General features: G+C 45.2%; 52 protein-coding genes (1 of these 52 running past the window's edge). 15 read left to right on the forward strand and 37 right to left on the reverse strand.

What is annotated here, in order from left to right:
* Positions 1–141 precede the first annotated feature (141 nt).
* From BUB19_RS16415 to xerA, 9 genes are all read right to left on the reverse strand, one after another.
* Positions 142–1,167 (reverse strand): restriction endonuclease, encoded by a 1,026-nt coding sequence (locus BUB19_RS16415; protein ID WP_073095780.1) that lies wholly within the window; start codon positions 1,165–1,167, stop codon positions 142–144.
* 441 nt (positions 1,168–1,608) lie between these two features.
* Positions 1,609–2,961, reverse strand: a complete 1,353-nt coding sequence (locus tag BUB19_RS16420) for a TolC family protein (protein ID WP_073095782.1) — start codon at positions 2,959–2,961, stop codon at positions 1,609–1,611.
* An 8-nt stretch (positions 2,962–2,969) separates the two neighbouring features.
* Positions 2,970–6,044, reverse strand: coding sequence for an efflux RND transporter permease subunit (locus BUB19_RS16425; RefSeq protein WP_073095784.1), 3,075 nt, complete (start codon positions 6,042–6,044; stop codon positions 2,970–2,972).
* A 2-nt stretch (positions 6,045–6,046) separates the two neighbouring features.
* Complete coding sequence (locus BUB19_RS16430; protein ID WP_073095786.1) at positions 6,047–7,075, reverse strand: efflux RND transporter periplasmic adaptor subunit; 1,029 nt, start codon at positions 7,073–7,075, stop codon at positions 6,047–6,049.
* 86 nt (positions 7,076–7,161) lie between these two features.
* Positions 7,162–7,758, reverse strand: a complete 597-nt coding sequence (locus tag BUB19_RS16435; RefSeq protein ID WP_073095788.1) for a TetR/AcrR family transcriptional regulator — start codon at positions 7,756–7,758, stop codon at positions 7,162–7,164.
* 433 nt (positions 7,759–8,191) lie between these two features.
* Entirely contained in the window at positions 8,192–9,181 is a 990-nt protein-coding gene (locus BUB19_RS16440) for a DNA-processing protein DprA (RefSeq protein WP_073095790.1), read from the reverse strand.
* 14 nt (positions 9,182–9,195) lie between these two features.
* Positions 9,196–9,846 (reverse strand): hypothetical protein, encoded by a 651-nt coding sequence (locus BUB19_RS16445; RefSeq protein WP_073095792.1) that lies wholly within the window; start codon positions 9,844–9,846, stop codon positions 9,196–9,198.
* A gap of 3 nt (positions 9,847–9,849) precedes the next feature.
* Positions 9,850–10,443 (reverse strand): HAD hydrolase-like protein, encoded by a 594-nt coding sequence (locus tag BUB19_RS16450; RefSeq protein WP_073095794.1) that lies wholly within the window; start codon positions 10,441–10,443, stop codon positions 9,850–9,852.
* 147 nt (positions 10,444–10,590) lie between these two features.
* Positions 10,591–12,030 (reverse strand): site-specific tyrosine recombinase/integron integrase, encoded by a 1,440-nt coding sequence (gene xerA / locus BUB19_RS16455; RefSeq protein ID WP_084097388.1) that lies wholly within the window; start codon positions 12,028–12,030, stop codon positions 10,591–10,593.
* A 96-nt stretch (positions 12,031–12,126) separates the two neighbouring features.
* Here xerA and BUB19_RS16460 point away from each other — a divergent pair, with 96 nt between their 5' ends.
* Complete coding sequence (locus BUB19_RS16460; protein ID WP_073096012.1) at positions 12,127–12,540, forward strand: hypothetical protein; 414 nt, start codon at positions 12,127–12,129, stop codon at positions 12,538–12,540.
* Between the two features lie 13 nt (positions 12,541–12,553).
* On the opposite strand, the gene blaOXA is transcribed toward BUB19_RS16460, so the two are convergent.
* The 3 genes from blaOXA to rimO all read right to left on the reverse strand — a co-directional run bounded on the left by blaOXA (position 12,554) and on the right by rimO (position 16,440).
* Complete coding sequence (gene blaOXA / locus BUB19_RS16465; protein ID WP_073095796.1) at positions 12,554–13,372, reverse strand: class D beta-lactamase; 819 nt, start codon at positions 13,370–13,372, stop codon at positions 12,554–12,556.
* 547 nt (positions 13,373–13,919) lie between these two features.
* On the reverse strand, positions 13,920–15,083 hold the full coding sequence (locus tag BUB19_RS16470) for a hypothetical protein (protein ID WP_073095798.1): 1,164 nt from the start codon (positions 15,081–15,083) through the stop codon (positions 13,920–13,922).
* A 46-nt stretch (positions 15,084–15,129) separates the two neighbouring features.
* Positions 15,130–16,440, reverse strand: a complete 1,311-nt coding sequence (gene rimO / locus BUB19_RS16475) for a 30S ribosomal protein S12 methylthiotransferase RimO (protein WP_073096014.1) — start codon at positions 16,438–16,440, stop codon at positions 15,130–15,132.
* A 346-nt stretch (positions 16,441–16,786) separates the two neighbouring features.
* On the opposite strand from rimO, the gene trhA reads away from it, so the two are divergent.
* Together trhA and BUB19_RS16485 are read left to right on the forward strand one after the other, a co-directional pair.
* Positions 16,787–17,434 (forward strand): PAQR family membrane homeostasis protein TrhA, encoded by a 648-nt coding sequence (trhA, locus tag BUB19_RS16480; RefSeq protein WP_317041597.1) that lies wholly within the window; start codon positions 16,787–16,789, stop codon positions 17,432–17,434.
* Between the two features lie 665 nt (positions 17,435–18,099).
* A complete protein-coding gene (locus BUB19_RS16485; protein WP_073095800.1) occupies positions 18,100–18,492 on the forward strand; it encodes a DUF302 domain-containing protein in 393 nt (130 codons plus the stop codon).
* Between the two features lie 45 nt (positions 18,493–18,537).
* Here the strand turns inward: BUB19_RS16485 and BUB19_RS16490 are convergent, their stop codons facing one another.
* Positions 18,538–19,209, reverse strand: coding sequence for an FAD-binding oxidoreductase (locus BUB19_RS16490; RefSeq protein ID WP_073095802.1), 672 nt, complete (start codon positions 19,207–19,209; stop codon positions 18,538–18,540).
* Positions 19,210–19,323: 114 nt separating this feature from the next.
* Here BUB19_RS16490 and BUB19_RS16495 point away from each other — a divergent pair, with 114 nt between their 5' ends.
* The 4 genes from BUB19_RS16495 to BUB19_RS16510 all read left to right on the forward strand — a co-directional run bounded on the left by BUB19_RS16495 (position 19,324) and on the right by BUB19_RS16510 (position 23,107).
* A complete protein-coding gene (locus tag BUB19_RS16495; RefSeq protein WP_073095805.1) occupies positions 19,324–20,631 on the forward strand; it encodes an MFS transporter in 1,308 nt (435 codons plus the stop codon).
* 210 nt (positions 20,632–20,841) lie between these two features.
* Positions 20,842–21,447 carry an NADPH-dependent F420 reductase gene (locus tag BUB19_RS16500; protein ID WP_073095807.1) on the forward strand — a complete coding sequence of 202 codons (606 nt, stop codon included), beginning with the start codon at positions 20,842–20,844 and terminating at the stop codon, positions 21,445–21,447.
* Between the two features lie 77 nt (positions 21,448–21,524).
* Positions 21,525–22,448: a LysR family transcriptional regulator gene (locus tag BUB19_RS16505; protein WP_073095809.1), complete on the forward strand. Its 924-nt coding sequence runs from the start codon at positions 21,525–21,527 to the stop codon at positions 22,446–22,448.
* Between the two features lie 152 nt (positions 22,449–22,600).
* Positions 22,601–23,107: a hypothetical protein gene (locus BUB19_RS16510; protein ID WP_073095811.1), complete on the forward strand. Its 507-nt coding sequence runs from the start codon at positions 22,601–22,603 to the stop codon at positions 23,105–23,107.
* Between the two features lie 74 nt (positions 23,108–23,181).
* Here BUB19_RS16510 and BUB19_RS16515 read toward each other — a convergent pair whose 3' ends face one another.
* From BUB19_RS16515 to BUB19_RS16525, 3 genes are read right to left on the reverse strand one after another with little or no spacing between them, the layout of a single operon-like run.
* On the reverse strand, positions 23,182–24,072 hold the full coding sequence (locus BUB19_RS16515) for a DUF5777 family beta-barrel protein (protein WP_245802879.1): 891 nt from the start codon (positions 24,070–24,072) through the stop codon (positions 23,182–23,184).
* Entirely contained in the window at positions 24,073–24,621 is a 549-nt protein-coding gene (locus tag BUB19_RS16520) for a YceI family protein (RefSeq protein WP_073095813.1), read from the reverse strand.
* On the reverse strand, positions 24,618–25,118 hold the full coding sequence (locus tag BUB19_RS16525) for a QcrA and Rieske domain-containing protein (RefSeq protein ID WP_073096018.1): 501 nt from the start codon (positions 25,116–25,118) through the stop codon (positions 24,618–24,620). The genes BUB19_RS16520 and BUB19_RS16525 overlap by 4 nt, the downstream gene beginning before the upstream one ends.
* 169 nt (positions 25,119–25,287) lie before the next feature.
* Between BUB19_RS16525 and BUB19_RS16530 the strand changes: the two genes are divergently transcribed.
* From BUB19_RS16530 to BUB19_RS16540, 3 genes are all read left to right on the forward strand, one after another.
* Positions 25,288–26,253 (forward strand): hypothetical protein, encoded by a 966-nt coding sequence (locus BUB19_RS16530; RefSeq protein ID WP_073095815.1) that lies wholly within the window; start codon positions 25,288–25,290, stop codon positions 26,251–26,253.
* A 153-nt stretch (positions 26,254–26,406) separates the two neighbouring features.
* Positions 26,407–27,531, forward strand: a complete 1,125-nt coding sequence (locus tag BUB19_RS16535; protein WP_073095817.1) for a DegT/DnrJ/EryC1/StrS family aminotransferase — start codon at positions 26,407–26,409, stop codon at positions 27,529–27,531.
* A 108-nt stretch (positions 27,532–27,639) separates the two neighbouring features.
* Positions 27,640–27,921 (forward strand): TIGR03643 family protein, encoded by a 282-nt coding sequence (locus BUB19_RS16540; protein WP_178371517.1) that lies wholly within the window; start codon positions 27,640–27,642, stop codon positions 27,919–27,921.
* Positions 27,922–27,952: 31 nt separating this feature from the next.
* Here BUB19_RS16540 and pgi read toward each other — a convergent pair whose 3' ends face one another.
* On the reverse strand, positions 27,953–29,599 hold the full coding sequence (gene pgi / locus BUB19_RS16545) for a glucose-6-phosphate isomerase (protein ID WP_073095819.1): 1,647 nt from the start codon (positions 29,597–29,599) through the stop codon (positions 27,953–27,955).
* A 526-nt stretch (positions 29,600–30,125) separates the two neighbouring features.
* Between pgi and BUB19_RS16555 the strand changes: the two genes are divergently transcribed.
* Both BUB19_RS16555 and BUB19_RS16560 read left to right on the forward strand, forming a co-directional pair.
* Positions 30,126–32,231, forward strand: a complete 2,106-nt coding sequence (locus tag BUB19_RS16555; RefSeq protein ID WP_245802886.1) for a tetratricopeptide repeat-containing sensor histidine kinase — start codon at positions 30,126–30,128, stop codon at positions 32,229–32,231.
* Between the two features lie 188 nt (positions 32,232–32,419).
* The gene (locus BUB19_RS16560; protein ID WP_073095825.1) at positions 32,420–33,085 is read left to right on the forward strand and encodes an MCP four helix bundle domain-containing protein; all 666 of its coding nucleotides are present in this window, start codon (positions 32,420–32,422) and stop codon (positions 33,083–33,085) included.
* Positions 33,086–33,090: 5 nt separating this feature from the next.
* On the opposite strand, the gene BUB19_RS16565 is transcribed toward BUB19_RS16560, so the two are convergent.
* The 5 genes from BUB19_RS16565 to BUB19_RS16585 all read right to left on the reverse strand — a co-directional run bounded on the left by BUB19_RS16565 (position 33,091) and on the right by BUB19_RS16585 (position 39,774).
* Positions 33,091–34,569: a sodium:solute symporter family protein gene (locus BUB19_RS16565; protein WP_073095827.1), complete on the reverse strand. Its 1,479-nt coding sequence runs from the start codon at positions 34,567–34,569 to the stop codon at positions 33,091–33,093.
* A gap of 27 nt (positions 34,570–34,596) precedes the next feature.
* Positions 34,597–35,511 carry a dihydrodipicolinate synthase family protein gene (locus BUB19_RS16570; RefSeq protein ID WP_245802880.1) on the reverse strand — a complete coding sequence of 305 codons (915 nt, stop codon included), beginning with the start codon at positions 35,509–35,511 and terminating at the stop codon, positions 34,597–34,599.
* Between the two features lie 87 nt (positions 35,512–35,598).
* Entirely contained in the window at positions 35,599–36,768 is a 1,170-nt protein-coding gene (locus BUB19_RS16575) for a sialidase family protein (protein WP_245802881.1), read from the reverse strand.
* Between the two features lie 123 nt (positions 36,769–36,891).
* Positions 36,892–38,487 (reverse strand): fucose isomerase, encoded by a 1,596-nt coding sequence (locus tag BUB19_RS16580; RefSeq protein ID WP_073095831.1) that lies wholly within the window; start codon positions 38,485–38,487, stop codon positions 36,892–36,894.
* 99 nt (positions 38,488–38,586) lie between these two features.
* Entirely contained in the window at positions 38,587–39,774 is a 1,188-nt protein-coding gene (locus tag BUB19_RS16585) for an FG-GAP repeat domain-containing protein (protein ID WP_073095833.1), read from the reverse strand.
* A gap of 392 nt (positions 39,775–40,166) precedes the next feature.
* Between BUB19_RS16585 and BUB19_RS16590 the strand changes: the two genes are divergently transcribed.
* On the forward strand, positions 40,167–41,534 hold the full coding sequence (locus BUB19_RS16590; RefSeq protein ID WP_073095835.1) for a Gfo/Idh/MocA family protein: 1,368 nt from the start codon (positions 40,167–40,169) through the stop codon (positions 41,532–41,534).
* Between the two features lie 187 nt (positions 41,535–41,721).
* Here BUB19_RS16590 and BUB19_RS16595 read toward each other — a convergent pair whose 3' ends face one another.
* The 12 genes from BUB19_RS16595 to BUB19_RS16655 form a co-directional block, all read right to left on the reverse strand.
* A complete protein-coding gene (locus BUB19_RS16595) occupies positions 41,722–43,188 on the reverse strand; it encodes a Gfo/Idh/MocA family protein (RefSeq protein ID WP_073095837.1) in 1,467 nt (488 codons plus the stop codon).
* A 431-nt stretch (positions 43,189–43,619) separates the two neighbouring features.
* On the reverse strand, positions 43,620–44,336 hold the full coding sequence (locus BUB19_RS16605; protein WP_073095841.1) for an energy transducer TonB: 717 nt from the start codon (positions 44,334–44,336) through the stop codon (positions 43,620–43,622).
* 164 nt (positions 44,337–44,500) lie between these two features.
* On the reverse strand, positions 44,501–44,995 hold the full coding sequence (locus BUB19_RS16610) for a hypothetical protein (protein ID WP_084097394.1): 495 nt from the start codon (positions 44,993–44,995) through the stop codon (positions 44,501–44,503).
* A gap of 3 nt (positions 44,996–44,998) precedes the next feature.
* Positions 44,999–46,291: an aminopeptidase P family protein gene (locus BUB19_RS16615; RefSeq protein WP_073095843.1), complete on the reverse strand. Its 1,293-nt coding sequence runs from the start codon at positions 46,289–46,291 to the stop codon at positions 44,999–45,001.
* A gap of 78 nt (positions 46,292–46,369) precedes the next feature.
* A complete protein-coding gene (locus BUB19_RS16620) occupies positions 46,370–46,918 on the reverse strand; it encodes a hypothetical protein (protein ID WP_143156071.1) in 549 nt (182 codons plus the stop codon).
* 139 nt (positions 46,919–47,057) lie between these two features.
* Entirely contained in the window at positions 47,058–47,321 is a 264-nt protein-coding gene (locus tag BUB19_RS16625; RefSeq protein WP_073095847.1) for a DUF4235 domain-containing protein, read from the reverse strand.
* Positions 47,322–47,687: 366 nt separating this feature from the next.
* Entirely contained in the window at positions 47,688–48,803 is a 1,116-nt protein-coding gene (locus BUB19_RS16630) for an acyltransferase family protein (protein WP_073095849.1), read from the reverse strand.
* Between the two features lie 53 nt (positions 48,804–48,856).
* Positions 48,857–49,978 (reverse strand): family 20 glycosylhydrolase, encoded by a 1,122-nt coding sequence (locus tag BUB19_RS16635; protein WP_084097396.1) that lies wholly within the window; start codon positions 49,976–49,978, stop codon positions 48,857–48,859.
* Between the two features lie 24 nt (positions 49,979–50,002).
* Entirely contained in the window at positions 50,003–51,202 is a 1,200-nt protein-coding gene (locus tag BUB19_RS16640; protein WP_073095851.1) for a DUF5009 domain-containing protein, read from the reverse strand.
* 15 nt (positions 51,203–51,217) lie between these two features.
* Positions 51,218–51,730: a cupin domain-containing protein gene (locus tag BUB19_RS16645; protein WP_073095853.1), complete on the reverse strand. Its 513-nt coding sequence runs from the start codon at positions 51,728–51,730 to the stop codon at positions 51,218–51,220.
* A 193-nt stretch (positions 51,731–51,923) separates the two neighbouring features.
* Positions 51,924–52,784: an ROK family protein gene (locus BUB19_RS16650; protein ID WP_073095855.1), complete on the reverse strand. Its 861-nt coding sequence runs from the start codon at positions 52,782–52,784 to the stop codon at positions 51,924–51,926.
* Positions 52,777–54,339: a tetratricopeptide repeat protein gene (locus BUB19_RS16655; RefSeq protein ID WP_073095857.1), complete on the reverse strand. Its 1,563-nt coding sequence runs from the start codon at positions 54,337–54,339 to the stop codon at positions 52,777–52,779. Before BUB19_RS16655 ends, BUB19_RS16650 begins: the two co-directional genes overlap by 8 nt.
* Positions 54,340–54,408: 69 nt before the next feature.
* On the opposite strand from BUB19_RS16655, the gene BUB19_RS16660 reads away from it, so the two are divergent.
* Positions 54,409–54,627 (forward strand): PspC family transcriptional regulator, encoded by a 219-nt coding sequence (locus BUB19_RS16660; protein ID WP_073095859.1) that lies wholly within the window; start codon positions 54,409–54,411, stop codon positions 54,625–54,627.
* On the opposite strand, the gene BUB19_RS16665 is transcribed toward BUB19_RS16660, so the two are convergent.
* Together BUB19_RS16665 and BUB19_RS16670 are read right to left on the reverse strand one after the other, a co-directional pair.
* Positions 54,624–55,634, reverse strand: a complete 1,011-nt coding sequence (locus BUB19_RS16665; RefSeq protein ID WP_073095861.1) for a glycosyltransferase family 2 protein — start codon at positions 55,632–55,634, stop codon at positions 54,624–54,626. The two genes, BUB19_RS16660 and BUB19_RS16665, sit on opposite strands and share 4 nt — an antisense overlap.
* Positions 55,634–55,966 carry a YbaB/EbfC family nucleoid-associated protein gene (locus BUB19_RS16670; RefSeq protein WP_073095863.1) on the reverse strand — a complete coding sequence of 111 codons (333 nt, stop codon included), beginning with the start codon at positions 55,964–55,966 and terminating at the stop codon, positions 55,634–55,636. The genes BUB19_RS16665 and BUB19_RS16670 overlap by 1 nt, the downstream gene beginning before the upstream one ends.
* Before the next feature lie 206 nt (positions 55,967–56,172).
* On the opposite strand from BUB19_RS16670, the gene BUB19_RS16675 reads away from it, so the two are divergent.
* The gene (locus tag BUB19_RS16675; RefSeq protein ID WP_073095865.1) at positions 56,173–56,466 is read left to right on the forward strand and encodes a hypothetical protein; all 294 of its coding nucleotides are present in this window, start codon (positions 56,173–56,175) and stop codon (positions 56,464–56,466) included.
* A 2-nt stretch (positions 56,467–56,468) separates the two neighbouring features.
* Here the strand turns inward: BUB19_RS16675 and hisS are convergent, their stop codons facing one another.
* Positions 56,469–57,671 carry the 3' portion of a histidine--tRNA ligase gene (gene hisS / locus BUB19_RS16680; RefSeq protein ID WP_073095867.1) on the reverse strand. 183 nt of this gene lie beyond the right edge of the window, so the window shows 1,203 of its 1,386 coding nt (coding positions 184–1,386); the start codon falls outside the window, past its right edge; the stop codon is at positions 56,469–56,471.

Raw genomic sequence — 57,671 nt, forward strand, 5'->3', positions numbered from 1 at the left:
TAACGGTTTGCATATGGCTTGTGGCGGTTTCGAAGCACTTTCCTGTCCACCGAAACCAAAGCTGGCTACGGAGCGAAAACCTTGCTGGCAGCCGTTCACCCGCCATAAGCTATATGCTGTGTTACCTGCTGTGTTTTCTTTTTATAAATTGGTATTTAATAAGTTAATTCCTGCATTCAAGAGCATTTTTGAAAATTCTAATCCGTCAATTAGTTGGATTTCATTTTCAGTTGCTATTTTCTCAGCTTCGTCATTGAAAGTGTCAGCTGATGTTATGACCCATGCGATTTTATTATACCCATCATCAATACTTTCTTTGTTTGTCTTGTAATCCAAAATTTGATTTGTTCCCCATTCGTTTATTTTGCCTTTTTGAAATTTAGCTTGGGTGTAAATTATCAATTTGATGTTTTCGAAAACAGCTACTATATCAGCGTCACCTTCTTTGTCTCTCTCATTCTTGGCTGGAATTGTAACTTCATTTGCACCAATAGTCTTAAAATAAGTCCTTACTAACTTTTCAAATTTATCGGGGTTCAATTCAGTCTTAATGGCATCCAAAACAAGGTTCGCTGTTTTTTCTACAATTATCGAATGGAGGTGTATTGGTCTATTCTCTATGTAATTTGCGATACTTTTTTCAATGCTTTTTTTCAAGTCATCAATCGAGCCGTTAGTTTGGCGGATTTTCATTCTTGATGTCAGCTTGGCATCCGCAAACTTTGCTCTGGATATATTCTTGTAAAGAATTTTCACCTTTCTGGCAAATCCCAAGTCGTAGGCTTTGCCATTTTCTGAGATAAGGTAGGTTCCATCAGTGGTTACCTTTTTATCTCCCCATGTTTTGAGGTCATCAGAATATGTCTCGCTTATTAATAAGGGTTTTTCGTCTATTATTTCACAAACAAAAAATGTTCCCCAACTTGGTACGATAACAACATCACCCTTATTGAATTTCAAAAATCTCCAAAGGTTATGTCTTGTCCGAGGAACTTTACCCCACATTTCTCGAAACTGCCCGTTGAAGTAGTTCCAATCATCTTCGAGTACTTTATCAATGAATTTATTATGGGTAAAGTCTGAAAAACCTATTGTCAAAAATCCTTTATCGAGTAATGGATATGATAATTCTGCGATGTGTGAAATTCTGTGTAACCAATAATTCATTTATGTCTGAGTTTAAAATACCTTTTCTGTCCTGTATTTTGCAAATGTCTAAAGTCAGTCCGTCAAAACGTGTCGTTGTTGTTTAGCACGGTCGTCTTTTTTACATAGCAGGTAACGGTTCGCAGCTACACGCAGGCAGGGATTTTCACCACTGAATTTCCTATGAAGAACTGAACTACAAATATAGCACTTTCCTGTCCTACGAAGCACAAATTCCCTGCTTGCGTGTAGGTGCTGTTAGCGGCTGTGGTTCTGTCGTTCGTGGTCTGTCGTTGTCAGCGTTGTTGTGTTTGTTGGGTTGTGTGTCGGGAAAAAATTAAAAAAAGAAGGAAAGGAAAAATTTTTATTGTGTCGGAAAGGGGCAAGCTCTTTTGCAAACTTTGGTCTGAGTATCGGCTTTGTGCGGTTTGCAAATGTCCTTGCCCCTGTGTTTCGGCATTTCTATTTTTGTCCTGTTACCTGCAAATAAAAAGTAAGCGCCAACTTGTATTGTGTTTGTGCATCTGTAAGCTTATCGGCTGTTTCGGTAACTAAGGCTTGTGCTTCCAATAAATCAGATAAAGAAACAACGCCACTATCATAACCTGTTTGACTTACTTTCAGGTTTTCTTCTGCTTGCATGGCAGTTTCTTTCATTATTTCTATTTGTTTCCACGTTTCGTTTACATCAATCCAAGCTTTTTCCATTTGCAGATTCAATAAGCCCTTTGTATCTTCAAAATTGTTTTCTGCGATGCGTTTATTGATGTTCTGTTCTTTGATGGTGTAGCTGCCGCCCCACCAGTTGGATATGGGGATGGATACAGATACATAAGCTAATCCGTTAGTGATATTGTCAACACCATTTTCCAGCATATTGATTTGATAGCCCGCCAATCCAACTGCGATTGTTGGCAGATTTTCTCCAGTTTTCATCTTTTTTTGTAGGTCTGCAACTTCTAGCGATTTTTCCAATAGTTGATATTCCACTCTTTGAGCTAATACATTCTGATTATCAACATAGTAGTGATTTGGATGATGGCTTACATCAATTTTTTCCTGCAAAACCAATGTGCTGTCATAGGGTATTCCTATGGTTTGACAAAACTGCATGGTCGCTAACTTCTTACCGTTAATTAATTTGTTCTTATTGGCTTCCAATTCGCTTTGTTTGATTTGCACTTTGAGCACATCATTTTTAATAATCAATCCGGCTTTAAAAGCATCATCTACTTGTTTTCTAATTCCTTTAAGTAACAATTCATATTTTTCAAGTGTCTTTTCCTTTTCCTGGAGTGAAATAAGTTGCCAATACTGCTCTTCGGTTTTAATCAAAACTTCATTCTCGCTAAGGTGCTGTTGCATTTCTTTCACGTCCACACCTATGGAGGCTAGTCGATTTCCATTACGGATTTGGCCACCTGCATATAAAGGTTGTGAAATATTTAAGACCCCAATTGCCGAACGCTGAAACATGCTAAGTTCAATGCCCGGGAAGTAGGCAAACTGGGTGGCTGTTGGTAAGTTAGCGGGATTTCCATCATATATGGGCAGATTGCCTTGTGGCAAATTAAACTCAATCAATGGGTCTATAGCCCTAAAACCCAAAATATTGGCGCTAACTTTTGGAAAATAGTTAGTGTATGCATTTTTTTTGACCTGCTTGGCAGCTTCTGTTTCCAAAGTACTGTTTTGTAATGCTTTGTTATTTTTCAAAGCAAGTGCTTTACTTTCTTCAAGTGTTAAGTAAGTTTGTGCATTTGCCGAAAAAAACGATAAAAAAAACAAACTGGCTATTAATATATTTTTTTTCATAATATGTTTTAATTAGCGTAATTGTGTTTAAATAATTGCTGATAGGTTACCGGCAATACTATCAAGGTAAGTAACATAGAAACTAGTAATCCGAAACAAACTACTGCACCCAAAGGACCCCACAAAGTAGAGCCACTTAAAATCATGGGGACTATCCCTACTGCTGTGGAAAATGTGGTTAGGAAAATAGGAAGCATTCTTCGTTTACCTGCTGTCAGGGCTGCTTCTGTTAAATCCATGTGTTCTTTTATGCGTAGCTCCTCAGCATAATCAATTAAAATGATTCCATTACGAACCACAATACCCATCAAACTCATAATACCTAGGAATGAAGTTAAGCCAAAAGGATATCCGGTAATAAGTAAGCCTATGGCAGCACCTAAGAAGCTTAGTGGCATGGTAATCATCACTAATAAAGACAATCGTATTCTTTTAAGTTGAAACAGCAGAATGAAAAAGATGAGCAAAACACCAGCCGGTAGTGCTTTAGCCAAGGGTGTATAGTTTTCAACCTCACTTTCTTCTTCTCCTCCATAAGTCAAATCAATGGTATTGCCTATATTAATTTCATTGATCTTTTTCTTCAAATCACTTAAAACCCGGTAGGGTAGTGCATCTCGTTTTACATCTGCTCGCACGGTTATTGTTCTAGTGCCATTTCTTCTCACAATCTGCCCTTCGCTCCAATCTGTTGAAATGTGGTTGGCTAGTTGTCGAACGGGAACTGTAGCTCCTGTAAGATTTGATGTTACATTTTGATTGGCAATATCATCAAAACTATTTTTTTGCTCCGGCTCGTTTGAAACAAATACTTTCACGGGATAGTCACCCTCCCAAATTGTACCTATTGGTAGTCCGGAAATTCCAACTGCCAATGAAGAGGCGATGACTCCTCTTGTGATGCCCAGTCGATTTGCAGCTTCATCATTTATATCTATACTAATTCCTTGCCGTGGGTTTAAATAATCTGTTCTGGCCCAAATCACATTTGGATTTTGTTCCATTACACTTTTCACTTCAAAGGCAACACGTTTTATCGAATCTAAGTCATCTCCTGCAATTCGTACTTCAATAGGTGCAACTGTACTCATCATGTCTAGTTGCTTCATGCGAACATAGGCGTTTGGGAACGAATTGCGGTAGTTGGTTTCGTACTCTCCCAAAATGGCTACCGCATCTTCCTGTGTTTTTGTATTAACCACCATCTGAGCGTAGTTTTTAGATGGGAAGTTAGGCGCATAAGTAGTATGAAAACGAGGAGAACTTGTACCGATAAATGCCGCTACATTTACCACTCGTTCATCATTCAGCAGCATTTGCTCTAAACTATCCGAAACAAATGCGGTTTGTTCTAAGGTGCTTCCTTCTGGCAAGTAGATTTCTATTGCAAACTGATTTCTTTCAACTTTTGGAAAAAGTTGGCGAGGCAACAATGCAAATATTACTACACCCAAAATTACCGAACTCAAACCTATGAAAATGATTGATTTAGGAAAACGAAATGCCAGCTCTAACGTATTGTCATAAAGTTTTTGTAATACATCTAAAAGTGATTTTTTCTGTTCTTTTTGATTTTCCTTTTTAAGGCCTTTTTTGATGAAAACAGAATTAAAATAAGGCACTAATAAAAATGCAATCAATAAAGATGTGATCAATGAAACAGCGATAGTTACGGGTAAAGCCCACACAAAATCACCCACCATTCCTTCTAAAAAAAACACTAAGGGAACATAGGTAGCAATAATTGCTAAAGTGGCTGATAGAACGGGAACAAATAACATTTTAGCACTTTTCCAAGCAGCCTTCCAGGGATTTGCTCCGTTGTCTAATAAATTTAAATGCCCATCTATTACCACTATGGCATTGTCCACTACCATTCCCAAAACCACGATAAGAGCGGCTAACGAAACGGTATGCAGTTCTACTCCAAAAATATTTAGAAAGAACAGTGTAATAAAAATAGTGATAGGTATAGTCACCCCAGCTACAGCGGCTACACGAAAAGGTAAAAGCAAAAAGGTAACTAAAATTACTGCCGCAATGGCAATGTAAAAATCCATCATAAAATTGGAAATAGCATTGGAAACAGCTTTGGGCATATCCGCGATTTTATCAATTTTGATGTCAGGCGAAATTTTCCCTTTCAATTTTTCCAGAGATTTATCTACTGCTTCTCCAAAAGCGACAATATTATTTCCAGGTTGCATTTCCAAGGAAATGAGCACACTGTTTAAGCCATTGTTTTTTATATATGAATCGGGGTTGGGAAATTCGCGAACTACCCTTGCAACATCTTTTACACGTATTACATTGCCTTGTGGGTCAGTATAAACAATTTGGTTTTTGATATCTTCTTCGCTGCTGTATGATGATGATATATGAATCGGGCTGATTAGCTCTTCAGTATTCAAGTCTCCGGAATTATAAACTGCCCCCTCTAACTGTGCTGCAATTAATAAACTTAACGGCTTTACCCCATAATATGCCAGCTTGTCATTATCAGGATAAATGGAAATTTGCTCTTGTACCAAGCCTAAATTTTTGACTTTTGAAACGGCTTTTATTTTTCTAAATTCTCCTTCAATAATTTTTAATTCATGGGCTAATTCTTTATAGTTTTTACTATCGGAACGAACTGTAAGTAGCAAGGCAGAAGTGTAGCCAAAATCATTATTAGCCATTAGGGCCAATACCTGTGGCGGTAATTCTAATTTGAGATCATCCAATCCAAATTTTATTTTATCCCAAAATGCATCAGTGTCTTTTACGCGATTGTTAACCTCTACAAAAACTATCAACATCCCCTCTTTTGAGATAGAGTACGTTTTTTCTCGATTTACCTCTTCAAAACCGTAAAGAAAACTCTCTACTTTGGTGGTCAGCTGCTCTTCAACTTGCTCGGAAGTTGCACCGGGATAAATACCTACAATCAGACCTTGCCTAATAGTAAATTCAGGAAATTCATTTCTGGGCATGGTCGTCAAAGAAAATATACCAAGTAAAACTAAAATACTTGTAATAAGTATGGCTATTTGATTATGCTTCATAGCCATTTCTATAAGATTAAAACCTTTTCTTGACATAATTAATTAATTACTTTGACAGGTGTTCCCGTATTTAATTTTTGTTGGCCGCTAATAATAACTTGAGCATTTGATGGAACTTCACCCGAAATCAAAACCTTGTTTTCAATTAGTGAGATGGTATTTACACTGATTTTCTCTGCTCTTCCGTTTTTTACAATAAAAATGAACTGTTCACCGTCTAAATCCTTCTGTAAAGCTTTGTTCGAAATGAGTACGCCAGATCGATTATCGTTTGGTTTAGTGGTTACAGAGCAAATCATACCGGGCTTGATTAAACCATCTGTATTGTCCACTTCAATTCTTACCGGGTAGGTATAGGATAATACATCTGCCTTTACACCTATTTCCTTTACAGTACCTGTTACATTTTTATTGATGGCATTAATGGTAATTTGCGCATTCTTCCCTTTTTCGAAGTAGCTTATTTCATTTTCGGAGACAGGAATTTTGATGAAAACTGATTCTATATCCAAAAGCTCCATCACCGGTTGCGTAGGAACCACATTCATCCCTACTTGTGCATAAATGTTCCCTATTACACCATTTTCAGGAGCATATAAATCGCTATCTTTTATTCCCTTTTTAGCAATTGCAACTGCAGAATTTGCCTGAGCAAGACCGGTTTCCGCTTCTACCCATTGAATTTCCGGGAGCGTCCCGTTTTCCTTCATGGGCTTAAGTCTGTCATAGGCATCTTTTGCTCGCCTTTGCTGAGATAAGGCGGCCTCATAAAGATTCTGGGCAGTTGACGGATCCGACTTAGCCAACAATTGCCCTTTTCTGACTTCATTACCGTTCACCACCCTTATCTCCATTAAGGTGCCACCATTGATAAAACTCAATGCCGTTGTTTTTTTTGCTTCAACTACACCAGAGTAGTTTATATTTTTTTGACCTCCATACTCCACTGGTAGCTCGGTCTTCACATATATAAAATTTTCTATTTCAGACATTTGTTCGCTCTCCTTTTGTGAACAACTAGCAAAGGCAAGTAGTCCCACAAGGACAATTACTTTAGTTATATTCATTTTTTTTTATATTTAACGTTTAGACTATTTTAGTTTTTCGGTCTAAAAAAATGGGTAAAAAAATGCTTCTTAAAGCATCGAATTTTTTATCTCCCGATTCCTTTTAATAAAAACTCTGTGAACAAATCTGCTTTTTCAACTAAGTGCTTATTTTTTTGGTGTGCAATAAAATCCATTTCTATACCTCTTATGCAACTTACGAGTAGTTCGCTTATACTTTCAATTTCATGACTGATCTCAGATTTAAATAAGTTGCTTTCAACACCTTTTGCAAGAATGAAACTTATCAGTTTTTTTTCCTCATTGTCATATCGGTTTCTCAGTTTGCCAAATTCTTTATTCACTTTTCCTTCAAAATCATTTTCTATTGCAAAACGATAAAGGTTTGTTTTGTCTTTAAGTGTTTTGATTCTAATTACCATATAGGCTTTCAACATACTCACTGCATCCGATTGCTTCGTTACAGCTGTTTTCACTGTATTAAAGAATTCATCTATTTCAAAATTGATTACTCTGTCAAATATTTCATCTTTGTCCTTGAAATAGTAGTATAGCGTACTTTTACCTTTCCCAGCCGCCTTGGCAATATCCTCCATGGTAGTCTTTTTTAGACCATATTGCTGCATCAGGCTTTTAGCACTATTAATGATATCATGTATGACAATTTCTTCTTTATCCAACATAAAACGATTCGACTATTTTGGTTTTTTAGTCGGCAAATGTAAAAACATTTTTTTGATTGTGCAATTTTTTTTTGCTTTTTTTGTTTTTACCTGTATTTGTGGGGTGGATTGGCTCTTTTGCAAACTTTGGGTGGTGGGTGGGCATGGTACGGTTTGCAAATGTGCCAATGGCGTTGGCTAAAAATTTTTTCCTGCGCGGTGGGCTTTTTTTAAATTGTTCGTGTCGGTCTGAGTCGTTTGGTCGGGTGTCTTGCTGTCGGCTGGGGTCGTCCTACCATTGACGCTAACGGTCTCGTGTATGAGCAGTAGCGGATTTTAAGCCCCTAAACTGTCGAATAGCACTGAACTTTGATTTATAGTTTTATGTTTAAAAATAGTACTGAACCCGCTATTGCTTATACACAATGTTAGGTGCAGGTGTTTTTCTATTTTTTTATCCGAACAGGTCTCTTTGAATTTCAACTTTCCTTTTATTGCTTGATTTAATTTTATCAATCATTTCTTGTAATGTCTTTTGGGTCAAAATAGTAATGTCTTTCTGTTCAGAAATTAATTGTCTGTTTAGGTCAAACATTGGGTTCTCCAAATCAGCACTTTGGTCATACATTACAGCTCGGGGAATATTGTAATCTTTCGCAAAACCCATAGCTAATCTTGCACCACTATCTAATTTTTGGTCAAATATTTTCCAACGCTGTGCTGAATCTTGAGCATAACTTGCTGCCAAAATAATGGCATCACAAAAAAGTGCTTGTAATCTGTCTCTGTCTTTGTATCGACTGCTTAAATCCATTGCAGATTTATGTTCGTCATAGTATTCTGTAATCAGAAGTCCACCTTGTTCAAGAATCTCAAACGCTAAACCTTTATTTTTTGCAGGCATTATTTTTGAGAGTGGACTTGGTAAAATTGCAACAGTTTTTCCGCCAATCAACGCTTGTTTGTGAGCAATACTGTCACAGCCAAAAGCCAACCCACTAACTATTGTAACATCTCTTTTTACAATTTCTTCAACTATTTTTCTTTCTCGAATTTCAATCGTTTCGTCTGGGTTTAATAGACCAATTACGGTTATATTGTCATTTTCAAGGTCTAACAAACTCAAATCGCCTTTATAAAAAAGGAAAATTGGTCTTTCGCTTTCCTTGACTGTTCCTCTATATTGAGGGAAATCTTTATCACCAATAGCAACAACACCATCACAGCTATCTTCAAATCTTTCAATTTGATTAATTATTTGACTTTTTTCAAATTCAAAATCATTAACTGTTATTACTTCCTTTTGTTTTGATTTACTATTTATCAACGAAACAATGCTTTCAACACTTTCATTGCCTTTTAAATTTTTGACAATCCAAGCTCTACCAATTCCTTTAAAAGTTTTAGCTGTTATTATATTTATTGCATTGTCTGTGTACTTCATTTTATGTAATTTTATTAAAGTATAAAGTCAGGTTCTTTATGGATTGTCTTACCAATGGCATAAAAAGTTACTGAATTTGCTCCACAATTTAGTAACGCTTGAATCATATCCTCATCTATATTTACTGTCTTCGTATAAATATCGTCAATTAATAAAATATCTATACCATTGATACTACTTGAAAAATTGCAAGTGTCCGAACTTATTCCTGGATATGGCGTTTCTCCATCATTTTCAAATCCCTCAATTGGTCTTCGCAAATGTGTTGTTTTAGTGTTAGAATGACGTTCAATAAAATTTGTTCCATCTATAAAATCATTTCCTAACTGATTAACTGCATTTCTTACAGTTGCTTTAAAAAGCAATTGATTTGGAGTATATGTGTTATCAGCTTTAGCTCTTGGAACAACACAAACGGTTGGTTTATTAGAATTTACTTGTTCTAAAATGTTTGGTAGGTCGTCAAGAAGAACTCTCAATAAGTTTCTTTGAGCACCTTGAAGTTTAGAATCCCACCATTGAGAACGGTCATTTTTTAATGTCAGTAAATAAGTTGGATAATTTTCAACCTCATTACGTCTTTCCCAACCTATATAATCGGTATAATAGAATGCTTGAATGTCCTGATTTAAGTAGTTATTTCTTTCAATGGTAAATGGTGTCATATTCTAAAGGCTAATAATGTTTTTGAATGGTATTCCTGCATCTATAGCATCATCAATTTCCTGCTTCTCATTTTCAAAAGCAATAACAGTTTGAGCCGATAGGCTCAAACTGGATATTGCATTTTTATATTTGTTCGTTCTGCTCTCGCTGTCAGAAGATTTTCGGAAAAGTAAGTCATTAAATTTGTCAAACAGATTATGATAGTTTAGTGTCGTTATTGCTCTGTCTTTTCTACAGTTTGTTACTAAAACGGTTCTGTTGGTATTTTGAAATTTGGTTAGAATATTAGCAACCTTGTTATTTAGTTTTGTTTTTGGCAAAAAGTCTTTATAATTTTCTTCTTTAAGTTCGATTATCTTTTGATATTGATTTTCGGTTAAATTCGATACGACAGTTTTTAAAGTTGTTCTATTAAATCTTTCGTTGGGATTGAATTCTAATTTTTGGTCAAGTTTAATAACCGATTCAATTGCGTTTTTATAAGACGAAAAATTTGCCAAATCTGTATCTATCAAAGTTCCATCCATATCAAAAAGCAAAACGACTTCCTCATTTTTAATTCGTTCAATAATATTTTCGATTTCATTGTCATTCATTTTGTTTCTGCGGTTCGTTCCACTTGCACCTAACTATTGGCTAACCCCTGCCCTTGAGGTTACTTCCCTTTTGGCCATGGGAGTTAAATCCCCTAAATATATAAAAAATCCAATAAAACTCAACTAGCTTTTTCATTCCCATTCATCTTAGCTGTCCAGCATATCTCCGGGAGATACAATCTGCCCCAGCTGCTTGCTGCTCACATGCGTATATATCTCCGTAGTCTTACTGGAATTGTGCCCCAAAAGCTGCTGAATATACCGCAAATCCGTACCCGCCTCCAGTAGATGCGTGGCAAAACTGTGACGGAGCATGTGAGGGGTCACCCTCTTCCCAATCCCCGCGGCACCGGCGTACTTCCGGATGAATTGCTGAATACTGCCGCTGCTGTACATGCCGCCAAATTGCCCCTCAAATACATAGCCTCCTTCATCCGGCCTCCTGATATAGCGTTGCAGCCGTTCCAGGATGTTTGACGGGAGTAAAGTGTAGCGGTCTTTCTTTCCTTTCCCCTGTTTTACTCGTATCATTTTCCGGTCCGGCTCGAGGTCCTCCTTTTTAAGGCGTATCAACTCCCCTATTCGCAATCCCCCTCCATAAAGCAGCATCAGTATCAGGTAATGCTTTTCGTTTTCCATACCAGCTTTTTTGAGCAAGGCTTTTACCTCTTCCTTGCTCAATACTTTCGGAAGCTTCTTCTCTTTCTTTGGCCTGCTGATATCATTAAGAACCAGCTTCCCTTTGCCCAAATGAGTAAAATACAATCGCAGCGCATTTACAGACTGATGGATAGAGGCGGAAGACCCTCCCCGGGAAGCCCAATCTTCATGGTACTGGTTGATGTCGGATATCTCTATTTTTTGGATGTCTTTATCCAGCCAAGCAGGTTCGTTGATAAAGCGCTCGATCATTTTTTTATAGGTTACCACCGTTCGGGTACTGTAATTTTTGGCCTGCATCATCTCCAGAAAATCCACCTGACAACTTTTTCTATGACTTCCCTTGTCCCACTGGGCCTGGTAGTGCTGTAGCAATTCCATGTCTTTGATCTTTATTCCGTTGCGGAAATTTAACAGGGCTATTCCTTTAAGATTCCGGATAAGTATCTTGAAATCAGCGGAATCGTTTTTGCCCACAAAGCAGCGGTATTGTTGACTCCATTTTAAAAACGATTGGCTTTTAAGGAGTTGGTAGATGGGCTTGCTGTAGGAAAAGGAGTACCTGATCATTGTATGCCCCTCGTGTACTATAGGCATCGCCCATAAGGTAGGCAAATCCCTCCCATCCCCACTTGCCCGACTTGTTGAAACTGGCTTGAGAACTTCACACTCCGAAGAATAGATCACCGGTTCACGGTTCAGGTAATACGTATTTACCAGAATGTCGGGAAGACATAACTGCCTGAGCAGTTGAAGGCTGTGATCCGAATAGTCCATTTCCCAGCGGCCCCGATCCGCCTTGAATTCCAACCACGCGTGACCGGTAACCTTGCTTCTTAGCGGATGGCCTGCTTTTAGCCAAAAATACACCCTTTCCTTGTTGCTCTCCTCACAGAAATTCAAATAAATGGTGGCTTTCTTTTCCATTTTGATCCTTTTTTTGTGGTAAAAAAAAGAATTCTAAAAATAATTTCCGTATTATTACACGTGTATAAACGTTTATACTTGTTTAATAATACGGATATGGATCGAAAATGCCCCGAATGTGGAGACGTTATCCATGGTAGAGAGGATAAAATTTTCTGCTCGGACCAATGCCGCTTTCAACGACATAACCGAAACAAGCGGAGAAGTGAAAAAACCATTCTGGACATCAATAAAATACTTCGGAAAAATCGGCGGATCTTGCAAAACCTCAACCCAATAGGACTTACGGCTGTTCGCAGGGAAATCCTCACCCGGCAGGGCTTTGACTTCAATTTCTTTACCCACCAATACGTCACCCAAAAGGGCAATTATTATTATTTTTGCTACGAATACGGGTACGCCTATGCCGAAAAAGAGAAAATCAACGTGGTGACCTGGCAGGAATACATGAACCAACAGTTGGTCAGGTACCAGATTACCATCGACGATCCGGAGACCAATCGGCCATAGCTGCGCCTTTCCCCTACAAAAACCCCAGTACCCGCAGTACCTCCACCGTCACCCCTTTCCTGGCCTGTAAAAAATCAGTATCAGTGGTGCCCGGCAAAGGTGCCAGATTGCTGGCAAAAAAATATACCTTCCCCGCTTTTTCCAGATAACCCACAAACCAGCCATTATCCACGCCCTGATCTACCGACCAGCCGGTCTTCCCGCTCAGCCGGTAGCCTTCACTTTCCTCGATGACTATCATTTCACGAAATGTCTCCATGGTCTCCGGAGCCAGATCCAGCTCGCCAGCATGCAGGCGCCGCAGAAAATCAATTTGTTCCAGGGGACTGATCCGGGAATCGCCCCGCAGCCAGAATTGATCCAGGTTTTGCTCTGACACATCCATGCGCCCATAATCCAGATGTGCCAGGTAATTCATCATCCGCTTCAGCCCGACCTGCCGGGCGATTGCCTGGTAACAGGGCACACAGGACAGGTGAAAGGCCTGCCTGAACGTCAAATCCTGCTCCCATTGGGACATGGCTCTCTCCTCACCGTTCCAGGGAAACACCGTGGTCTCATCTTCCACTATGCCCAATTCCAGGGCTATCAGGGAATGGGGGATCTTGAACGTAGAGGCGGGCAACTGCCCCTGCTCCGCCAGGCCAAAGTCGTTGGAATACAGCCTGCTGCCCTGAAAATCAGCCAGCAGCAAAACACCATTCACCCCAGCCGAATCCAGTATCTGCTGAAAATCCGGGCGCAAATGCTTTTCCAACAGCTCCTGGGCCTCCACCTGCAAAACAAGGCCCAAAGTCAGGAGCATTAGGTTCAAATATTTTTTTCCAAACATGAGCTAGCCGTTTTACAGACGCAATAAATAAAAGCATTTTGAAATTACCCGCAGGTTTTCACAAAAATGAAAATTTTATTTTTCCTCTATCGCTGGTTTTAAACCCTGATACACCGAACTTTCCTGAATTCCTGGATTTTTAAAAAATTTATTCATCATCCCGATTTCTGCATTATTAAAAAATTTCGTTTTCGCGGTTACAGCAGCGTCCGAAATTTGTAAAGATTTTAAAAAAGTAACAAAAAACAATTTGATATACAGAAAGCCACAGAGAAAATCGCCCTTTCCCCCTTAAAAGGGGGAATTCGTTACAAATATCCGAAAGAGCTGCCCGTACACTATGGGTATAAAACGATTGGACGATTACCCAATAAAAGTTGAATAGGTGTCATTAAAAAAATGAGAATGATTATCTTCAATACCGCTTTCGGTAAACCCTGCGAAAGCAAATTCCCTTTTCACTTAGGAAGCAGGGCTTGCCCCGGCAAAAGTCGGGAGGGATTTGCTGAAATGGCAGTAGAAACCAGAATTGGTACGCTCCTGCAAGCTACTTGAATACAGGATGCCTTTCAAAGGGCTTCTCCCGGTCAAACAGGTAGCGGTAGGTATGGTGGGTCTTGTAGATAGAAGCGTTCAGCTGTTCGCATACACGCATCATCTTTGGATTAAAATCCCCGATCCAGTTCATTTCAATGGTTTTATAGGAGAGCTTTTTCTCGGCAATATTATCCCGGTATTCGGTGATCATGGCACTTTCCACTCCCTTGCCCTGAAATTCGGGCACCACGCCAAATACCAGCCCCAGCATCTTGTTGGGAGGATTGAAGGTCCTGTTCCAGAGAAACTTCAGCTTGCCCATCAGGTCAAGTCTACCGTTCACGTATTTAAACAATTGGTTGATCTCCGGTATGTTGATGAAAAATGAGACAGGCTCCCCCTTGTAAAAGCCGAAATAAACCAGATAGGGGTCAATTACCGGCTTCATCTTGGTCAGCATCAGCCTCGCCTCCCTTTCGGAAATGGTTTTGCCCATATGCCGGGCCCAGGCCTTGTTGTACACCTTCATAAAATATTCGGGAAATTTCTCCCAGAGCTCCTTACCTTTCAGATAGCGAAACTGAAAGTCTTCGTCCTGCAGGATAGTTCTGGCCCTTTCCTCCATTTTGGGGTCCAGGGTCACCCCCCTTACCGGACGCATATAGGTATACTGGCGGAAGTAGACCTGAAACCCATAAGCCTCGAAAAGCTCCCGGTAGTAGGGAAAATTCCAGTACATGTTATAATTGGGTGGCGCATAGCCGTCCACCAGCAGGCCCCACCATTTGTCCCGCTCTCCGAAATTGACCGGGCCATCCATGGCTTCCATTCCCTGGGCCTTCAGCCAATCCCTGGCGGCATCAAACAGCATAAAAGCCGCTTTCTGATCATTGATGCACTCGAAAAAACCCATGCCCCCGGTCGGCTGCTTTTCCTTCCACTTGGGATTGATAAAGGCGGCATTTCGCCCGATGGTATTGCCCTCATCGTCCAGCAGCAGCCAGCGAATGGCCTTTCCGCCCGTCTTGAATAATTTATTGGTTTCGGGATGAAATAGATCTTCTATATCCTTGTCCAGGGGCCTGATCCAGTTTTCTTCATTGCGGTACAGCCTTGCGGCCATTTCTACAAACTCGGCCTGCTGGGCTTTGGTGCTCACTTCCTGTAGCTGCATGGGGTGATTTCAGTTTGGGTTTGGTTCACAAAAATTACAAACGGGCTCAGACCAGCTCTCCGTACAGGTCAAATTCAGAAGCAGAGTTGATCTTTACCGACACAAAGTCTCCGATTCTGCAGTAAAACCTGGAGGCGTCGATCAGCACCTCATTGTCCACCTCCACGGAATCGTAGGCGGTCCGTCCTACAAAATGCCCGCTTTCCTTTTTATCAATAAGTACCTTGAAGGTTTTGCCTACCTTTTCCTGATTCAGCTCGTAGGATATCTGTTCCTGTACCTCCATGATTTTATTGGCCCTTTCCTGCTTCAGCGCCGCCGGTACATGGTCCTCCAGGCTGAAAGCATGCGTATCTTCCTCGTGGGAATAGGTAAAAACCCCCAGCCGCTCAAACCGCATGCGCTCCACAAAGTCGAGCATTTCTTCAAACTCCCGCTCTCCTTCGCCCGGATGCCCGGCGATAAGGGTAGTCCGGATGGCTATATCGGGTATTTTCTCCCGAATGGCTTCGATCAGGGCTTCCTGCTTTTCCCTGCTGGTGCCCCTGCGCATGGTTTTCAGTACGGCAGTGGATCCGTGCTGCAGGGGAATATCCAGGTAGTTACAGATATTCTCCCGCTCAGCCATCACATCGAGTATATCCATGGGGAAGCCCGTAGGATAGGCATAGTGCAGGCGGATCCATTCGATCCCCTCCACATCTGAAAGCGCCCGCAACAGGTCTGCCAGCCGCCTTTTCCTGTAGAGATCCAGACCATAATAGGTCGAATCCTGGGCTATCAGCAAAAGCTCTTTGGTGCCCATGGCCGCCTTGTGCCTGGCCTCCTGCACCAGCTCCTCAATGGGCCGGGAAATATGGCCTCCCCGCATCAGCGGGATGGCACAAAAAGAGCAGGGGCGGTCGCAACCTTCCGATATCTTCATATAGGCATAGTGCGCAGAATGGCTCAATAGCCGCTCCCCTACCAATTCGTGTTTGTAGTCGGCCCTGAACTTCTTCAGCAGGGCGGGCAGGTCCCGTGTACCGAAAAAAGCATCGACCTGGGGAATCTCCAGCTCCAGATCGTCCTTATACCGCTGGGACAGGCAGCCGGTCACATAGACCTTGTCTACCAATCCCTTTTCCTTGGCGGCAGCGTACTCCAATATGGTATTAATGGATTCCTGTTTCGCATTGTCTATAAATCCGCAGGTATTGATGATAACGATATTGTTATCAGCTGCATTGGATTCATGCCTGGCATCAATGCCGTTTCCCTTCAGTTGGCTGAGCAATACCTCTGAATCCACCAGGTTTTTGGAGCAACCCATGGTGATGATATTGACCTTATCTTTTTTGATGGTTCTTGCTTTCATAATATCCCGTAAAAGTACAAAAATAACCATAGAACGGGCCATTAAAAAATGCTTTCCTGGGATGTTACTGAATTATTAATCCGGCAGGGATTAAATAATGAATCCTTAATGCTGCTTTCTCCGGGCGCAAAAAATTATGACATACTTTTGAAGTAGTAATACAGCGACAATTTTTTATTACTCCTTACAACATTTTTCCGAAAGGCCCCGGTGTCCACCGGGGCCTTTTACTTATCAGATTTACCGAAAGGATTGGAGATAAAACTTTATCTTTGGTCATTATTTTGACGAAAAAATAGCTGATCTGGTCGGAATGAAATCTGGTCCCATTTGGTTAGATGAGATAATGATGACACAAAAAGGGGAAAGGAAACAAAGCCTGGAGGAAGAGTTTGCCAACAGCATTACCCACCTGATTGGTATACTTTTCAGTATTGTTGCCATATCGCTGCTGGTGGTGTTTTCGGTTATGAATGGCACAGCGATCCATGTACTGAGCTGCAGCATATTTGGGGGCACCATATTGCTCATGTACACCTTTTCTACCCTGTATCATGCCATCTCTTCGTCGCGTATCAAGCCCCTGCTCCGGACCTTTGACCATATCAGCATTTATTTCCTGATCGCAGGTACCTATACGCCCTTTTTGCTGATAGGTCTTGGAGGTACAAGCGGATGGGTTTATTTTGGTATCATCTGGGGTTTGACCCTGGTGGGCCTGGTATTCAAAATTTATTATACCCACCGCTTTTCCAGATTTTCCCTGATCCTTTACCTGAGCATGGGCTGGCTCCTGATATTTTTTATCCGCCCTCTGATGGACCGGCTCAGCCCGGACACCGTCCTGCTGCTGGCTGCCGGAGGCCTGGCCTATACCGCCGGCGTCATCTTCTATACGAACAAAAGGATGCGCTACGCGCATGCCATCTGGCATTTGTTTGTTTTGGCAGGAACGGTGTTTCACTTTATCGCGATCATGTGGATGATCAGCTGAGCGGGAAAAATCAGGATAAAAGGGGGATTGCAATCCCGCGGTCAGATAAAGAGGGGTTTGCAATCCCAATACCGGATTCGAATTTGTTTTACCTGATAGCAAATATTGACAGGCACCTCAGCAGGATTGTAAATCCCGTGGTCAGATAAAATGGGATTTGCAATCCCCGGAATGGTCTCGAATTTGCTTTAGATAGGTGTAATTATTGATGTGCACGATAGCAGGATTGCAAATCCTGCATCATCTGAGTTCGGGATTGCAAATCCCGAACAGCTCCTCGGGATTTGTAATCCCGTGGTCAGATAAAAGGGGATTTGCAATCCCCGGAATGGTCTCGAATTTGCTTTAGATAGGTGTGATTATTGATGTGCACGATAGCAGGATTGCAAATCCTGCATCATCTGGGTTCGGGATTGCAAATCCCGAACAGCTCCTCGGGATTTGTAATCCCGTGGTCAGATAACAGGGGATTTGCAATCCCCGGAACGGTCTCGAATTTGCTCTACACAGGTGCGATTATTGATGTGCGCGATAGCAGGATTGCAAATCCTGCATCATCTGGGTTCGGGATTGCAAATCCCGAACAGCAATGTGACCAGGGTCACTGAGATTTCTTGTGAAAAGGCCTACATTTACCAGCAAGCAATCAAAAAAAACAACACATTATGAACTACCACATGGATAAAATACTGGAGGCAGCTTCAATGGAGCTTGTCAGGGAAAAAGTCACCACCGCCTTAAAAGAAGAGGGTTTTGGTGTATTGACGGAAATCGATATCCAGGCCGTCATGAAGAAAAAGCTGGACAAAGAGTACAAACCCATGCTGATCCTCGGGGCCTGCAACCCGGTCTTTGCCGACAAGGTGCTTAGTATTGACCCAAACATGACTGCCATGCTGCCCTGCAATGTGAGCATACGGGAACTCTCTGAGGGGAAATTTGAAGTATCGGCCATTGATCCGGAAGTGGCCATGGTGCCGCTTGGCAATGAAGCCATCAAGCCGCTGGCAAAAGAAGTAAAAGAAAAACTGCATCGGGCTGTAAATGCCCTGTCCTGATACGAAAAGGGGATCTTCAGCGCTGAAGATCCCCTTTATTTTTGGCTATTGCTCAAACACCAGCGCATCCGGACTGGCACCCAACTCTCTTAGTGCCTTATCCACCGCTTTCATAAATCCTTCCGGACCACAGATGTAGAAATGCTGATTTTTAAAATCGTTGATCTTATCCTTTAGGTAAGCCTTGTCTATTCTCCCCCGGTCATAAGCCGTATCCGGCTGCTTTTCGATGATATTGTGAAATTTATGACCCAGGATGGTCTTCAGCTCCTCAAAAAGAATAATGTCTTCGTTGGTCTTATTGGCAAAAATCAGCTCGTTATTACCAATTTGGTTTTTCTGTCTCAGATCTCTGAAAATAGAAATAAACGGCGTCACTCCGGCTCCCCCGGCAATAAATACACCTTCACCCTTGTATTCAATGGCTCCCCAGGCATCGCCGATTTCCACATGGTCGCCCACACTGGCATCTCCCAGCCTTTTAGTAACTCCCTCATGATCATCGTAGGTTTTGATGGTAAACTCCAAAAAGTCGTCCTTTGGCAGACTGGTAAAGGTGAAGGGACGTTTTTCTTCCTCCCATCCCTCCTGCAGCAGGCTCAATTCTGTGGCTTGCCCGGGCTTGAAACTGTAGCCCTTCGGCTTTTCTACTTTGAAGGAGTAGGTATCGTGTGTAACTTGTTTCTTTTCTAATATCTGTAATCGGTAGGTATCCATTTTTTAAAAGATTTTGAAAGTTTATGTTGAACTTAGTGACCGCAAACATTAAACCAACAAGATAAAATTCGGTTATAAATTTTACTTTTAAATTATATCTGATTTTCGATTATAATGAGCAGAAAGCAGGAAATAGCAGAAAAAACATATGAGTTGATTACAGATGAGGGTGAATTGCGGGTTTGTGACAATATATCCGAATCGGCCTGTAAAGAGACCCCTTTTAATTTTTTTAAAAATATCTTTAGCGGCACCCTGTCCAAGCTGTCAGAACAATTGGTCAGCCCGGGTACCACCCTTCCCTGGATACTTTCTGCACTGGGCGTTCCCAATGCTTTTGCAGGAGCGCTTGTCCCCATCAAAGATGCCGGATCGCTGCTCCCGCAATTGTTTGTCTCCGCCAAAATCCGCTCCTTTCCCCGGCGAAAGTGGTTTTGGGTAATTCCCGCATGGACACAGGCGCTGGCACTTGTCGGGATGGCCTTTGCCGTATTGAATTTTGAGGGTGAGACCGCCGGTTGGCTGATATTGCTTTCCCTGGCGATATTTAGCTGCTGCAGTGGAGTGGCCAGCATTGCATTTAAGGATGTGACCGCCAAAACGATCCCAAAAGGCAAGAGAGGGCAAATGCTCGGCCTGCGGGCTACGCTCGGAGGTGTATTGACGCTACTGGCAGGAGGAATTATTCTGGCAGATCTGCAGGAGATTAATGAGCGAAATCCACTTTTCCTGCTCGTACTGGCCGGTTCAGTGCTTTGGTTCATTTCAGGCCTGGTCTTTAGCCTGATCGCAGAGGAAAAGGGAGCCACCTCCGGCGGAAGGACGCCTGCAGCCGAAATCCGCGCTGCCCGGAAGTTCTGGAAAGAGGATGCCAACCTGCGCAGGTTTATTTTTACCCGGGGACTCCTGATGGCTATACCTCTGGCACAACCCTTTTTTGTGATCCTGGGAAAGGAGCAGATCGGCGATCAGGTCAGCACGCTGGGCCTTATGGTCATTGCCGCCGGTATTGCCAATGTGATCAGCAGCCCCTTTTGGGGTAGGTTTGCCGACAGATCCAGCAGGAAAATGTTGGTCTTTGTAGCCTTGCTTGGCGCTGCCAATATCCTGCTCATGTCCCTTTTCCCCCACTGGCCGGAAGGATTGCAGAACATGTACGTTTTTGCATTTCTTTTTCTGGTGCAGGTGATGGCACATGGAGGTGCCCGCCTGAGCCGAAAAACCTACCTGGTAGACTTTGCACCCGACAAGGAAAGGGCCTCCTATGTGTCTCTGGCCAACACGGTCATAGGTATTTTTACGCTGGCAGGCGCCGGCCTGGGTGCCCTGGCCGGTAGCATAGGTGTACAAATCACCCTATGGGTATTTGCCGGATTGCTGCTGCTGGCAGTCGCCCTTGGAAGCCGCCTTAGCGAAGTCTGAATTACATACATTCACTATTCCGATAAACCCGAAAATCTTATTTTTCAACCATTATTTGATAGATCCTTATTTGGCTTACAACCTACAATATTTGTATTTTAATATATTTTTTCTATTTTTTCATTATTTTATTTTATTTAATACATAATTTTAATTACTTTTCACTGTGTTTTGCCACAATTGGCAGATTTTTGGACAAAAGATAGGAAGATGAGGGACCTTGTGATTTTGGGTGAAAGCAAGCTGGCCAGAACCCTGGGAAACCGGTACATGGGAAGGGGTATCAATGTGATTTTTGGTGTCAAACCTGATTTTGAGATTACCGACATTGAGTGGAAGATTTACAACAAGCTCATGGACAAAGTGCTGCCTTACGAGGAAGCGATCGAAAAATCGGATGTCATTTTTATCTGTTGTGAAAACGAATGCCTGGAGACCATCTGCGGGCTACTGCAAAATCAGAACAAGGTGATCGTAGATTGTACCAACGGAGCCTTCACTGCCGGAATAGCCTCCAATACCCTGGCGATCAAAAAACACCTCGAAGGCAGCCACCTGTTCAAAGCCTTCAACAATCTGGGGCTGGATTATCCCAGCTCAGATCCTCTCGGGATCATTCAGGAGACCTACTATTGCGGAGATGACAACGAACACAAGCAAAAAGTAAAAAAATGGATTGAACTGGCGGGATTCAAGGCCATTGATGCAGGTGAATTCGAAAATGCCGGCCTCCTGGAGGCATTTTACCACCTCAAAATGAAAATTTCCAACCAGCAGCAGAGCAGCAATTGCCATTTTAAATTGATATCGGTTTAGCGCACATCCTGCCAAAGACTTGAAAAAAGATTTTTATATTAACGAAATTTAATATTCAAGTCTAGCCATCATTAGCAATGCATTATACACTTAACCAGCTTCAGGTGTTCCTGAAAGTCGCCCAGACGCAAAGTGTCACCAAAACGGCCGAGGCACTCCACCTGACTCAGCCGGCCATTTCTATTCAACTCAAAAATTTTCAGGATCAATTCGACATTCCGCTTACCGAAGTGGTGGGAAGAAAAATCTATATTACCGAATTTGGTAAGGAAATCGCACAGGCAGCAGAAGAGATCATCAACCAGGTCAACGCCATCAACCAGAAGACGCTCCAGTACAAGGGGCAACTGGCGGGCAGGCTGAAGATCACTATTGTATCTACTGCCAAGTATGTCATGCCCTATTTTCTCTCAGACTTCCTGCGACGCCATCAGGGCATCGAGCTGCTGATGGATGTCACCAACAAGTTGCGCGTGATCGACAGTCTGGCAGACAATGAAGTGGACTTTTCTATGGTTTCCATTTTGCCGGAGAAACTGCAACTGGAGCACATTGATCTGATGCCCAACAAACTGTACCTGGTGGGAAGTGCAAACGCCCGCTATGATGAGACCAGACCGCTTTCAGATCAGCTGAACGAACTCAACTGGATCTATCGGGAAAAAGGCTCCGGTACCCGGCAGATGATGGAAGCCTTTGTAGAACAAAACCACTGGACCATATCCAAGAAACTGGAACTCACCTCCAATGAAGCGGTAAAACAAGCCGTGATCGCGGGCCTGGGGTTTTCCATCATGCCTTTGATTGGTATCAAAAATGAATTGAATAACGGGGATCTGAAAATTTACCCCATTGAGGGCTTGCCGCTGTCTACCATGTGGCAACTGGTATGGATGAAGGGCAAAAACCACAATCCGGTCACAAAGGCCTTTTTGAACTATATCAGAATGGAAGCACCCGCTATCATCAAAAAGAAATTTGAGTGGTATATCAAATACTAGTTCATTCCCGCACATTTGACACATACAGCTATCCAACACTTCCCCATGCAATTGGCTTAATTATTAATTTAATTTATGCTTCAAATAAGAATTATAAATTTTCATTTATGAAATAAGGGGTCTAATTTCGCTGCGAACAAAAATTAATTTCCATGCAGAAGAATCTATATTTGGTTTGTCCGGCGAATCACCTGGAAGCATTTCTACAACAAAAGTTTGGCACCGACCATTTTTTCCTGACAGCGCTGGGAAGCGTATTCAGGTTTGATGAAGTCCGGTTTGTGGAGCAGGTGGCGGATTTCCTGATGCAGGGTCGCATCGATCAGATCCTGATGGTGCAGGACCTGAACTGCCCCTTTAAAAACCGGATCATCAACCACGAAAAGGGACTCAGTTGCTATGCCGAAGAATACCTTTTTGACCTGTATATCGATCATTATTATCAGATCAATCAATGCGCATCCCGGAGGGAAAAAGCCCGGAAGCTGGCTTTGGTCCACTCGCGAAATCTGGCCCAAACCATCTATCAACACCCGCTGCTGGAAGGGCCCGTGAAACAGCAAGGAATAAAAATAGTCAGCTTGCTTATAGACTGGAAAAGTAACCTGATCGAGAAGGTGGCCCATGCTACGCAGCTCGAAAACGTAGTGGTGCATTAGCTGGCTTTGAGCATCTCCACAGCTTGTGCTCCCGACGTCTGACTGCACCGGTTGAACAGCCAATTTGCATGAGATTACCTGGATCTGGTACCAAAGATGCGGTTGACATTGAACCCCAACCGAAAAGCTTCACCCGGTACTCCATTTCCACCGGCCAGCAGGTACTGTTCATTCAGCGCCGGAGAGGTCACAAAATACATCTGGAAAACATGTCCCCCAGCTTCAATATCAATACCAACACCTACATTGCTCCTCAGATCATTGTTCAGATTGGGGATCCACTGTAATGTCAGCGAGCTTTTGCCTGTAAGCTTGTATTTTCCGGAAAAACCCAAAGCCAGGTAAAGCTGCTGGTCACCCTCGATCAGGTATGCAGGGTGGGGCGCTTGAAAATAAACCAGTGATGGACTTAATTGCACACTGACTCTGTTGGAAAATTTTCTGGCCAGCAGCAATTGAACCGCATAACTGCTCCGTTCCCGAAAATCCGGGGCCTCCTCCTGTAGAAAGGTGTAATCAGACGTGTTCACCCCCGCAGCAGCCACCATCGACAGGGAAAAGGGCATGGATCCGGTTTTTGTCTGCTTCAACAAATGATACCGGCCATACAAATTGTAAAATTTATCCCTGCCTGACCTGGAAGCTCCCAATGAGAAATTCGCGTCAAAGGCATACTCGAAGCTAAATTGAATATTGGCACCATTGTCCAGCCCATACAGGTTGCGAATGCCGCCACTCACCGGCCCAAAGGTATGCATGATGGCAAAATGCAGCGTTTTTTCTTCCAGAGGTTCTACAGTGAGCAGGTTGATCTGCCGCGGAGCATGAAAGATCAACTCCACTTCCGCATCCGGGTCCAGCAGTTTCCGCTCCAACTGCGCCATGGCCATCCCATCAAACATGAGGATTCCCATGAAAAGCAGCACACATTTATCCAGGTAATAATTTCTTATTTTTTCCATCATCTATCTGGTCAATCTGGCGTTTATTTTCACTTTCTGGATTTCCGACAATTCGTAAAACATCACCTGAGGTATGGCAATATCAAAATCTCCCAGTTTCACCTCAAAAGTGGCCTCCAGCAAAACTTCGTTTCTGCCCACCTGCGTAAGGGTACCCCGTACTTCCATTTCCTTTTCCTGTCCGTGTATTTTAAATATCCCGTCTGCCATTACCTCCATGGACTGGTTTTGCTCCAGATTTACTTTTTCGCTCAACTTACCTGTAAACTCAGCAAAAGGATATTGATCGGTCTCCAGATAATTGTCGCGCATATGCCTGTCTCTCAGTCCGATACCCGTCCTTAGACTATTCAGGTCGATGTAAAAGTCCAGCAGGTTCTGCTCAAAATCGATCAATCCATGTAGTTTGTCCGACTTTCCGGTAAATTCATTAAGTGCTGCCTGAGACAGAAATTCTACTTCCCCCGCAGTCGTTTTGAACTCCTGAGCACCGGCCCTGCTTACCACCAGCAGGTAGATCAGGGGTATCAACCATTTTCTTTTCCAACTCATGACAAGTCGATGATTAAATTTCCTTCTGCCTGAGACAGGGAATAGGTCTTCAGTGGCCTGGTAGCCGGACCATTGATTACCTTACCCTGCGTGTCAAATCTGGACCCATGGCAGGTACAGGTAAACACCTGATTGCCGAAAGTCCAGTTGCGGTCGCACTGAGAATGTGTACAGACCGAAGAAAGGGCATTGTACTGACCTTCCAGATTCACTACAAGCAACTGTGCTTCCCTGATCAACATCCAGCCACCCGAATCCCGCAAGGCTTCATTCCTGGCCAGATCGATGGTAACTTGTTGGTTGCTGACCAGAATACCGTTTCCGCTATCGTTCTGACCATCATCCGGTAGCATGTCTTCCTCGTCTGTACATCCGGTAAAAAATGCTGTCCCAAAAATGGACATGACCGATATTGAACCTGCCCGGCTAAGAAAGTCTCGTCGTCCTTTCTGCAGTCTGCCCCGCTGTACCTTCTGTATTTTTCTGTTTGTTTCCATGGACACATTTACGCACATAAGGAGTTGGGCAGATTGCTATCCTGCAAAAATAAATTGGTTCTGACCGAAAAGGCAGTGCGGAATTCAATCCTGTCCTGGAAAATCTCTTAATTGCCAGTTGCATATTCCGGAAGCTAGCCTTACTTTTCGACAGTCAATCTCTGCTACCATGAAAATCCCTGCCTTATTTTTGTTCTGGATCATGCTGCTGCGCCCCATTATCAGTCCCGCACAAGATGCCGGTACAGCAAGGCCTGCTGATTTTAAACAGGCGTTCGAGGCTTTACCTTCCTCTCCTGAGACAATCACCCTCAAAAACAGTATAACCTTTGACCAGGAAGGAGGGCACCTGCAGGGCATTCAGCTATATGAAAAAAACACCCTGTACCTGAGCGGCAGTTCGGCCGGATACAGTTATATGGCAACTGCCAAACTGGACGAGCGGACCATTATCGCCATAGATACTTTATTGCCCTCTCCCCTGCGGCATGCCGGGGGATTTCAGGTTTACGATCATTATTTGGCCGTGGGCATAGAAGACAATCACAAAAGAGACCTGTCAAGGATAATGGTCTATGATCTGAAAAACGAAGCCCCCTGGCAGTCTCCCCTGGCCAGGGTGGAGAGAAAAGGAGCGCCTGAGCAGGTCACCGCCGGTGCGGTAGGGCTGACGGCGCATCAGGACAAAATGTGGCTGCTGGTAGCCAATTGGGACAGCAAGGTGCTGGATATGTACACCTGCCCCCGGCAGCAATTTTACGGCGGGCAGGCAGAGTTTCGGCTGCACATAAGCTTTGAAATGGGTCAGCAAGACCGTGAAAACTGGATTGATCCTCACTGGCTATCCTATCAGAACCTGAATTTGTTTACCGACGCCCGGGGACAACTGTATGTGGCAGGAACCGCTCAGGCACCGGACGGAAAGCAGGTAGCTGAGCTTTTTCATCTGAATCCTGATGCTGCCCATCCAGCTATTGTTAAAATTTCCAGAAAGGTTTTTGAAACCAGTGAAACGGTCAATTTTAAAGCAGCTGCCGGACTCCAGGTCACGCATGACGGCAGGCTCTTGCTTTTAGGAGCTCCCTATCAGATCCGGGATGAGACGACCATAGAAATGTTCATTCAGAAGAAATGAAGTCTGGATCCTACTTCTGGCAGGGATCAGGGAATATTTTTAAGAAATCCCGAACCCATCGGAAAGTCTTTTGAATTTTATTTGTTTAGAAATGTGCTTGCCGGAATGCAGGATGCTTGCCTAATTTACGGCCTCAACGCTTACAATCATCTAATGCCTGCCAAAAATTATATTCATTTTCTGGATCTGAAAGCGATAAACCGGCGGTTTGAACCCCTGCTCAGCCAGACCATACAGGAGGTGGTGCAAAGTGGCCGATACCTGAACGGTGAACAAACCGATGGTTTTGAAAAAGAATTCGCAGCATACATAGGAACCAAATATTGCATCGGACTGGGTAATGGTACCAATGCCCTGGAAGTCATCTTGCAGGGATACATAGAAATGGGGCTTCTTAAGAATGGCGATGAAGTACTGGTCCCTGCCAACACCTTTTTTGCTACCTTCCTTGCCGTTATCAACAGGGGATTGGTACCTGTACCTCTGGAGCCCTGCCTCTCTACTTTCCTGCCGAAGACAAGAACCCTGGCCCCTGCCATCAGCCCGAAAACCAAAGCCATGATAATGGTTCACCTATACGGACGTAACGCCTACCAGGAACAGATCCACAACCTTTTGAAGGCCAATGACATCCTGTTGATCGAAGACAATGCACAGGCGGTGGGCAGCCGGTACCTGGAGAAGAGAAGTGGAAGCCTGGGCGATGCAGCCGCCCATAGCTTTTACCCCTCCAAAAACCTCGGCGCCATGGGGGGCGCCGGAGCAATTACCACAGATAATGAGGAGCTGGCATCGATCTGCAGATCCCTGGCCAACTATGGAAGTCCCACCAGGTACTGGTACCACCATATAGGTACAAACTCCAAAATGGATGAAATTCAGGCCGCCGTATTGCGTGTAAAACTTCCTTTCCTGGATGAAGACAATGCAAAAAGAAACGATATGGCCATGCGCTACCTAAGCGAAATCCGGCATCCTGAAATAAGAATGCCTATGCCCCCTGAAGCGTCTCAGGCCTTCCATCATACCTGGCATTTATTTACGATCCTTTCCAGCAAAAGGCAAGCGCTGATTCAATATCTGGACAAATTCGGGATAGAAGCGGCCATACATTATCCTGTTCCTCCCCACCAGCAGCCGGTATACCAAAAGTCTTTCCCGAAAAAATCACTACCCCTCTCAGAAAGGATTCACCATGAAACACTCAGCCTGCCGCTGCATCCGGCATTGAAGGAGGAGGAACTGTCCTATATCATTGAACAGCTAAACCGCTGGTAAATCAGGCCCACCGATTGGGCATGGTATGTTTTGCAAGGATTCTTTCCGACTCGGATTGATCCTTTTCATCCCATTCAAACCATTCGGGAAGTTAAAAGTTTAAGGCATATGGCTTTACTAAAGAAGTTGACCGAACGAGAAATAGACAGGATAATTGAGATGGCCTGGGAAGACCGGACTACATTCGATGCCATCTTCCGCCAATTTGGAATGCCGGAAAAGGAAGTAATTAAATTGATGCGCAGGGAAATGAAAGAAAGTGCTTTTAAAAGGTGGCGAAAACGGGTGCAAAACCGGCAGACGAAACACCAAAAGAACCGACCCGGAGGAGAGCTATACCGGTTTAAATGCTCCAGACAGAAACCTATCAGTCTGAACAAAATCACCTGAGCTCATCACCGCCCCTGTGCGGATATTCAGATCAATCCTGCCGGAACTCTTTAAACGCATTGATCAGTCCATTGGTGGAGCTGTCATGTCCGGACACCTTTTCCGGAGCTTCCAGTTCCGGCAGAATGGTCTTGGCCAGCACCTTACCCAGTTCCACTCCCCACTGGTCAAAACTGTAAATATTCCAGATGGCACCCTGAACGAATATCTTGTGTTCATACATGGCAATCAGCGCTCCCAATGTGGAGGGATTGATCTTTTTCACCAGGATAGAATTGGTAGGTTTATTGCCTTCAAATACCCGGTGCGGAGCAATTTTATCAATGATTTCAGGAGACTTACCCTCTTTTCTCATTTCTTCTTTTACCATTTCCAGTGACTTGCCATTCATGAGGGCCTCAGTCTGTGCAAAGAAATTGGACATCAGTTTGACATGGTGATCACCTACCGGATTATGCGTCTGGGCCGGAGCGATAAAATCGCAGGGAACCAATTGGGTACCCTGATGAATCAATTGATAGAATGCATGTTGGCCATTGGTGCCGGGTTCGCCCCAAATCACCGGTCCGGTAGCATAGCTCACCCGATTGCCTTCCCGGTCAATGCACTTCCCATTGCTTTCCATATTCCCTTGCTGAAAATACGCCGGAAAACGGTGCATGTATTGGTCATAAGGCAGAATGGTTTCTGACGCAGCTCCCAGAAAATTGGTGTTCCAGATGCCTATGAGCGCAAGCAGGACGGGCAGATTCTTGTCAAATGGGGCCTCTCTGAAGTGGGTATCCATCGCATGGGCACCTTCCAGCAGCTTGCGAAAGTTATCGTAGCCTACCGCGCAGGCAATGGTAAGACCTATGGCAGACCATAGGGAGTACCTGCCCCCTACCCAGTCCCAGAATTCAAACATATTGTTCAGATCAATACCAAATTCCCGCACCGCATTGCCATTGGTAGACAGCGCCACAAAATGCTTGGCGACTTCGTTCTTGTCGTGTGCATTTTCCAGAAACCAATCTCTGGCCGTGTGGGCGTTGGTCATGGTTTCCTGGGTGGTAAATGTTTTTGAGGCAATAAAAAACAGGGTAGTTTCTGGATTCACCTGCTTCAGCACCTCAGTAATATGCGAACCATCCACGTTGGACACAAAGTAGGTTTTAAGATGAGGATGCTGGTAAGGTTTTAGCGCTTCAGTGACCATCACCGGTCCCAGATCACTCCCACCGATTCCTATGTTCACCAGCGACCTGATGGGTTTTCCGGTGTAACCTTTCCACACCCCCTTCGCTACCTTTTCTGAAAAAATCCGCATTTTTTCCAAGACCCTGTTTACCTCCGGCATCACATCCTTGCCATCTACGTATACCGGAGTGTTGGACCTGTTTCTCAGGGCGGTGTGTAAAACAGCCCGGTTTTCCGTACCGTTGATCAGCTTTCCTTCAAACATGGCACTGATTGCTGCTTTAAGTTCCGTCTGGTCTGCCAGATCTATAAGGGACCGGAAGATCTTCTCGTCAATCCTGTTTTTAGAGTAGTCCAGTAAAATATCCTTAAACCTTATATGGTATTTGTCAAACCGACCCGGGTCGGATTCAAATAAATTACTGATAGAGGTGGAAGTTTTGGAAGCTTCATCCAGCGCTTTCCATGCTGCAGTGCTGCTGGGGTTTATATTTTTCATTGCTTTACTTGTTCAAATTCGGGCCATAAAGCTAAAAATAAAAATACAAGCATCTAAACAACCATTTCATTTTGTCAGTAGGCGGAGGGAGATTTCCTATGGATCCTCCATACCCGCCGCACTAAACCGCTATTCTTTTTCCAATCTACTTCAGATCCGGAGATAAACGGATTCCACAGCAGTATACCTGGTGCCGGACCATCTGCAACGGAAATCGGCTAACGGAAAAGTATTTCCATTTTTATTTTTTTGTCCAATCAGGCTGCAGGTCAAATCAAAATGAATAAATTAGCCGATCCGAACACCTGTTGTTTAAAATTTATTCTTTTTTATATTTTATTAAGTGCTAAAAAAATTTCTGATCAAGGTTTAATTTTGCTATATTATTTAAATGATAGGTTTATGTTTTTGGCAGATATATATAATAGTGAAGAAACATTTAAAAATTTAAATATACTGTCAGAATTACATCATTTTTGTGATAAAAAATATTAGCGTAATTAAAAAATAACACAAAAACTTGAAAGTGTTTTTAGATTTCAGAAAGTTTTTTTCTGCTTCAGTGCTGTTGATTCTGGTGCTGATTTCTGGTTTTTCTCTTGCCCAAAGGGCTGAAATCGAATCGCTACTATCCCGGGTCCGGGATTTTGAAGATAAAGAAAATTTTTCTCCGGACAAGCCCTATATTGATGCGCTGAACAGACTGGGAGAATTATATTACAACCTGGACCCGGACAGCACCTTTCTGCTAGGCATGAAAAGTCTGCAGGCCAGTGAAAAAGCCGGCTATCAGGACGGTATCGTTGATGCCTACCGAAATATCGGCGCTTTCCACAACATACGGGGGCAATATGCGCAGGCGATGAATTATTTTGAAGAAGGCCTGAATCTGGCCGGGGAAAATCAATATTGGCTGGGCATGGCGAATATCTATAACAGCATGGGCCTGAACCATTATGACAGAGGCAATTATCAGGAGGCTGTGACTCTCTATTTAAAGGCCCTGGAAATCAAAGAAAAACACCTGTCTGAATACGAACAAAGTAAAACCTTAAGTAACCTCGGTCTGGTTTTTTCAGATATGGGTGACTTCGACCAAGCCCTGAACTTCCACAACCGGGCGCTTGACATCAGAAAAAGAGCAAACAACAAACTCGGTATGGCTTCCTCCCTGGCCAATATTGGCCTCATCTACAAGAAAAAGGGCAAATTGGACGAAGCGCTAGCCAGCTATACTACCACCCTCGAAATTGGTGAAACGATCGAAAACGGCCAACTGATCGCCGTGAGTCATTTCAACCTCGGCGATATCCTGCTGCAACAAGAGGACCTTGAAGGAGCCCTGTATCATTTTGAAGCGGCTCTGGAGCTGGACAGCAACGTGGACGATATCGCAGCGATCAGCAGTGACCTGCTGGGCATCGGTGAAGCACTGGTCAGGCAGGAAAACCTCTCTGAAGCAAAACGGTCGGTGCAGCGGAGCCTGGACCTCGCTCTGGAAAGTGACATCAAAACTAACCTGGAGAAAGGACACGACTTGCTTCACCAGATTTATGAAAAACAAGGAAACAACCGCGCTGCCTTATACCATTTCAAACAACACACTTCCTACAGGGACAGCCTCCGGAACCTGGAGTCTGAAAGACAAATCCGGGAAATGGCTGCAAAATATGAATTTGATAAAAAGGAAGCAGCTTTGCGGCAGGAGCAACGGGAAAAGGAACTGGAAAATGAGAAATTGATGGAGCGACGGCTTCGTATCGGCTTCAGTATTATACTGGTCATATTGCTGATCGCATTTTTTATTGCCTTAAAGTCTGTCAGGTACCAGACCAAAGCCAGGAATCTGCTGACCCGGCAGAAAGACAAACTGGAATCTTTAAACAAAAAAATCCTTCACCAGAAGAAAGAAACCGAACAGGTTGCCAGACAGTTGATAGAAGTCAATAAAACAAAGGACAAGCTGTTCAGCATCGTCGGCCATGATCTCAAAAGCCCTATCAATAGTTTAAAGGGGCTGATGCAATATGCCGTTGATGAAAAACTTAGCCAGGAAGAGTTTTTGCTGGTTTCTGCCCAATTGAGAAATGAAGTGGAGCATGTTCATTTTACGCTGATCAACCTGCTTCACTGGGCAAAAAACCAGATGAAAGGAATCGTCACAGAAGCCGAAAAGGTCTCTGTGAACAAAATCCTGCAGGAAAACATCAACCTGTATAAGCCAGTCTCCGAAATCAAACAGATTCAGGTCCTTGACCAACTGGATCCGGAGACCAACTGTCTCGCAGACAAAGAGCAGTGTAACCTGATCGTCAGGAACCTGCTCAACAACGCCCTGAAGTTTACCAACCGCGGCGGAGAAATAATTGTGAAAAGCCAGAAATCAGGAGATACTCACTGGGAAATTTCTATCCAGGACAATGGCATAGGCATGGATAGACAGACCCTTTCCAAACTTTTCCAGCCGGTCTTTAAAGGAAAACAGCGCTACGGCACCTCCGGCGAAAAAGGTACCGGACTTGGCCTGCAACTTAGCCGTGATTTTATCCTCAAAAACGGTGGAGACATCAAGGTATCCAGCGAACCCGGCAAAGGGAGTACCTTTACGTTTACTCTGCCTGCAGCCGGGTAATGGCCAAATAATATCCCGGAACCGGATTGGTAAATTGGTGAAAATTATCTTACTTTATAAAGCGGAAATGAAAGCGAATCTTTTCCTTTGTCAGAAACGTAAATCAGTTCCTGGGGAGCGTTTGCCAAAGAATGCGCTTGTGCCTTACCGGATTATTAGGGCGCTAATCGATTAAAAAAACAGAAAGGATGAACGACACAAAATTCAAAGCATTCAAAATTAAGATTGCCATTGCCCTCACATTGGTTTTGTTTTTGATTTTTGCAAAGAGTCTGGTTGATAAAAGCAATGTAGATGAATTGGAAGCTTCCTTTGTGACCGTATATGAGGACCGGCTGGTAGTACAGGACTACATTTTTCATATTTCAGAGCTACTTTTCCGCATGCGCTTGCTGGTTGCGAATACAGAATCACTTGACCAGTATCTTTCCATCCGGGGTCAGGTAATGGACTACCACGACCAGATATTAAACATCATCGCCGACTTCGAGCAAACCCATCTCACGGAAAAGGAGGCAGAATACCTGCAGGAATTTAAGAGCCTGGTACGGGACAAATTGGAAATCCAAAGCTATTTTACCGGACTGGAAGAGTCTGAAAGGAACTACCAAAGCAGTGTGGAAAAATTTAACAATGATTTTGAACGGGTGTTTTATGACCTCAGCGAACTTTCAAAAATACAGCTTCGGGAGGGAGAAAAACTCACCAACCTGAGCTACAGGATCAAAGCACGCTCAGATATCTGGCTGCAGTTTGAATATGCTGTTCTTTTTGTGCTGCTGATCATTATCAGCATGCTGATTTATTCCTCCAGGGGTATCAAGAAGAAAGAAAGCTTTTCCAATTCCAACTGAACTGCTTATTTTCGGTTGGCCCAGGCAGACAATAAAAAGCCTGTCAGGAAAATGACCAGGGTCCCAAAAACGATCGTCAGGTTGGCATGGAAGGTACTCCTGAAAGCAGCCCCCTCTTCAAATACCACCGGCGAAAGGCTCATCCATCCGATGACCAGAACACCTAGCAATACTCCTATGGCGGCATAACTACGCCGGATGTTTTTGCCAATAAATCCAAGCAGAAACAATCCAAGTATCCCTCCGCTGAATATGGCAGACAAGGCCCACCAGGCATCCAGTGCACTTTCTACCCCGTTAAACGCAATGGCCACGGTGATACTCAGCAATCCCATCACCAAAGAAGCAATGACCAGGATTTTCATCTCGGAACTCTCTTTGACTTCCGGTGTAATGTACTTCTTGTAGTGGTCTGTCAAAATGATGGTGGCGGAACTGTTGATGCTGGTAGAAATGGTACTCATGCCTGCGGCAAAAATGGATGCGATCAATAAACCTGTCATGCCGACAGGCAAACCACTGACGATGAAATAAGGAAACACCTTATCTGCCTGCTCCCCCTCCCGGTATGCCTCGGGCAATAATTCCGGCATGGCCTGGTAATAGGCAAATAAAGCCGTACCGATAAAGAAAAACAACAGGGAAACCGGCACGTATAGCAGGCTTCCCAGTAAGGTAGACTTCACCGCTTCGGCATCCGTCCTGGCGCTGAGATATCGCTGCACATAATTCTGATCTATACCAAAATTTTGAAGGTTGATAAACAAACCGTAAATGAGAATCACCCAGAATGTAGCTTCAGAAAGACTCAGTCCGAAGCTTCCCAGGCTAAACTTGTCGTGCGCTGCCGCAATGGTAAACACCTGTCCGGGACCTTCCGGCATGGAAAAAAAGATGATACCCAGGCAGGCCAGTGCGCCCGATATCAGGATGATCCCCTGTATTGCATCGGTCCAGATCACCGCTGCAAATCCGCCCATAATGGAATAAATCAACACGCTGATGCCCGTAACGATGATGATTACGGGAATGCTCCAGCCAAACATGACGTTCATGGGGAGGGCCAGCAGATACATGATGGCCCCCATCCTGGCCAGTTGTGTGAGCAGGTAACAGACCGATGCATAGGTACGTGCCCAGCCACCAAATCTGGTTTCCAGATAATAATAGGCAGATGGGCTCTTGATCCCCCTGTAAAGCGGAACAAAAAACCTGACGGCCAAAATGGCTGCTATGGGAATGGACAGGCTGAATACGAAGCCATTCCAGTTGGAGAGATAGGCATTTCCAGGCAGGGCCAGAAAACTGATACTGCTGACAAAGGTGGCAAATATAGACATCCCGATGGCCCAGGAGGGAAGCCTTCCCCCACCGGTGATAAAATCTGAGGAAGATCGCTTTTTGTAATAAAAAGAAGCCCCGAATATCACAATGGCCAACATGTAAACCAAAAAAACAATTAAATCAATAAGAGGTAATTCCATAGGTTAGGGTTTTCGGACCTGACTTTTTCAGGCATAGGTCTGGTATGCTTTCAATCCTTTTAATCTATTTTCTATTTGTTTCATGTTCTGCGCGTCAAAGGCTTCCAGAGGAGGGGAAAGGCGCCCGTTTCCCAATCCCAGGACTGCCATCGATGCTTTTAACCCCTTCAGGAAACTGGAGCCGTAGCTTCCCAAGGCATAGATCTCAGCCGCTATTTCCATCACCATTTGTTGCAGGCGGGCCACTTCCTGCAGGTTTCCCTGTGTAGCGGCGGTATAGAGGTCCACATACAGTCTTGGAAACATATTGGCTCCTCCACTGACGCCGCCATGTCCACCCATCAGCACGGCTGAGGCCATCATCTCCTCCGGACCTACCAGAAGGGTAAAATCAGGTCGATCCTTAAATGCATAGAGCATACCATTGAAATACACTGCATTACCCGAACTATCTTTTAAGCCCAGAATATTGGGGTGGGAGGAAAGCTCCAGAACGGCTGCCCCTGTGAGGCTGGTTTTGGTATGGGAAGGCATATTGTAAAGGTATAGCGGCAAGGGCAATTGGTCCGCCAGTCTGCCAAAGTAGGAGATCAGCTCTCTTTCACCCAATCCAAAATAATAGGGAGGGGCAGCTACCACAGCATCCGCACCTGCATCGGCGGCAACACGGGCCAGAGAAAGGCTCTCAGCCGGGGAGGTATCTGTGATCCCTACCAGTACAGGAATACGACCTGCCACCTGCCTGCAGGCAAATTCAATCAATTCCTTTCTCATCGGATAGGCGATATTGGTACACTCACCCGTTGTACCCAATACAAATAAACCATGTACTCCTCCATGCATTAAGTGATCAATGAGCTTGGTGGTACCCTGCAAATCAAGTGTATTGGCATCGCTGAGCAAGGTAGCCATGGGAGGAATAACTCCCTTCAGCGGATTCATCTTCAAATCAATTGGCATTTTTTAAAATACTTGTGTAATTAAAAATTTTACCGGTAAATAAGCATAAAATTCGTTTTCAGGCTCCTTCTATATATCGGAGGGATTGATCACCACGTATTTTACCGTTTCGCGGTCATAGGTATAAGAGATGTGCACCATGCCATCTTCACTCTGAATGATGGCCGGGTAGCTGTACCCTGCCTTATTGGGTTCATTTTCCAGCGTCATAAAGGGCTCCCAGGTTTTGCCATCTGCAGAAATGGCCAGATTGAGAATGTTTCGCCCATTGGGTTCCTCTCCCTCTTTGGTGCTGTGGTTATAGACCAGAAGATGCCGGCCATCCTGCAGGCTGACAGCATCGGTACCCGAATTGGGGTTGGGCAGGGATGTAGCCTGCATCTCCGACCAGGTCTGACCCTGGTCAGAAGACCAGCTTTCTGCGATCACACCCTGCCGGGTGCGGCACAGCACCTGCAAATCTCCATTATCGTGAATCAGAATACTTGGCTGAATGGCATCAAATGCTACCCCATCGTTGATGGGGCCCACCACCTGCCAGGTACGGCCCTGGTCTCTGCTGATTTCGAAATGAACTTTCCAAAAGGTTTCTCCATCCTGCTCAATTTCAATGCTGGAGGGTGCAATGATGGTACCATCTTCCAGCTGCACAGGCTTGTTTTTTACCGGTCCTATCAGTGCCCCGATTGCGGGATCTTCTCCAAGTTTTTGCGGTGCAGACCAGCTCTTGCCTCCATCTGTAGAAGTAATCAACATCCCCCACCACTCGCGGGGGTTAGGCCCGACTTTGTAAAACAGCATTAACGGCCCATCTGCCGGCTGAAACAAAACCGGATTCCAGCAGGGATAACGCAGGCTGTCATTTTGGACACCATTGACTACTTCCTCCGGTCGGGTCCATTTGCCATTTTCGAGGTGGCTGACCCGGATACCCACATCGGGGTTCCTCTCGTGTGTTCCGGCAAAGAAAGCAGCGACGATTCCGTTTGAGGTTTCCACCAGGGTGGATGCGTGTACCTGTGGGGTGGGGCGATTTTCCAATGGATAGATCAGTTCGGCCCGGACCAAAGCCCCTTCGCCGACCTCGGCTTTTGGAGGCAGCTCGGTTTTTTCTACCCTGTCAGCGGCTGTTTCCAGTCCATCATTTTCGGCCACCTTTTTTTCAGCCCCTCCACAGGAGCCAAAAAGCAGCAGCAGGGCAATGCCCAGTGTAGACAAATGTAATTTATTGGTCATCATGAATTTATTATTTATGCTTCAGCATTCAGCCTGGATTGGGTGTTCAGGAGCCCGGGCCAATTGACATTTATTCTATGGGGGGTTGATCACTGGATACGGGCATATAACTTGCCCACCCTGGTTTTAAATACCACATAAGGCAGTTTTGATACCCAGTTCATTCATCGCGGCGGCTTTGGCGTAACAAGCCTCCAGGCCCCTCTCCCGATCCGGTACATAGACCACCTGGATGTGATTGGCTTTGTGACGGGCCATCATTTGATCGCGGCTCACTCCTTCAAGTATTCCATGCATGATTGGCCACTGCGGGGTGGTCATTTCCCATCTTCTCTGCGTTTCTTCAGGGGGAAGGGACGCTACTTTCCCCAGGCCAAGGTCGCAGTGCAACTGATCATTCATGATATACACCCTGCTCCAGACAATGTGTCCCGGTCTACTCACCCCCTTCAGGCTACCTCCCCCCAGTCGAAAATACATGGGTGGCTGTCGCTCACTCCTCGCACCTGCATATCCGTCTGTGAAATGCGAGGGAGGGGCCGCCCCGGAAATCAGAAAAACCCAGACAAATACCTGCTTTCCATCTATGGTAAACTCCTCCCCGTACCTGAGGTCATGGAGGGTATTGTCACCGGTATAGCCCAGCTTTTCCCAGAGGCGATAAGTAATCAGGCTATCCAGGCCGGCGCATTCATCCACCTCATTGAAATGGGGCAGTGCTTTGCCGGAAAAGATTTCCCTGCCATCAGCGGTGAATGCCGGTGGCCGGTCGGTATTGTTCAGCAGGCCTTCGGCCAGGTCACTGGCTACGGCCAGATCCTTCAGGCCCTGCTGGTACTGTATTCCGATGGTATCGCAGCCAAAATCATCTGCCAGTCGGAGTGCAGCCAGATACATTTTACATTGTTCCAGGGATTGTTCTCTGGTAAGCTCGGATTCAGGATCACTACCCCATTGGAAAGTCATGCCCTTATCCAGCAGCCATTGCAGGACCCTTTCAGCCTCTGCGTCTTCCACTGTTCTCATGGCTGCATAAAGGGCCGACTGGCTAAGCCTTTCCTTGAAGATACCCGTAGGATGAAGCAGGTGATCCGGGATAATGGCATTAAACATGCCCATACAGCCTTCATCAAAAACCCCCATGATGGCTTTTTCTTTCTTAAATGTCCGGGAAAAACTCTCCCCTGCTTCCACCGCATTACCCGGCGCAGCATCGGGTTCAAAATCCCGCACATGGCTGAGATCATGGGTGACTCTGCCTGAACCCAACCATTCCTGCAGCCCCTGGAGAAAAAAATCATCTGAAAAATCCTTGCTCCAAAGCGTAGAATAGCTTACCCCTGCTTTGGTCAGAGAACCGTTGAGATTGAGCATTCCGACCAGGCCGGGCCATTGCCCATTCCAGTTGGCCAGGGTAAGTATGGGACCCTTGTGGGTGCATAGACCTGCCAATACATGGTGGGAGTATTGCCAAACGCTTTCTGCGACGATGAGTGGCTTATGGGGATCCAGGTCTCTGAACACCTGCATGCCCATTTTTTGGGAATCGATAAAGCCATGCCCTTTCTCCGCATCAAAAGGATGGGCCCGCCGGACCTTCACACCCAGACGATGCAGGACCTGCTGCAAGCCTTTTTCCATATCTGCCTGCGCCTGCCAACATGTTTGGTTGGCAGCTAACCTCAAATCACCACTGGCTACCAGGTAAACTTCTTTTATCATTCTTTCAAAATTTTGCGCTTCAAATGCTTTATTTTACTACTCGAAAAAAGCAGATTCGGGCCCATCTATCCGTCAAAAAAAACACCACCGGCCATTACCTTATTTCAACGGGTTTTCATACCAGATGACTCCCAATCCCCGTTTGCTACCATCGCCGGCAGTTTCTTCCGACGTCAGAATATCCAAATCGCCATCCTGATCCATGTCCAGCAAGGTAAGGAAATCATACTTTACTCCCTCCGGACCGCTTATATTCAACACCCTTTGGGTGGTAGCCTTAAAATCGAGGACTGCAATCAGCCCTGATTTTCCCAATGCACCTTCAAAGGAGGCCAGCAGATCCAATCTCCCATCCTGATCAATATCGGCAACGACTGCAGATTTACCTCTTGATCCGGTCCCGGGGGGGAAGGCCATCTGCTCCTCCTGCCATTTGCCTCCCTCTGCAGTAAAGTGAACCCAGCCATTTACCAGGTCCGGCACCACAATTGAAGGGGGCTTCTCATGGTGATATCCATGAATTCCCATAAACATGGGTTCTCCATGCTGTAAGCCGATAAAGTGATTTTGCCACTGGTTTTCTGCAAACTCCGGCCCCGGATTTTCCAGCCACCTGAGCCCTCTCAATGCACCATAGCGGTCTGTGATGAGCATATCTGTCAGTCCATCATGGTTCATGTCCACCAATTCAATCGACATGATCCAGCCCGCTGCGGAGATTTCCCGGTACTCCCAGGCAGACAAATCCCTGGCATCCTCCGGCGACGCCAGCCAGCCTATGGTTCCATTCGGATCTTTGGATCCCGCGATCAGGTCGACACCATTTTTCCCGTCCACATCCATTGCTCTTCCAAACATCCACTTTGTTTTTCCTACCGTAGCTGGAATATCAGCAGATTCCCAAGCCTCACTTTGATACAAAAGGCTGGAATCCTTTGGTGACCAGTGTACCTGTATCCTTTGGTATTTGCCCTCAGAAAGGGTAATCAGGTCCTGAAAACCATCTCCGTCCAGGTCCACAGCAAAAGCATCCTCCACATCAGGGGCTTTTACCTCCACAAATGGCCAGGGATCTCCTGGATCCTCCGGCTGAAAATATAGTCTGGCCACAGCACCTTCTTCCCAGCCTACCACCACATCCTGCTTTCCGTCTCCATCCACATCCGCCAACTTTGAACCATCCGAACCCAGTGAGCTATTGTCGATGGTATGCATGATCCAGGGGACCATCTTGTCAAAATCATTACTTTCCTGGGCAGGGCACAGCAAGGGTGCAAATGTTGACATCAGCAACAGAAGAAGTGCATGCCTTGTGAGAGACAAAGCAGTATTGCAACGGACAGGGAATAGGTCAGCCCTACAAATTCCCCTCCCTATGTCACAGCCATCAGACTTTTTTTTCATCCTATTCAATTTCTACCTGATAAAGAAATGAAACTCGGCCCCTTCGTGCCTAAATATGATGCAGGAAAGATCTTCCCTTTTTTGGATCACAACTGGTATTTACCCGGATAGGTGGATACTGTTTAGCAGCAGACCTGGTATTTCTGAAAAATACCACAAGTATTTGCCCTTTAAAAGGAAATGCGGGTAAAAATGATTATTCAAACTAAAATGGTTAAACCTGAGGGATAATTTTTATATATTGACTGCTTAAAATAGTTAAACGAGAAATTTCAATGAGCCCTATCAAAATTGACAGAAGAAAATTTATTAAAGGTGGTACCGCATTGATGGCCCTTAGCAGTGTAGGCGTACAGGCCATGGAAAGAAAAGACAGAAAGGCAGCCTATCAGGTAGGCCTGATAGGAACAGGCTGGTATGGAAAAAGTGACCTGTTCCGGCTGATTCAGGTAGCAGAGGTGGAGGTGGTGGCATTGGCAGATCCCGACCAGCGGTTGCTGGAGGAGGCCGCCAGTCTGGTGAGTCAGCGCCAAAGCTCCGGCAATACACCGAAGACATACAATCACTACAGGCAGATGCTGGATGCCCATAAACTGGACATCGTATTGGTGGGAAGCCCGGATCACTGGCATGCGCTTCAGGCCATAGATTCCATTCAGGCTGGTGCGCACGTGTATTTACAAAAACCTATCAGTGTAGATGTGATCGAGGGTGAAGCTATCCTGGCGGCCGCCAGAAAACACAACAAAGTGGTGCAGATTGGCACGCAGAGAAGAAGTACTCCACACCTGGTAGAGGCTAAAAAAAATATCGTCGACAAAGGCCTGCTTGGAAAAGTATCCCATGCCGAAATGTGCTGTTATTACCACATGAGAGCCAATGGCACACCAGAAGTGCGGCCGGTTCCTGATTTTTTTGATTATGATCTATGGGTAGGCCCAGGTCCGATGCGTCCTTTTGACGGACTTCCACACAGAAGGTGGTGGCGCACCATGATGGAATACAGTAACGGTATTACCGGTGATATGTGTGTTCACATGTTTGATGCCGTAAGATGGACGCTGGGGCTGGGCTGGCCCAAGAGCATTTTTGCCACCGGGGGCATCTATGTACAGAAGGGAGGCAAATCGACCATTGCCGACACCCAAACAGCGACATTCCATTATGATGACATGGATTGTGTCTGGACCCATCGCTCCTGGGGCACTCCCCAGGATCCGGAATATCCCTGGGCGTATAAGATCTATGGAGACAAAGGTACACTTATGGCCTCCGTCATGAAGTATGAATTTATCCCGCAGGGTGGCGGGGAGCCGATCCGCGGCGATGTGGTGTACGAGCGTGAAAAGTATCCGGAAGACCTGAACGAAAAGGACATTGAATTGCATGCCGCTCCTGCCACCAGAGATCACATGAGGGATTTTTTAAAGGCTATCGAACAGGGCGGACGGCCGGTTGCCGATATTCAAGAGGGGCATATATCCACCGCAAGCTGTATACTGGCCAATATTTCCATGGGACTGGGGCGGCCATTGGCCTACGATCCGGAAAAAAGGATTGTCCGGAACGATCCTGAGGCAACAGCACTTTTGAGGAGACCCTACCGGGCTCCGTTCCAGCATCCCGATCCCAATTTTGTCTGAGCGGTGCTTCTGAGGGTTAGATATCCCGCAACAACTACCAGGATGATGTTTACACACCCGACATAATCTGGTCGCGCCATTTTGGCAAATATTCCCTACACCGAGGGAGACTTTTCTGACCGGCAAACCCAAAAAAAAACTCCACAAGCCAATACCTGTGGAGTTTTTTTTTGCCTTTCAGACAGCTTTACACCTTAAATCCATCTCTGTATTCTCTTCCTACAAATTGGTTGGCTTCTTCCAGATTGGTGATGCGCATGTTTTCCCCATCCCAAAGGAGTTTCTTGCGGCCAAAGAACTCAGCCTGGCCCCTGCTGTTTTCTCTTCTCAGCATATAGCTGCGTATGGCCAGGTTACCCATCAATACGGTTTCAGTCATCGGGCCAGCATAATCGAAGGATGAAGTGAGTGCCTTGTGCTCCTTGCTATTAAACCCAGCTTTGCAGGCATCCACCCATTTTCTCTGGTGTCCGTATTCGGGCTCTTCATTCTCTTCCACTTCCGGACCAAATTCGGTGGTACCGTCGTTTAGGTAGAGTTTGGGCATCAGTGGAGAACTGTCATTGATATTGGTAGAAATGATGCCCTTTTCTCCGATTATCAAAACTCCGTTTGCGCTGTTTCGTCCTCCTATATCGTCATCTGCGGGAATAATATCAGGGTGTGAAGGCCTGATGCCCCCATCACTCCAGGTCATCTCGATCGGCGACTTGCTCTTTGAGGTTGCGTCAAAATGTAGGGTGATGAATGAAGCCGGCGGACATCCCTTGGGATAGTAATCTGCGGTCCACATGTCTGTGTAGATAGAAGCTACACTACACTCTGCGTCTGTCGGATACATCAATCCCAGGGTCCTGAAGGGAATATCGATCAGGTGGCATCCTACATCGCCCAGAGCACCGGTACCATAATCCCACCAACCTCTCCAGTTGAAGGGGTGCAGATTTGGCGTATAGGGAATGTATGCTGAGGGGCCTAACCAGAGATCCCAGTGCAGGTCTTCCGGCTTTTTAGATGGTTCGGGCTCGGGAAAGGGTATTCCCTGCGGCCAAACCGGTCTGTTTGTCCAAACCTGAACTTTGGAAACCTTGCCAATCTTGTCGTCATCGATCCAGTTTTGTACCATGTCCAGCAGGGGATTGGAACCTCCCTGATTTCCCATCTGGCTAACGATCTTGTTCGCTCTGGCCATTTCAGTGAGCTTTCTGGCTTCGCGAATATTGTGGGTCATGGGTTTCTGTACATACACATGTTTACCCCGCTCCATGGCATATGCGGCAGCAGGGCCATGCACATGATCAGGGGTAGAAATGGTCACGGCATCGATGTCCTTTTCCTTATCCAACATTTCGCGGTAGTCATGATACTTTTTGGCATTGGGGAAGTTTTCGACCGAACGCGAGGCTGAACCCGAAAAATCCACGTCACAGAGGGCAACGACACGCTCTCTGCCATTGACAGATGCATTCTTGATATCACTGGAGCCCTTTCCCCCGGCTCCTATGGCGGCCAGATTCAATTGATCCGAGGGTGCGGTATACCCTACTCCTCCCAATACATGCCTGGGTACAATAAGGATGGACGAGGCTATTGCAGCATTTTTAAGAAACGAACGCCTGCCGGAATCCTGATTTTCTTTTTTTGGTATTCTCATGGTTATTCTGAATTATTTGATTTGGTAAATATATAATGACAGCAATATAATTATTCATTACAATATATACAGCTCTATTGTATACCGGAAAAATGACAAATTAGGCAATCCGATTGGAATAAATCTTACCGTTCAACAATATTCAGCTATCAAAAAAGTTTTTTCACAGGGATCCCATGTCGCCTGTGAAAGATATTACTCCATCCATTTATTACCTTGCTTCTACCGGGTACCTCGTGCCGGACACCCTGCCGGCAAATTTCAATCCTTATTAAATCGGGAAAGCACAGTATTGCAAGGGACTTTCCTCCCGTAGTAAACCTGAATTCGATGGTGAGTGATCCGGGAGGTTATATAGCCCGCCCGGAAATAAAAAAAAACCGGACAAAAATTTTGCCCGGTTTCTATCGGAATAATTAACCTGTGATCGCTTACCTGATCAATGCAGGCAGCGTAGGATTTTTCTCAAAATCGAAAGTGATCGGCAGGACCGATAAGGAGGCTACCTGTACATTATCGATCTCTGCAGGTTCCCAGTCGCCTGAAGTAGCCTTCAGTGCTTCGATTGCCTGCTGCTCGAGATCTTCCAGATACATGTCTACAGAAGTGTCAATATTGCTGGAAGTAGTAGCAAATGGAATAGAACCATTCTCATCGACTACAAACTTCACAAAAATGGTCCCTTCCAGCCCCCAGTTTTTCGCTTCCTGCGGATATTCGAGACTGTTGAGTACTGTATTTTTCAAGGCTTCTTCACCTTCATCAAATTCGGCCTCTTCATCTACCGAATAAAACACCCCCATACGGTTAGCAGTGGTTTTCATCTTGTTGCGATTACTTTTAAGATCGAATAAAACAACTTCCAGCTTTTTGCGATCCATGTCATTATCGACACCTGTCACTACTACATCTTGCAGTTCTCCCCCATCCATTTTGTAGGAATAGGAAAAAGCCGGATAATCTTTTACGATCTCATTGATCTGAATCAGGTAATCCATGTTTCTATTTTCCATGGTTTCCAACTCGCTCTCAGACAAAGATCCCTCTTTGTCCTGCGCCACCGCGTGAGTGGTCAGGATGATCAGGCCTAGTGAAAGTACCCATCCACACATTGCTTTTACCTGGTTTGAATTGAATATGGTTTTCATAATAGTCATGGTTTTCGTTAAAATTTTATCTCTCCCGGACATTTGCCAGAAGAATGTTAATTTTTACGTATTCAATTTGAAAAGGAACAATATACATGCCAAAACGAGTGTATTTGTTTTAAAAAAAGAATATTATACTGAAAAACACATCTAATATTGAAAAACTACCATATACCCATGATCTCTACCTGCTTTCCCCGAAAATCAACGCGGTGCCCCTTTTTCTGCAAAATCAGGCTTTGAACAAGTGGGGACCTGACAGAAACCAGTTGAATCTCCCGTCCGTCTATGGAAATTTTACCCAGGGAAATCGCTATCCAGATCCACCCGAAGCTCAATTGGAGCAATGCGCCCTCCTCTACCCGATCCTGGGAGACGATCTTTATTTTTTTCAGGAAATGATCCCCTTCTTTGCAAAGTGCGGATTGTTGCACCAGCATGTCGAGACGCTGATTGATTCGCTCTCTGCCCGTCTCATATTTATCCCCGGCACTACTTTTTGTTTCCAGCTGACTGGCTTCCCGGAGCGCAGTGATTTGCTCATTCAGGTCTTCAATTCGCTCCCGGTTCAAACGCCCGGCAAGCTCCTGCAGTCGCCTTTTATAGGAAATGGCATCGGGCAAAACCCCATCCTCTTCCTGGTCACCTTGTGTTTGCATGTATTACCTATCATTCATAAGGGTTTCGATCTCTTCCGGGTCGATGGGTATATTTTTCATCAGGTCCCGGTAGCCATTTTCTTCCACCACAATATTATTTTCCAACCGTATACCAAGTCCTTCCTCCAGAATATATATCCCGGGCTCGACCGTAAATACCATTCCAGCCTGTATGGGCTCATGCATGCTACCCACGTCATGAACGTCTAAACCCAGGTGATGGGAAGTGCCATGCATAAAGTATTTTTTGTACGCCGGCTTTTCCGGGTTCTGGTTCCTGATATCGGTCTGATCGATCAATCCCAGGTTGACCAGTTCAGATTGCATGATCAGGCCGACTTCCCTGTGATAAGCCTGAATCGAAATTCCCGGACGAAGCATGTTCATCGCTTCACGCTGAACGCGCAAAACGGCATCATAAACCTGTCGCTGCCTTTTGGAAAAGCGGCCATTTACAGGGATGGTGCGGCTCATGTCCGCATTGTAATTTCCGTATTCCGCACCCACATCAAAAAGAATCAGGTCTCCATCTCCGCATACCTCATTGTTCTGGATATAATGGAGTACACAGGCATTTTTTCCGGATGCAATGATGGGCTCATAGGCAAATCCCCTGCTTCCACTCCTGACAAATTCATGAAGGTATTCCGCTTCGATTTCGTATTCCCGGAGGCCCGGCCCGACGACGGATAGGATTCTCCGAAAACCCTTCTCCGTGATATCGCAGGCCTTCTGCAATTGATGCAGCTCCTCCGGCTCTTTTATCGAACGAAATTTATGCATCATCGGGGCCACCCGATGGTATTGATGCAGGGGAAATTTCTCCTGACAGGACTGGATAAACCTGGCATCCCTGGTCTGAACCTGGCTATCGGCCCGCAAGTGCTCGTTGGTATTTAAAAAAATGTGTTTGCTCAGGAGCATCAAAGCCTGGAAAGTAGCATCGAAATCGCTTGTCCAGCGGATGGTCTCCACTCCAGACAGTTCCTTTGCTTCCTCCATGGTAAACTTATGCCCTTCCCATATCGCAATCTGCTCATTAGTGGGTTTAATAAAAAGTATTTCCCGAAGCGAGGGATCCGGATAATCCGGGCAAATTACCAAAATAGTCTCTTCCTGATCGATGCCACTCAGGTAAAGCAGGTCGTTGTTTTGCCTGAAGCGCATCGTACCGTCTGCATTGGTAGGCAGAATATCGTTGGAATGAAAAACGGCGATGGATTTTGAAGGTAGCTTATCAATAAGCTTTTTCCGGTTATTTTTGTATAATGCTGCTGAAGCTGGTTGGTATCTCATACAACTGTTGATTTTTTGCAAAGGTAAAAAATATCCCCTGCCGGCAAGGCGAATTACAGCTATACTAACCAGATTGGTTTACTCACTATCCACACCAAACATGTTGAACACATCCCGTGAACCGTCGAGGGTGAGTGCATACTCTCCGGGAGGTAACGGGGAAACTTCCAATAGGTAAGAGCTATCTTTGTACCTGGAAGCCTGAAAAGGCAGAAAATCTATTGCCGCTGCTGTGGATTTGTTGAAGTTTACTGTCCCGGTGACGATTTGTCTCCGGTCTTTGTCAGGTTCAGACTCCAAAGCAAAAATATTGATCAACTCCATGGGATCACGGTCATTGTTTCCAGCCCTGACGATCAGCCGGATCTCGCTGCCCTGTCCGATCCTGACGGTACTTCTGGCAGCATTCACAAAATTCATTCCCTTTGCCCGGGCCACACCAAACAAAGCTGCGCCTACACTTGCTTTCGATCCTGAGGACGCTTTTTGTTTTTCCAGAGGCTCTCCCGTCTGCTGATCCCGCACGAGCAGCACGATCCCGGAAAATTCAGGTTCAGCGATCTGCAAATCCTGCCCATGGAGCAAAAAGACAGGCATCAAAAACGAAAGAAATAGCGCAATCTTCATCAGCAAAGGGTTATGGCTCGCACCGGACTATCATACCCTTTCCCAAATATCTGATTCACCTGTTGATCCAGTGCGAACAGGCTTTTGAATATAACTCCAATTGTGGAGATTTACAAGCCCTGTTTCCTAGATTTTAGTCTCATGCGTCCAAAGCCTGGTGTGAACCTTTGGTGACCCCCCAGCGGATAAATACTTTGGTCACACTAACCAAGAGCCCTGTAGCTATGGTCCAGGCCAACACTTCCTTAAGCGAGTTGCCCTCCTCGTAAGGGTTTTTCGGAGCCTCTTTCCCTGTTGATTTCTCCCAGGTTTTTTCCAATGCCCTTCTGACCAAAAATGTTCCCAGCAGGGTCCCCCCTACGATCATGAGTTCCTGAAGTTGTTTCTTGTCTTTCTTTTTCATCTGTTTATAATTTGCTTTTTACTGCGTCCCGAAAATCTCTTTCAGTTGGGGCGCTTCCTATGTTTTATAATTGTCCCACTTTAATAGGTTCTTCAAATGCCAGGCTGACTCCGGGCAGGCTTGTTTTCCTTTGTTTCGATTCGAAATAGATCAGCCTGATTTTCTCCTGACAGCAATTCTACTACCACCGAAATGTGAAAACCCTTTTACCTCATGTCCCCTACCTGCTTCCCAATTAAAAATCAGGTCTGTTGACCTACCCTACTGTCTGGTGTGTCCGGTTTCGCAGATACGGGAATAAAGTTCTTCCGGAAATAAAACCAAATAATCATGCCAAACTTCAAAAGGCTCCCAAAAAAATTGCGTTCACACCTTGATGTACCATTTATTTTTATCCATCCACAGACCTATGAGCCAAATCACAAGCATAAAACTCAATGCAAATAGTAAACTTGCCGTTTTTGCCGGAAAATAAGGCACAAATGCAGTCTGATACAACCAGGTCTTTAGTGCCTGATCGCCCACGCGTATCATGATCATCAGGCGGACCAGCAGGCCTGAGAGTACATACAGGATGAGGGGATTTCGTCCGAAGAGCTCAAAAAATCCGGACCATTTTTTCCTTTGCTTGATTTCAAGAACATACATGAGACCGGCGAGTATGGCTGTTGCATAGCCAGCGGTCACCAGCACGAATGTGCTCGTCCATATTTTTTTATTGACAGGAAACCACAAATCCCAGAAGTATCCAGCCAGCAATAAAGCCAATCCAAGAAGAAAAAGCCGCGAAACAGTCCGTCCCCTGCTTTTCTCATTTTGAATGTAAACACCCACTCCATACCCCAGAAGTACATTGACCACTGCCGGCAGAGTACTCAGTATACCCTCAGGATCAAATGGGATTCCTTCTCCCTTATACAAATTGGCAGCACCGATCAGCCAAAGATCCAATTTCCTGGCAGCATTTCCCTCCAGTACATAGGGATCCGGCCCCGCTGCACCGAATAAATACATTACAAACCAATAAGCCATCAGCATTATCCCGCCAATAATAAGGCTAGTCCTGAGCGTAAAAAAATAAACCAGCGTAGCTGCTATCCCATAGCATAGTGCGATTCTTTGTAAAACACCCAAAAGGCGGATTTTGCTAAAATCATACGGGATAATACCTGTCTCCGACATGCTAAAAAAAGGAAAGGCAGTAAGCAGAAGACCTATCCCAAAAATAAAAAGTGTCCTTTTGCCTACCTTTTTAAAGTAAATGCGGGGCCCACGGGCCTTAAGTTTTCGCAGACTGAAGCTCATGGCATTGCCTACCACAAATAGAAAAGTAGGGAATACCAGATCGGTTATGGTCAGGCCATGCCAGGAAGCATGCGACAGGGGTGAAAAATTGGTCCTCCAGTCTCCCGGGGTATTGACGATAATCATCAAAGCCACCGTGAGACCTCTCAAGACATCTAATGATTGGTATCTGGTCATGGATAAGAACTGGTTGATAGTAGCACTTGTATATTTGGGACCGTCAGCGGCGCCTAAGGTATTTTTTCCCCAAATACCCGGACAAAAGTGACCCAGGGTTGTTCTGTGTCTCCATCTTCTCTTTGATTCTGGTCATTGGTATATTCCTCAAAGCCGTCCAGAAAAGCATCTGCCCCTGACCAGACGGTAAGCATTACTCCCTTAAACCGGTCCTGCATTTCTTTGGTTTGATAGGTCCTGTACCGGATCATGTCCTCCACCTGCAACATACCTACCTGCGGCTTGCGCCAGGAACAACTGATGACGTCAAAGCCTTTCATGGCAAACATGACCGGAGTCTGATCCGGCCGCTCGTAATGCCAGTCGCAGATAACGACATCCCTGGGTATCATATCTATCGCCCTATGGGTATTGTTCATGCTGGCTTCCCACATACCTATTCCCGTGGTCTTTCCATCAATAAGACGGTCGCCCCAGATCCAGAGCTGTTTTCCTTGCGCATGCAGGTGGTTTCTGATTTTACTTACCTCCCCGGCAAACAGCTCAGCCTTATCCCTGCCGCCACATCTCGGGCATTTCTCATCGCCGATATAAAACACCTCATCCATTCCTGCATGAAAAGCATCGGCTTCAAAGACGGTGACGATTTCATCCACCAAATCAAAGACCACATCATGTACTCCTGGATGCAAGGGACAATAACTCTTACAATACAAACCGTCTTCATTGGGCCATTTATAGTTTTCAGGAATGGCTACATGAGGGGTTTCATCAAACTCCGGATATTCCTTCAGCAAATTTCCGAGGGAGGATGCCCAGGATTGGTGCCCCAGCAGATTGATCTGGGGAATCATCTTTATCCCATTGCGGGAAGCGGCCGCCACGATTTTCTTTACATCGGAAGGCGATAACACCTCGGGGTCTCTCAATTCCGGATGACTTTCATAGGCATAATTGTAATCCACTCTCAAGACCAATACATTCAGTCCCCGGGGACCGAGTTCATCATCCATAAATTTGACAAATCGGTCTACACCGCCTTTTTGCGGAGCAGCAATCGCCATCCCGCGCACAGGCAAGTCTGAAAGCTGCATTTGCCGGGCCATGCCAGTAAACAGCGGGAAAGACAGTAGGAGAACACAAAGGAGGAAGTTTTTACTCGATAGGTTTTTCATTTGGTTCGGGGTTTATACAGTAGTCTAAATTTTTAAGCGCAAATTTTTCTTCTCGAGTAGCCCGGTTATCAGAATAATAAGCAGCGCATACAGCAGGGATTTGAGCAAACCCACCATTCCGCTCCTGAATACCAAAGGCAGGGCCCAGCCACTAAGTGACAGTAGCGCATAATGTATATAAGGCAATAAGTAGCAGGTCAGCGTGCTGGTGCCCGCTGGCTTTATCCAGCTAAACCAGTCTTTTCGCCCTTTCAAATCTACCAGCCAGATCAGGAAACCATATGTCAGCAGAGAGATGGCAATACAGATCAAAACCCAGGAGGGAGAAGATCCGATTTTGTGTATGCCCCACAAAGGTCGGGTAAGTAAACCGATCAGAAGGCCTCCCGCCGCACCGGTAGACAGGATTATCCAGAAACGATATCTTTTGTCAGTACTAAAATATTTGCGGTAATAGAGGCTGGCCAGCATGCCGGAGGTGGAGAGAGCCGGCGTGGCCCCATCATCAATGAGCCAAAAATAGGGCTTCACGGCGGTAAGAAATCCAAGCAAACCCAGCTTCGACAGTACACTGAACAATATAAAGGAAGAGAAAGCCAGCCATACCAATGGCAATTTGCCCCTGCTCAGCAGAAAAACCAGCGAGGCAATCAGATAAGCCCAGCCGATCAATCCCAAAATACCCCACCAGTAAATGTCCATCCATTTTGGATCAGCTGCAGTACCTCCCTTGTAAAACAGTGCGAGGAAAATCAGTATCGACCAGCCCAGCGATTTTATCAGAAATCTTGTCCTTTCTTTGACCTTTTCAGGATAATCTATCCATATCAGAAAGAAGGCCAGTGTCAGCACAATTTGCCAGACTGCTTTCGGGAGGATGGCGATGCCTTCCTGATAATTTTCGAGATTGACGTGGAATACCCCCATGATCAGCAAGGCCAGGGACCTGGAAAGGACATGAATCAAAATCTCCCGGTCGGTGTGTCCCTTCCTCCAGCGGTTGTTTATGGCCAGCGGAATCGATAAACCCACAATAAAAAGAAAAGCCGGGAAAACTACGTCCGAAAGCCCCATTCCATCAACCTCTGCCGGCACATGTTTCAGCCATTCCGGCACGTCCCTCAATGTCCACAGGTCATTGACAAAAATCATGAGCATCATGGTGACTGCGCGAAATACATCGATGGCATGATTGCGGGAATTCCGGGTGAGGTCCTGCTTCATCTTCACCGGAAAGGTTTACCGACGCTGAAAATCATCCTGTACCCGCACAATATCGCTCTCATCCGATGGGTTTGCAGGGTCGGTGTGCATCCAGATTTCAGCCACAAGACCCCAGTTTTTCAGACCTACCAGGCGGTGCCGCTCTCCCTGCTTCAAGCGCACCACCTTTCCGGTTTCCATAGGCTGAAGAGGGCCTTCGGTGTCGCTGTCACTTCTTACGATCCCCCCATCTCCGGCAATTAATTTCCAGATCTCAGCCCTACGATGGTGATATTGCCAGGAAAGGCGTTTTTCGGGACCTACAAGTAATATCTTTGGGCTCAATTTATTTTTCAACTGGTCGGCGGTCAATTCTACCTCTGGAAAATATCTCTTCCGAAAAGCACTGATCTGGTTTTCATCAATCACAAAAAAACCGCCCCAGGGCCGGCTATCATCTTTGCCCACCAGCCTGAAACCCTCCGCTAAAAGGGATTTTTCGACGGTGCTAAAAATTTCATCCTTGGATAATTCCTTTTCTATCTTCATCTGTTAAATAATGGTTTCTTTATGGTCACTCTCCTGTTCTCACCTTCAACTGGCTGCCGCAATTTAATCAAAATTGCCGGACTCGCTACACCTGTAAGGCCCGGCCATGTGCAAACTTTATCGCTGAAGTATGCTGTAAACAATCGGACAAATATTAATCTTTGATCCTGAAATTAGCAAAAGATAGTGATTTTTAGGTTTGGATACATACACTTGAGGCTCCGATCATTGCCGCCTTTTCTCCCAGCTTACTGATATGCAGCTCAGCCATAAACCCCTTTTGTTGCAGGATTTCTCTGACCAGCGGTAGAAAGTATACTTCAGCCTTGAGAATATTACCGCCAAAGACTACCTTATCGATATCGCTTTGCCTGCTGTCCTGAAGCATCAGAATAAGATCTGCAAGGTTTCCGGCAAAGTCCTTTAGCCTGGACAGCGTCTCCGCTCTCGTTTGCGGGTCGTTCAGCAGGTCCTTTAACCCCTCCACTTCCTTACCGAACTCTGTCCGGGCCCAACGGGTAAAATAGGCAGTACTTAGCAAGTCTTCTGCTATTCCCCCCTTGAAAGGAATGCACCAGATCGCACCGTCTTCGGCCAGGTGGCCGGATTTGAATGCACCTCCCAGCCCGGTGCCCAGAGTAATGCCCATCAGGTTAACGCTTGCAGGCCAGCCTGCTACATGTGCCTCTCCCTGCAAAAAGGCCGCAGCATCATTCATAAATGTAACGTTTTTGGTGGGCAGGCATAATCTTTCTGCCAGGGCCGCTCTTATATCAGATCGGTACAAGGCCTGGTATTTTCCCTGAGTCACCATGAGAGAAATGCCATTTTCATAATCAAATGGTGCCGGCATGGCTATTCCCAACCGGCTATCCGCTTCGATCTCCAGAGCAAGGATACAGCGAGACCATGCATCCAGTATTTCCTCCCGGGATCCGGCAGAGTTTACCGGGCCTCTGGCCAGGTCGGTATCAGCAATGGACATCCCATCATCACTCAAGATACCTGCACTGATATGCGAGCCACCTATGTCTACTCCGATAACCTTACTCATGATCAGCAAGGGATTGAGATCTTAAGATATCTTTAAATCTCTGTTGCTCGTGATACAGGCCAAATTCGCGGTCAACCAAAGCTCTCTGCCTCAGATACTCGCTCCTGCTTACAGCCTTTCTGAGGTTTTCGTATAGTTTATCCACCTCCCCGTTTCTGGCAGCCACCAATGCCAATCCATAAAAAGGAAAACCATTGGACATGTTCTGTATGGCACTTTCTTCAAACTTTACAGTAGCATTGTAATAATCTTTGGCCAGCAGGTTGGCCAGGCCCTGATTAAACAGATTGACTGGGTTTTGTACTGCCTTATTCAGGTGTATCGCCGCCAGCCGGTAGTCTCCGTTGAAAATCGAAACGGCACCCAGGGCCGCTTCATACCTTTTTGTAAGCCGATCCGACCGGGTCAATGCCAGGGCCCGGTAAAAATTGTTGTATGCGCTGAACTTATCCTCCCAAAGCCAGAATACCACACCCAGGTTATAGACCGCATGAGGATTTTCGAAAATGGCGTTGGAACGATTCAGGGCAAAAAGTGCATTCTCCAAATACTGATTTTTCATTTTGACATCTGTGACCCGGTTAGCCAGATTCAAAAATACCACGCCCAGATTGTTATAGACATAAGCGCTCGGATAGACCTCTTCCATCGCCCTGAGCAGGGCTTCCTGCTCAGTCCAGCCAGGTTCTTTGCTTGCTGCAATTGCCAAACCTACCTCAGTAAGCGTATCTGCCGGTACCGTACCCTGCCTGATATTTCTGGCCAATATAGCCCGCTGAATTTCAGAAACCCCAGCATCCCGGGTAGCCAGTTGCCTGCCAAAAAGCGTTTCGAATCTGGAGAGCACATCTCTTTCTACAATGGGGTAATGCGGCAAGCCTTCCATCTGCTTCTTTTTATAAGTCCAGTCACCCGGACCTTTCAAGACCTCCAGAAAAGGCGCTTTTTCTGCGTAGGGCAGATTGCTGTATCCGGCAAGCCTGTCTTCCAATGCCTGCCATCCATCTGCCAACATACCCATAGACTCCTCAGAATCTATGGATATAAGCGCTCCCAGTACCGGAAGCGATTCCTGGCCTCTGTACTGTCCGATTTGCGCCATGGAAGCCGTTGTGATAATGCCATGGGTAAGTACTGTTTCCGGCACCCTTCCGGCTATTTCCTGATTTTTCCTGCTGATGGCCGATTGGGCATACATTGTCCCTTTTTCCATCCCCTCTGTAAACGGCATGCTAAAATTGCCTTTGAGCTCAATACTTTCGTGTGGATCCAGCGTGTCACCACTCACCTGTATACTATTGGTGAAGGTATGTTTTTCATTGCCAAAGACATACACCGGCCTTAACGTATACACCTCGTTTTTCCGGAGACTGGCATTGGGCAGCCTTACTTCCAGGCTGAAGCGTACCGAATCACCGAGGCGCTCCAAGGTGTTTGGATGAATTTCAATTTTTTGATTATCCGCTTTTTTTATAACTTGGGCCTGATTACAGGAATAGAAAATAAAAACGGCAAACAGAACATTAACAGCAACACTTTTTTTTATAACAATCATAGGTTAATCAGGTTATTATCGATATGTTGTTCTTTTAAATGCTTTCTGTACTTAAAACGCGTAGCAAATATGGAAAAGGTAAAATTATTCTTCCAGGAAAGGGCCTTCGGGGTTTGCTCAAAATTAGGAGAAAAACTTCACTTCCCCATCGATAGCATCCGTTTGTTTTTCATTTACAGTTCCTTTATTACACTGGGCTCGCCAGTGATCATTTATGTGAGTTTGGCCATGACCATGAAGCTCCGGAAATACTTCCGCAGAATGAATAATCCCATTTTATTTGACTAATTCAATTCGGAAAATTTTTTCCTGCCGAATAAGTAATATTGAAAAATAATCGAAAAAACAGGTCGGATTTTTTCTGAGTCCAGTCTTTCTACCCGTGATATCTGCCGGTCGCCCGACATATTTTTTTTCTTCAAAAAATCCAGGTAAGCTTTTGCGACGGCCTTGCTGTGTGGCCAGCCTTTGGTAAACAGGAGATGAATCATCGCAGCCGCATCCAGAAAAAACCTCTTCCAGACTACCCGGCAGAAACCCAAAAGCGTCAAGTTGGAATATAACATGAGCAGGCTATTTCTGAAGTTGAGGTAGGTTTTAAAGGGATTTGCATCGGATAGCGTGCCGCCACCCCAGTGGTACACCCTGGCTTCACTGCAACAATGAACCTGAAAGCCGTCCTTCCTCATCCTCAAGCACAGGTCGATTTCCTCCATGTGTGAAAAAAAATATGGATTGAAGCCACCATATTCGTGAAAAAGATCCGCTTTTACACAGAAACAAGCCCCGGAAGCCCAGTCCACCCGAATGGAATCTGAGTATTGGTTCTGATCTGCCTCCAAGGTGTGCAGGATCCGTCCCCTGCAAAATGGGTATCCCATACTGTCCAAAAATCCTCCCGCTCCCCCGGCATAATCAAAATACCCCTTCTTTTGCAGGGAAAGAATCCTGGGCTGGCAGGCAGCTACCTTTGGCTTGTCCGAGATATAGTCGATCAGCATTTTATCCCAACTCTCTGTCACAGATACATCGGAATTTAACAAAATATAGTATTCGTACCCGCCCCTCAACTTTTCCAGTGCGAGGTTGTAACCCTGGCTGTAGCCGTGATTCTGGTGCAACAGGATCAGCTTGACCTCGGGATAGTGAGCAAGCAGATAATCCACGGAACCGTCGCTGCTCCCATTGTCTGCTATGATAATTTCGTATATGGAATGGGATAAAACCCGGGAAAGATATTTTCTTAAAATATTTTTCCCGTTGAAATTTAGAATAACAATGGCAGCTTTGTTCATTATACCATATTTCCGAAGTCCATACCCGGAATATTTGGCATCATGCCTGCAGTAGCGGCACTCATCTTTTCCTTTATCTTGACGTCTATATTTTCCAGAGCTTTATTGGTTGCGCCGACTATCAGGTCTTTCATCATGTCTTTGTCCTTATCGTTAAAAAGCGATGGATCTATCTCTATGTCCAGGACCTTTCTGTCACCGTTTACAATGACCTTCACCATTCCTGCTCCGACTTCGCCTTCTGCTCTCAGATGAACAAGTTCCGCCTGGGTCTCTTTGATTTTGGCCTGCGCTTCCTTGACTTTATTCATCATACTCATGATATCTATCATAGTTACCTTTTATTGGTTGTGCCACAAATATAATTTTTTTTACGATGACAGTCGAAAACCGATCAAATAGTAAATTGCAGAAACAAGTTAAAATTCAGTATTATATACCAACTTAACCCATATTGACACACAATAGAACCTTATTTTAAAATAATACGTAAGAATTCACAAGTAACCTACCTAATTTAAACATTGATTTTACCCCTATGGAAACACTCGAGAAAGAAGTCATGACGTTGGAAAAAGAGCAGGTATTGGGGCTACGTTTTTCTACCATTGATGTATTACGCGACGACGCATCCATCAAACAACGCTATACCGACCTGCAAAGGTCCCAGATACTGGGCAATATTTCACGCGGGAAGGTCTGGATCTATTTTGAAACGGCCGATAAGCTAGCCTTCAAAACCTACACCACTGTCTGGGCCGTGGGAGATAAATTCATTTCGCTAAAGAGGGGGATCACCATTCCGATCAACGCTATATTTAAAATTGACTGAAACTATTTCAACGAGGAGTTGATGATAGCAGATATTGCCCTTTCCAAGGAAAGGGCTTCTTGCTTTCCGCTCTTCATGTCTTTCAAGCTGATCTGGTCATTTACTAATTCTTCTGCGCCGATGACTGCAACAAACGGTACATTCTTTTTATCCGCATAATTGAATTGCTTTTTGATTTTATCAAGATCAGGATAAATCTCGGCAGCTATACCGGCTTTGCGGAAAGCTGAAAGCAGGGCCAGGCCTTTTTTCCTTTCCTCTTCTCCAAAGCAAACCAGCATGACTTGCGTACCTTCTGATTGCTGGTCCGGAAATATCCCGAGGGCATCCATTACATCGTATAGCCGGTCCACCCCGAATGAGAACCCTACCCCAGAGATCCCGGCCAGTCCAAATACCCCGGTGAGGTTATCGTACCTTCCTCCACCGCTCACCGACCCTATCTGTACCCCTTCGACCTGCACTTCGAATATAGCTCCGGTATAATAGGATAGTCCACGCGCCAATACCGGATCAAAAACCACATGTTGCTCAGCGCCTCCAAGTTGACTGAAAAAAGCAAGCACTTCTTCCAATTCATTCAGTCCTTTCATCCCGGTACTGCTTCCCGCCAAATATTCTTTTAAAAAGGCAAACCAATCCTGATTTGACCTCCTTTCCTTCTCCAGAACCGGGCCGAGAGCTGCAACGGAGTCCACTGAAAATCCTTTTTGATACAGCTCATCGCGTACGTTTTGCAAGCCTATTTTGTCCAGTTTGTCTATCGCCACGCACAAATCCCCTTCTTTGCCCTTTTCGCCGATCACTTCGGCCATTCCTGTGAGAATTTTCCGGTTATTGATTTTTATCGAATAATCCGGGATGCCCAATTTTGCAAAGACCTGCTTGATCATCATGAGAATTTCGGCCTCACAGATCAGACTATCCGTACCCACTACGTCGGCATCACATTGGTAAAATTCCCTGTACCTTCCTTTTTGGGGCCGGTCCGCCCGCCACACGGGCTGCATCTGAAAACGCTTAAAAGGGTAGGTGATTTCATTCTGATGCATGACCACATACCGGGCAAAGGGAACGGTGAGATCATATCTGAGGCCCTTTTCGGAAATCTTTGGGAGCACATTGTGCTCTCCCTCCCGAAAGTCGGCCTCCGACACTTTCTTGAGAAACTCCCCACTGTTGAGGACTTTAAACAAGAGTTGATC

Origin of the sequence: Cyclobacterium lianum (genome assembly GCF_900143075.1) — a bacterium.
Classification (GTDB): Bacteria; Bacteroidota; Bacteroidia; order Cytophagales; family Cyclobacteriaceae; genus Cyclobacterium; species Cyclobacterium lianum.

Excerpts from the sequence above, each read along its gene's own strand:
- BUB19_RS16415 (WP_073095780.1), bottom strand. The coding sequence starts at position 1,167 with ATGAATTATTGGTTACACAGAATTTCACACATCGCAGAATTATCATAT.
- BUB19_RS16420 (WP_073095782.1), bottom strand. The coding sequence starts at position 2,961 with ATGAAAAAAAATATATTAATAGCCAGTTTGTTTTTTTTATCGTTTTTT.
- BUB19_RS16425 (WP_073095784.1), bottom strand. The coding sequence starts at position 6,044 with ATGTCAAGAAAAGGTTTTAATCTTATAGAAATGGCTATGAAGCATAAT.
- BUB19_RS16430 (WP_073095786.1), bottom strand. The coding sequence starts at position 7,075 with ATGAATATAACTAAAGTAATTGTCCTTGTGGGACTACTTGCCTTTGCT.
- BUB19_RS16435 (WP_073095788.1), bottom strand. The coding sequence starts at position 7,758 with ATGTTGGATAAAGAAGAAATTGTCATACATGATATCATTAATAGTGCT.
- BUB19_RS16440 (WP_073095790.1), bottom strand. The coding sequence starts at position 9,181 with ATGAAGTACACAGACAATGCAATAAATATAATAACAGCTAAAACTTTT.
- BUB19_RS16445 (WP_073095792.1), bottom strand. The coding sequence starts at position 9,846 with ATGACACCATTTACCATTGAAAGAAATAACTACTTAAATCAGGACATT.
- BUB19_RS16450 (WP_073095794.1), bottom strand. The coding sequence starts at position 10,443 with ATGAATGACAATGAAATCGAAAATATTATTGAACGAATTAAAAATGAG.
- xerA (WP_084097388.1), bottom strand. The coding sequence starts at position 12,030 with ATGGAAAAGAAAGCCACCATTTATTTGAATTTCTGTGAGGAGAGCAAC.
- BUB19_RS16460 (WP_073096012.1), top strand. The coding sequence starts at position 12,127 with ATGGATCGAAAATGCCCCGAATGTGGAGACGTTATCCATGGTAGAGAG.
- blaOXA (WP_073095796.1), bottom strand. The coding sequence starts at position 13,372 with ATGTTTGGAAAAAAATATTTGAACCTAATGCTCCTGACTTTGGGCCTT.
- BUB19_RS16470 (WP_073095798.1), bottom strand. The coding sequence starts at position 15,083 with ATGCAGCTACAGGAAGTGAGCACCAAAGCCCAGCAGGCCGAGTTTGTA.
- rimO (WP_073096014.1), bottom strand. The coding sequence starts at position 16,440 with ATGAAAGCAAGAACCATCAAAAAAGATAAGGTCAATATCATCACCATG.
- trhA (WP_317041597.1), top strand. The coding sequence starts at position 16,787 with ATGATGACACAAAAAGGGGAAAGGAAACAAAGCCTGGAGGAAGAGTTT.
- BUB19_RS16485 (WP_073095800.1), top strand. The coding sequence starts at position 18,100 with ATGAACTACCACATGGATAAAATACTGGAGGCAGCTTCAATGGAGCTT.
- BUB19_RS16490 (WP_073095802.1), bottom strand. The coding sequence starts at position 19,209 with ATGGATACCTACCGATTACAGATATTAGAAAAGAAACAAGTTACACAC.
- BUB19_RS16495 (WP_073095805.1), top strand. The coding sequence starts at position 19,324 with ATGAGCAGAAAGCAGGAAATAGCAGAAAAAACATATGAGTTGATTACA.
- BUB19_RS16500 (WP_073095807.1), top strand. The coding sequence starts at position 20,842 with ATGAGGGACCTTGTGATTTTGGGTGAAAGCAAGCTGGCCAGAACCCTG.
- BUB19_RS16505 (WP_073095809.1), top strand. The coding sequence starts at position 21,525 with ATGCATTATACACTTAACCAGCTTCAGGTGTTCCTGAAAGTCGCCCAG.
- BUB19_RS16510 (WP_073095811.1), top strand. The coding sequence starts at position 22,601 with ATGCAGAAGAATCTATATTTGGTTTGTCCGGCGAATCACCTGGAAGCA.
- BUB19_RS16515 (WP_245802879.1), bottom strand. The coding sequence starts at position 24,072 with ATGATGGAAAAAATAAGAAATTATTACCTGGATAAATGTGTGCTGCTT.
- BUB19_RS16520 (WP_073095813.1), bottom strand. The coding sequence starts at position 24,621 with ATGAGTTGGAAAAGAAAATGGTTGATACCCCTGATCTACCTGCTGGTG.
- BUB19_RS16525 (WP_073096018.1), bottom strand. The coding sequence starts at position 25,118 with ATGGAAACAAACAGAAAAATACAGAAGGTACAGCGGGGCAGACTGCAG.
- BUB19_RS16530 (WP_073095815.1), top strand. The coding sequence starts at position 25,288 with ATGAAAATCCCTGCCTTATTTTTGTTCTGGATCATGCTGCTGCGCCCC.
- BUB19_RS16535 (WP_073095817.1), top strand. The coding sequence starts at position 26,407 with ATGCCTGCCAAAAATTATATTCATTTTCTGGATCTGAAAGCGATAAAC.
- BUB19_RS16540 (WP_178371517.1), top strand. The coding sequence starts at position 27,640 with ATGGCTTTACTAAAGAAGTTGACCGAACGAGAAATAGACAGGATAATT.
- pgi (WP_073095819.1), bottom strand. The coding sequence starts at position 29,599 with ATGAAAAATATAAACCCCAGCAGCACTGCAGCATGGAAAGCGCTGGAT.
- BUB19_RS16560 (WP_073095825.1), top strand. The coding sequence starts at position 32,420 with ATGAACGACACAAAATTCAAAGCATTCAAAATTAAGATTGCCATTGCC.
- BUB19_RS16565 (WP_073095827.1), bottom strand. The coding sequence starts at position 34,569 with ATGGAATTACCTCTTATTGATTTAATTGTTTTTTTGGTTTACATGTTG.
- BUB19_RS16570 (WP_245802880.1), bottom strand. The coding sequence starts at position 35,511 with ATGAATCCGCTGAAGGGAGTTATTCCTCCCATGGCTACCTTGCTCAGC.
- BUB19_RS16575 (WP_245802881.1), bottom strand. The coding sequence starts at position 36,768 with ATGATGACCAATAAATTACATTTGTCTACACTGGGCATTGCCCTGCTG.
- BUB19_RS16580 (WP_073095831.1), bottom strand. The coding sequence starts at position 38,487 with ATGATAAAAGAAGTTTACCTGGTAGCCAGTGGTGATTTGAGGTTAGCT.
- BUB19_RS16585 (WP_073095833.1), bottom strand. The coding sequence starts at position 39,774 with ATGTCAACATTTGCACCCTTGCTGTGCCCTGCCCAGGAAAGTAATGAT.
- BUB19_RS16590 (WP_073095835.1), top strand. The coding sequence starts at position 40,167 with ATGAGCCCTATCAAAATTGACAGAAGAAAATTTATTAAAGGTGGTACC.
- BUB19_RS16595 (WP_073095837.1), bottom strand. The coding sequence starts at position 43,188 with ATGAGAATACCAAAAAAAGAAAATCAGGATTCCGGCAGGCGTTCGTTT.
- BUB19_RS16605 (WP_073095841.1), bottom strand. The coding sequence starts at position 44,336 with ATGAAAACCATATTCAATTCAAACCAGGTAAAAGCAATGTGTGGATGG.
- BUB19_RS16610 (WP_084097394.1), bottom strand. The coding sequence starts at position 44,995 with ATGCAAACACAAGGTGACCAGGAAGAGGATGGGGTTTTGCCCGATGCC.
- BUB19_RS16615 (WP_073095843.1), bottom strand. The coding sequence starts at position 46,291 with ATGAGATACCAACCAGCTTCAGCAGCATTATACAAAAATAACCGGAAA.
- BUB19_RS16620 (WP_143156071.1), bottom strand. The coding sequence starts at position 46,918 with ATGAAGATTGCGCTATTTCTTTCGTTTTTGATGCCTGTCTTTTTGCTC.
- BUB19_RS16625 (WP_073095847.1), bottom strand. The coding sequence starts at position 47,321 with ATGAAAAAGAAAGACAAGAAACAACTTCAGGAACTCATGATCGTAGGG.
- BUB19_RS16630 (WP_073095849.1), bottom strand. The coding sequence starts at position 48,803 with ATGACCAGATACCAATCATTAGATGTCTTGAGAGGTCTCACGGTGGCT.
- BUB19_RS16635 (WP_084097396.1), bottom strand. The coding sequence starts at position 49,978 with ATGAAAAACCTATCGAGTAAAAACTTCCTCCTTTGTGTTCTCCTACTG.
- BUB19_RS16640 (WP_073095851.1), bottom strand. The coding sequence starts at position 51,202 with ATGAAGCAGGACCTCACCCGGAATTCCCGCAATCATGCCATCGATGTA.
- BUB19_RS16645 (WP_073095853.1), bottom strand. The coding sequence starts at position 51,730 with ATGAAGATAGAAAAGGAATTATCCAAGGATGAAATTTTTAGCACCGTC.
- BUB19_RS16650 (WP_073095855.1), bottom strand. The coding sequence starts at position 52,784 with ATGAGTAAGGTTATCGGAGTAGACATAGGTGGCTCGCATATCAGTGCA.
- BUB19_RS16655 (WP_073095857.1), bottom strand. The coding sequence starts at position 54,339 with ATGATTGTTATAAAAAAAAGTGTTGCTGTTAATGTTCTGTTTGCCGTT.
- BUB19_RS16660 (WP_073095859.1), top strand. The coding sequence starts at position 54,409 with ATGGAAAAGGTAAAATTATTCTTCCAGGAAAGGGCCTTCGGGGTTTGC.
- BUB19_RS16665 (WP_073095861.1), bottom strand. The coding sequence starts at position 55,634 with ATGAACAAAGCTGCCATTGTTATTCTAAATTTCAACGGGAAAAATATT.
- BUB19_RS16670 (WP_073095863.1), bottom strand. The coding sequence starts at position 55,966 with ATGATAGATATCATGAGTATGATGAATAAAGTCAAGGAAGCGCAGGCC.
- BUB19_RS16675 (WP_073095865.1), top strand. The coding sequence starts at position 56,173 with ATGGAAACACTCGAGAAAGAAGTCATGACGTTGGAAAAAGAGCAGGTA.